The organism is Natrialba taiwanensis DSM 12281 (assembly GCF_000337595.1).
GTDB lineage: Archaea > Halobacteriota > Halobacteria > Halobacteriales > Natrialbaceae > Natrialba > Natrialba taiwanensis.
On sequence record NZ_AOIL01000016.1, the window covers coordinates 1 to 56,447 of the forward strand.

A 56,447-nucleotide genomic window follows, 5' to 3' on the forward strand; every position below is an offset into this window, starting at 1 on the left:
CCGTCTCGGTCGCCGTCGCACCGTCGCTTGCGGACGCGGACGTTTCGGACGTGACCTCGACCGCACTCACCGCAACCGTCGCTTCCCACGTCAACGACGACGTTCGCGCCGACCTCGAACACCTCCCCGCCGTCAGCTACTGGGAGAACACCCCCGAGGCCTACCGCGAACTCGCCACCGACGCCGGCTACGACGAGACCGGCATCTCCGAGCGCCGCGAGGCCATCGCACTCGAAGCCTACTACCAGTCCTACAAGGACAAACGTGAACTCGTCGCCGACCTCCTCTTCGGTGACGACGAGGAGACTGACCGGCCTGTCAACGGCGACCTCGCTGCTCACGTCTCCGAACAGTTCCGCGCGAAACTCGATACCGGTCTCGAAACCGCCCAGGAGAATCTGACGACCGAATCCGTCGACGGGATCAGCGTCGCCGTCCTCGATACGGCGGCGTTCACCCACCGCTACAACTTCCCGACGACAACGCTCCTGCTCGATGCGCTGCACCGACGCGAACGCGAGGACGACTCGTTCGTCACCCTCGGTCTCGGCGACGACGAACTCCACGTCCGCGCAACCGAGTCGCTGAACGTTCGTGACCTTGGCGACGCCATCGCCGAGGCAGCCCCCGACGCCGGCGTCCACGTTGTCGGCGGCCAGGACGGTCATATCGAGTTCCTGCCAGGCGAGCGCGACGCCGTTCGCCAGGCGGCACTCGACGCACTCGACGCAACGCTCGCGTAACACTACGTCGACCGCCAGACGGCGCGTCACAACGCAGTCTCGTCCTCCGGACACTATCGGCCGATAGCGACGGCGTCGCGGTGCCGTTCGGCGACGAATCGGATCGACGGCGAGCGGACCCGCACGCAACGGACGGCACAACGTTACGCATCTGAACTCGAGTCGTCGGCGGTTTCGGACTGCTCGAGTTCATCTGGCGACTTGTCGGGCCAGACGACGCTGTCCTCGAAGGGGACGCCGCTACGGTGTGCGGAGCGGGCGATCATGTGTGCGCCGGTCGGAACGGTCAGGAAGAGAAATGCGATGCCGATGAGCGAGGTGAGGCCTTCGTTTCCGGGGCCGAAGGAGACGAAGCCGGCGAGGAAGATTGCGGCGGTGCCAAGCGTCGTGGGCTTGCTCGTTGCGTGCATGCGGTTGTAGACGTTCGGGAGGCGGAGCAGTCCGATCGTGCCGACGGTGAGGAAGAAGACGCCGACGACGATCAGGGCGATGATGAGTGCGGATCGGATCATTCGATGATCTCGCCCTCCGTGACGAATTTGGCGACGGCGACCGTGGCGATAAAACCGATGATGGCGAGGACGAGACTCACCGTAATGAAGAGCCCGCGGCCGGTCTGGAGTGCGAACAGGACGGCAATTGCGACGACGTTCGTGGCGATCGCGTCCAGTGCGACGACGCGGTCGGGTGTCGTCGGTCCCTGAACAACGCGATAGCCACAGAGCAGACAGAGTCCGCTGACGAGGATCAATGCTGTGCGAACGGTCCATTCGAGGACGGCTGGATCGTCACTCATCCTCGTCGGCCTCCGTCTGGCTGTGCTGGTCGTTGGAGTTCGGCTCTCGGTTGGGCATTCTGTTGTGATGGCCGTCTTCGCCTCGGTAGTGGTGGGTTCGTTCGAGTGCAGCGTTCGTGTCGTCGTCCTCGCGTCCGGTGATGATTGCGGGTGGCGGATCGGACGGAGACAGTTCCTCGTCGAACATCTCCAGTGCATAGGTTTCCCAGGTTCTGATGGGGGCGGCGATCGATTCGGGATCGCGACCGTCGATCGCGTGGACGTACAATGCGTTTTCTTCCGGGTCGTGATCCAGGGCGACGGTGCCTGGCGTGAGGGTAATACTGTTGGCGATGAGCGTGATTCCAGCGACGGTCTGGACGCGAAGCGGGACCAGGATTACTTCGGGTTCGATCTTCACCCGGGGAGAGAGGACTCGGTAGGCGACATCGAGGTTTGCACGGACGAGTTCCCACGAGAAGGCCGCAAGGTAGCGGCCGGCGTACGGTGAGGCGTGGCCCAGCCGACCGAGATCGGTGTACTTTCCGTACAGACGCCGGAAGAGGAACGCGATCGGGAAGCCGACGACGATGCCGGCCAGGAACTGCCCGACGAGCGCCGCGGGTGCGAGTTCAATGCCGCGGACGAAGATCCAGAGCACGGCGAAGACGATGCCGGCGACGGGCCAGGTGCGGACGGTCATGGGAGTTCACCTCCATCGCTGGTGTTGATCGTTCCAGTTCCGGGTTCCGTTTCAGGTTCAGTACCCATTCCAGTTTCGCCTCCGCCTCCACCTGCGCCTGCGCCTGCGTCCACATTGCCGCCGTCCACGCCGGAGACCGTCTGGTTTGGATCGACGGCGTCGACGTAGCCGTCGGTATCGAGGGCGGCCGTGGCGGCGGCGTCTGCGAATCGGTAAATCGGCTCGAATCCGATGCCGACGGCGACGATCGTCACAGCGAGCGCGAGGAGAACGGCCACCTGAACCGGGTCGGCGACCGCGTCTTCGACCGCGGGTGTTCGTTGTCCCCAGAAGCTTCGGTTCCAGGCCCGCGTTGCGTACGCGATCGTCAACAGCGAGCCGGCAAGGAGGAGCACGAGCACCGACATCGATCCCGCCTGGGCGGCGGCGTCGAAGACGAGGAATTTACCGAAAAAGCCCGATAGCGGCGGGATGCCGACGAGCGCGAGCGAGCCGATGAAAAACGCCCCAGCGAGGAGTGGTGAACGGCTTGCCAGGCCGCCGAGGTCGGCGAGACGGCTCGTTCCGGTCGCCGTTCGGACCGCCCCGACCGCGAGAAAGAGCATGCCCTTCGCCAGGGCGTGGTTGAGCGCGTACACCAGTGCGGCGACGATCGCAATGTGGCGAATGTCCGGAACCGTCGTCGTTGCGGCGATCGCGACCGGAACCGCGATGAAGCCGACCTGGCCGATGCTCGAGTACGCGAGGACGCCCTCGAGGGAGTCTCGGCCGACGGCACCGAGTCCGCCGACGAGGATGCTTGCGGTTCCCATGACGAACAGGACGGCACCGATGAACGCGAGCGGCGAGTCGCCCGCGAGTATCGTGCCGACGGCCGGGATGGCGAGGTTGACACTGATCTGGGCATCCGCGAAGACGGTGAACGAGAGCCGAATGATAGCGTAGATGCCGACCTTCTTGGTCGCACCTGCGAGTAGTGCGGTGATCGGGGGCGGAGCGGCCCGATAGGCGGTCGGGATCCAGAACTGGAAGGGGACGAGCCCCGCTTTGATCGCGAACACCGACAGGAGAAGGCCGAGGAGGCCGACGACCGGGCCAGGGTCGATCCCGTACGCTGCGGGCGCGGCGAGTCGACGCGCGAGATCGGCCATGTTGAGCGTCCCCGTCGTCGCGTAGATGCCGCCGACGCCGAGCAGGAAGACGGCGCTGGCGAGCAGGTTGAGCGCGACGTACCAGAACGCGGCGCGGGTGTGCTGGGGGCCGCCGTAGTAGGCGACGAAGATGTAACTCGCCATCAACATCACCTCGAACCAGACGAACAGGTTGAACAGATCGCCGGTAAGGAACGCGCCGGTGACGCCGAGTGCCAGGAAGTGAAACAGCGGAAAGTAGTAGCTGCGCCGGTCGAGTTCAGGGAGGACTCGGATCGAGAAGATGAGCGAGGCGACGCCGATCACGGCGACCATCGTCAGCATAAATGCCGAGAGTCCGTCGGCGACGAGCGTGATTCCAAAGGGGGCCGGAAGCCCGCCGACCTGATAGGTTGCAGCGCCCGGCGCGTCGGGTGCGAGGACGACGTACCAGTCGATCGCTGCGACGGCGACGAGGTAGGCCGCGCCGCCCGCGAGGCTGACGCCCGCTCGGGCGCGGGGGCGAGTTCCGAGGAGCAACGTGCCGACGGCTGCGACGAGGACGATCAGCATGGGAGCGATCACCAGCGTCGATTCCGCGCCGGGAGACAGCGTCTGCAGCACCATCCCGTTCACTCGCGATCACCCAGTTCGGAGGCGTCGAGCGTGTCGTGTTCCTCGTAGACGCGGTAGGAGAGCACAAGTGCGAAGGCGGTCATGCCAAAGCCGATGACGATGGCTGTGAGGACGAGTGCCTGCACGACCGGATCGGTCGTCTCGGGGACGCCCTCGCCGTGGCTGGCGAGGATCGGGACGGTCTCGAAGCCGCCGAGTTCGATGCCGCCCATCGCCAGCAGGTAGACGTTTGCCGCCTGGCTGACGATGGCGAGTCCCCAGACGACGCGGATCAGGTCGCGTCGAAGGAGGAGGAACGTCCCGAGTGCAAACAGTGCGCCGACGACGAACGCGAGGACGAACGCGCTCATTCGGCACCCACCACCGAAATAATCGTCAGCAGGCCGCCGATGACGACGCAGTAGACCCCCAGATCGAACGCCAGCGCGCTCGCGATTTCGAGGTGATGGTAGAGCGGCACGCCCTCGAGAACGATGTACGACTGCGATAGGAAGGGGTGATCGAGCGCAAGCGGGACCAGCCCGCTGCCGACGGCGATCGCGAGGCCGACCGTAAACAGCCGGCGGTAGGCGACGACGACGCGATCGCGCGAGGGCGTCTTTCCGGGATCGACATCGCGGCCGAGGACGCCCCGTTCCAAGAAATCGAGGCCGAACGCAATGTAGACGATCACGAACGCGGTCGAAGTGAGGACGCCGGCGATGAAGCCGCCGCCGGGGAGGTTGTGCCCCTCGATAAGCAGCGAGATGGCGACGATCAGAACGATTGGGACGACGATGCGGGCGGTCGTTCGCATGATGACGGTCGTCATTCGGATTCACCTCGGGTCTCGTGGCTTTCGCGCGGTTCGTTCGCACTTCCGCCCTCTGCGTCCTCGATTGCTACTGAACTCTCGTCACTGCGAGTCTCGTCACCGCGTGCGCGCATGACGATGAGCGTGAGGATCGAAATTGCGGCGACGGCGATCACGACGAGTTCACCGAGCGTGTCGAAGCTGCGAAAGTCGACCAGGATCACGTTGACGATGTTCTGTCCGCCGCCCTCGGGAACGGCGTGTTCGGTGTAGTAGCGCGCGATCGCGCTCTCGCCGACGGGTCGGGCGTCGGTCGTGAGGAGAACGGTGATGAACGCGGTTGCGCCGACCAGGACGGAGAGGGCGGCGTCCCGAGCGATCCTGCCGAGACTGACTTCGTAGTACTCCGGGATCTCTTCGACGACGAGCAGGAAGATCACCAACACGAGCGTCTCGACGACGAGCTGGGTCAGTGCGAGGTCGGGCGCGCTGGCGAGGATGTAGAAGATGGCGATCATGAATCCGAGGATCGAGAGCGTGAGGATGCCGGCGACGTGCGAGTCGGCGGTGACGACTGCGAGGCCCGCGACGACTGCGAGGGAGAGGACGAGTGCGGCCGGGATCGGAACGTCGAGGCCGGCGAGCGCGGTGGGGATGGCGGCATCGGTCGCGACGAAGCCGGCGAGTGCGAGGACGCAGGTAGCGGTGAGCGTCCAGGTTGCGTACGTCCGGAGCAGGCCGTTGTGAACGCGTGATGCGAGCCACGCACCGTCGTCGGTGAGACGTTCGATGATTGCGTCGTACCACCAGTTCGCGCCGATCGGCGGGACCGTTCGGGGAATCGATCGGATGCTGCGGTGAATGGAGTCGTAGAACGGGTACGCAAGGACGCCGCTGCCGATCGCGACGGCGCTCATCCCGACGGCCGGCGAGTATGATGTCGGGAGCCCGACGTGCATCTCGTGGGTCCCGGGATCGACGGCGGTCGCGTCGATGCCGGCCTGCACGATCGCCCGAACCGCGAGTTCGGGATCGATGCTGACGACGGCCGTCAGTGCGGCCAGGACGGCGGGGGAGACGAGCAGTATAACTGGTGGCCGATGAACGTGATCGAGCGAGTCGGGTTGGCGGCCGAAAAAGAGCGCGAGGAAGCGAAGCGAGTACAGGACGGTGAAGATGCTCCCGAAGACGGCAACGACCGGGTAGAGCCAGTCGAGCGGGCCGAGGTCGTGGTGGTGGCTCGCTTCGACGGTCGCCTCGAAGAGAAGTTCCTTCGAGTAGAAGCCGCTGAACGGCGGGATACCGCCCATACTGAGGGCGACGATAGCGGTGAGAAATGCCGTCACGGGGAGGTCGTGTCGGAGTCCGCCGAGTTCATCGAGACGCCGCGTCCCCGTCTCGTGAGCGATGATACCGGCGATCAGGAACAGGGCAGCCTTGAAAAGCGCATGGTTGAACAGGTGAAAGACACCGGTTTCCGCGCCGACGATTGACGTAAATCCGAAGCCGGCGATCATGAGTCCGAGGTGACTCGCCGTCGAGTAGGCGAGCAGTTCCTTGATATCCGTCGCGGCGACGGCGAGAAGGGCACAGATCGTCATCGTCGCTAAGCCGAGCGTTGCGAACAGCATCACCCACTCGAGGCTCGCAAACAGCGGGCGAATGCGGCCGACGAAGTAGACGCCGACTTTGACCATCGTCGCGGAGTGGAGAAAGGCCGAGACGGGCGTCGGCGCGGCCATCGCGTTGGGGAGCCAGAAGTGAAGCGGCACCTGTGCGGATTTGGTTGCCGCCCCGACTGCGAGCAGCCCCAGCACCGGAACAAACAGGCCTGCTTCTCGCAGCGCGGTCTGCATCTCGTCGGGTCGGTTGAGCATTGCGGCGAGGTCGAAGGCGGACGTTCCGGGACCGACGACGTCGCCCGCGACGAACGCGAGCAGGAGAAAGCCGACGAGCACGAACAGCCCGCCGCCGACCGTCACGAGCATCGCCATTCGGGCGGCGTACTGCGAGGACGCGTCATCGGTGTGAAAGCCGATCAGCACGAACGAACAGAGGCTGGTGAGCTCCCAGAAGAGGAAGATTGCGATGAGATCGGCGGCGAGTGCGATTCCGATGATCGAGCCCATGAACGCGAGGAGTGCAGCGTAGTATCTGGCGAGTCCGGACTCGCCGTGCATGTACGCCGGCGAGTACAAAAATACGAGCGCGCCGATGCCGCTCGCGAGGAGTGCGAACAACAACGCCCAGCCGTCGACGTAAAACCGGAGCGCGACCTCGAGCGACGGAATCCAGGCCAGTTCGACGGTTCCCTCGGAGCCGTACTGCGTTCCGAGGAGGGCGAAACAGAACGCGGCGACCGCCGCCCCGGCGTAGCCCGTCTTTTCGCCGAGCGATCGGATCAACAGCGGCGTCACACCCGCAACTGCAAACGGCGCTGTGACTACGGCGAGCACGACCGACAGCTCCGGGGGCATTCAGTCTGTTTTGACTACCAGCAGCGCCAACTTAACGATTCACCCGGAACTCGCGATTTTCGACCGACATCAGGGGTGCACTCGCACACGATCCGGTCCAGGTCGACCCAATCCGACCGGAGCGTCCCATATCCGCGGGAACTATTGCCATCTCAACCCCGCGGCTTATCCCGCACCGTCCGCTTGCTCTCCCATGAGTGTCATCGCCGAGTTCACGATCCCAGCGGATGTGTTCGCACTCGGAGAAATGTTCGACCGCATCCCTGCCGTAACGGTCGAGGTCGAACGGCTCGCGACGCACAGCCGAGAGTGGGTCATGCCGTTTCTGTGGTTCACGAACGCCGAAATCGACCCCATCACGACGGCACTGGCAGCTGACCAGAGCATCGTCGGGTACGAGTTCATCGACAGCGAGGACGACATCGTCTATTTCAACGTTCACTGGGACGAGGCGGTCCAAGAGCGGGTCGACGAAATCGTCGATCAACACGGCATCGTTCAGGAGGCGACCGCAGTGGATGGCCACTGGTTCTTCAAACTCAAGTTCGTCGATCAGGCGGCTCTCGAGGACTTTCAACAGTACTTTCAGGACAAGGAGTACTCGTTCGAACTGCAGCGAATCTACGACGGGTCCGCACCGAAAGAACGCGAGTACGATCTGACGAGCGCCCAACGCGCAGTTCTCGTTACGGCGCTCGAAATGGGTTACTTCGACGTGCCCCGCGACGCGCAGATCGGCGATCTCGCAGCCGAACTCGACATCTCCACGAACGCAGTTTCGGAACGCCTTCGCCGAGCAACCAAGAACTTGACGGAAAACACGCTGGTCGTCTCCTCGGAGCAGGCAAAACGCGAAATCGACGACGCGGACTGAGCGCCCCCTTATAAGCACCCTCGAACTCACAGCAGTATTCGTTTCCACGTTCTAACCGATAGTACTGATATGTCGAAGGAGTCGTCGTCGAACTCGTCGGGTGATGCCGAGGATCACGAATCAGGGACAGAGAAGGTTGCTGCCGTCTGTTCGGAATGCGGAACGGCCTACGCGGCCGAGAAGTGGCCCGACGGCAAGATTCTCCTGATCGGACAGCGGACCGGCTGTCAGTGCGGCGCGACATCGTTCGTCGAACTCGACGAAGACGAGGAATTCCCATCACAGGCGAACACAGAGTGATGGCCGCGAGCGAGCGGTAGCGAGTCCGACACGCTTATTCGCGCCGCCCGATGAACGGTGGATAGTGAGTACCGAGACGCCCGACCGCGAGCCGACCGAAACCGAGGCGTTCGAGCGAGTCTGCGAGACGCTCGTCGAGCGGATTCTCGCAGGCGACGTCGAACGCGACGAAGTCGAGAAGGCCAAACTCGAGGCCTGTTCGGAGCACTCTGCACCGAAGGTTCCGAAGAACTCGGAACTCCTCGATTACGCGCCCAAAGAGCACCGCGAGGACCTCGAAACGGTGCTTCAACGCAAACCCGTCCGCACCGCCTCGGGCGTCTCGCCGGTCGCGATCATGACCTCTCCCGAGCGCTGCCCGCACGGGAAGTGTCTCTACTGCCCCGGCGGCCCCGACTCGGAGTTCTCTTCGTCCCAGAGCTACACCGGCAACGAACCCGCCGCCGCCCGCGGCGTGCAGAACGACTACGATCCGTACGGCCAGGTGACGCTGCGCCTCGAACAGCTCCGCGAAATCGGCCACCCGATCGACAAGGTCGAACTCATCCTGATGGGCGGGACGATGACCGCCCGGAGCCACGACTACCAGGAGTGGTTCGTCAAGCGCGCCCTGGAAGCGATGAACGACTACGACGTCGACAAGGAGCCCGAACCCGCGGAGGGCGAAAGCTTCGCCGAGGACCCCGCCGAGTACGAGTTCAAGTATTTAGAAGACGTGATCGCCGAGAACGAGACGGGAGACGTGCGCAATATCGGGACGACGTTCGAGACCAAGCCCGACTGGTGCGATCCAGAGCAGATCGATCGGATGCTCGATCTCGGTGGGACGAAAGTCGAGGTCGGTGTGCAGACGACCTACGAGCGGATCAACCGCGAAATGCACCGCGGCCATGGCGTGCAGGCCTCGATCGATGCCAACCAGCGCCTGCGCGACTCGGCGTTCAAGGTCGGCTTCCACATGATGCCCGGCCAGCCGGGAATGAGCAAGGAGATGTGTCTGGAGGACTTCCGCCGACTCTTCGAACAGGAGCAGTGGAAGCCCGACTACCTGAAGATCTACCCGACGCTGATCGTCCGCGGCACGGCGACCTACGACTGGTGGCACGAGGGCGAGTACGAGCCGCTCGACAACGACGAGGCAGCCGAACTGGTCGCCGAGATCAAGGACATGATCCCCCGCTACACGCGGCTCCAGCGCGTCCAGCGGGATATCCCGGCGGATTACATCGACGCGGGCGTCTGGAAGTCCAATCTCCGCCAGCTAGCCCGAAAGCGCATGGACGACCACGACTGGAACTGCGAGTGTATCCGCTGTCGGGAGGTCGGCATGAACGATGCCGAGCCGAACGAGGTCGACCTTGACGTGATGACCTACGACGCCTGCGGCGGCACCGAACACTTCATCTCCTTCGAGGACTTCGACCAGGATCTGCTGATCGGCTTCTGTCGGCTCCGGTTCCCGAACGACCCCGTTCGGCCGGAACTCGAAAACACCGCCCTCCTTCGCGAACTCCACGTCTACGGCTCCGAAGTTACGATGGGTGAGGCAGGCGAGTCGGACCAGCACCAACACCAGGGCTACGGTCGCCGCCTGATGAACCGCGCGGAAGAACTCGCGGCCGACGCGGGCTACGACAAGGTCAGCGTCATCTCGGGCATCGGCGCGCGGGAATACTACCGGAACAAACTGGGCTATCACCAGGACGGCCCGTACGTAAGCAAGCGCCTATAACGGCCGCTGCGAACGCTATTTTGACTGATTCATCGGTTTGGTACCGGTGTCCGAGACCGTCCGGTTACTGCTGCGTCTCGCACCAGTGAGGACACGGCACGTCGCAGCAGCATCCCGCAAGAACGCCGGTACTCACCCATCCATTCGCGTCAAGTAACAGTAGATATAAGACACCACACATCAACGATTAGAACGGAAGCCACAACGGGCAGACGCGAAATGCCCCGGGTGCTGACACACCCGAGACGTGGCTTCCAAACCCCAGCGAGGGTTTGCAGCCATGTTCGGATTCATTCTACCGGGACATAAACATCCCGCACGACCGACGTATCGCTCGCTTCGAGTCACATTGCCATCGCTCACGGATACAGTCACCATCGCGACTGCCCGCCGGAGGCGACGATGAGGGATGAGAACCCGAAGTCGATCGACGAACCGACTGGTCCCTCGTTGCCCGACTGTCCGCTCTGCGGCCAGGCGGTCGTGACCGTGACGATTCTCGGTCCGACGACGGCAGTTGCAGCTCCCTGCGGCTGTCGCGCGCCGCCGGAAGTCGTGCTCGTCGACCCAGCCGTTGCCTCGGCCAGCCACATCGGGGACGCGCCAACCAATACGGACGCCGGGGGATAACGTCGCGAAAAAGAACGGAACCCGCGCTACGATCGGTGCCCCCGATACTACTGGACGAAAATCGGCGAACGCTCGATCGCGTCCCGCGAACCGTCGCTCGTGAGAGAGTCGTTCGAGTACGATCGATGAGTCAAGGGTTTTCTCCGGCAGTATGGACCGAGACGTGCGGATTACTCGTCTCGCTCCGCTATCGCATCGTCGAACGCCGCCTTCGCTCGCCGCCCGCCCGATTTCACGTAATCGATGTCGACGCCGGCCAACACGAAGTCGAAGCCGCGATCGACCCACCGTTCGATCTCCTCGTCCTCGAACGCCAGCGTCGCGACCGGCTTATCGACTGCGTGGCCTGCCTCAAGGATACGATCGACGGCCGCGAGGAACTCGTCGCTCTCGGTTTCGCCGAAGTGCCCGAGCGCAGCCGAGAGATCCGCCGGGCCGACGAACAGCCCGTCGAGGCCGTCGACGGCGACGATCTCCTCGACGTTTTCGAGGCCGGATTCGGTCTCGATCTGGGCGATCGTGACGAGTTCATCGTTCGCCCGGTCGACGTACTCGGGAAACGCCAGGCCGAACTCGTTGGCGCGGCCGAAGCCGACGCCGCGGACGCCGTCGGGCGGGTAGCGGGTCGCCTCGACGAGCGCCCGCGCGTCCTCGGGCGTGTCGATCATCGGTGCCATTACGCCGTCGACGCCCGCATCGAGGACGCGCTTGATCTCCGTCGAATCGTTCTCCGAGAGTCGGACGATGGTTCCGGGATCGGACGCGGTGTCTGCGGCGTCGACCGCGCGTGCGATCTCCGTGAGCGTCTCGATCGAGTTCGTCGAGTGCTCGCCGTCGATGACGACGGCGTCGAACTCGAGGTGGGCGCTGATCTCGCCGATTGCCGGATCGCTCAGTGCGACCCAGGTGCCGACGAGTCGCTCGCGATTGCGGAGGTTCGAGACGAACGTCATGGCGAAGCGTTGGCCGATCAGCGAGAAAAGGCCACCGGTGGCGGAAACGGGCGGTTCGACCGCGGCCGCTTAGAACCCGAGTTCGTCGTCGATCAACACGAGTTGCGTGCGGTCGTCGACCCGCTCGTACTCGAGGGAGACGAGTTTGCCGACGAGGCTGCCCTGGTCGTAGACCTCCTGTGCACGGGCGTCCTCGAGCGGGAGCGCGAACTCGCGGACGCGCTCGACGGCCGTCTCCCAGTCCGGTTCGATCTTGTTCGTCCCCGCGACGAGGACGAGCGATTCGGCCCCGAACGGCCAGGCCCCGACGGCGTTCCCGAGCGCGTTTGCGCCGACGAGTTCGCCGCTTTCCGCGACGGCGTTGACGCCATCGAAGAAGACGTCGGCGGTGGTCGCCTCGCGGCGGCGGGTCGAGCGCTCGTCGTCGTCCTCGATTTCGGCGAGTGCGTTGCCGACGTAGTCGAAGCCGTCGGCTTCCTCAAGGGTATCGGCGAAGCCGATCTCTTCTAAGGTCGTCGAGTGGCCGTCCATTACCGCCGCACCGGCGGGGATTTGATCGGCGAGGAACTCCCGGGCCGCGTCCCCGTCGTCGAATACGTCGACCGCAATGTTTCGATCCTCGACGTTCGAAACGACCGTTTCGAGCGTTTCCTCGTCCGGGCGGTCGTCGAACCGCTCCTCGTCGATGTCGAGTTTGTCGTCGAAGTCGTCTTTCGTGTGATAGTCAGAGGCCATGGTCGGTGACGTGGCAACGGTTCGGTGTCGATCCGGATCAACGCCCGGCCTGAATACGACTACGGCCGGCGGGAGCCGAGCCGGCTCCGTACTTCTGACCGCGCTCAGTACCCTCTCAGACTGTGCACAGGCCCCTCTCAGACCGCGAGTACTGTATCCACGATCAGCATCAGCGCGAAGCCGAGGATGAACGCCGCCGTCGCGGTGTCGGCGTAGCCGTGGCCGTGGCTCGAGGGCACGAGTTCACGGAAGACGACGGCGATCATCGCGCCCGCAGCGACCGGGAAGAGTCCGGAGACAACCGTGACGAGCCAGAAGCCGGCGGCCGCCGTGACCGGTTTCGGGATTCCGCCGGAAAGGGACGTATAGAGGATCGTTCGGCCCCGAGAGACGCCCGCCCGGACTGCAGGAACCGCCATCGCGAATCCGTCGGGAACGTTCTGGACGGCGATGGCGGTCGCGATTGCAAAGCCGATCGCGGACTCGCCGCTCGCGAACGCGATGCCGACCGCGAGGCCCTCGGGGACGTTGTGGATCGTCACGGCCCCGCCGACGAGCGTCGCCCGGCGCAACCCGTCGCCCGTGAACTCGACGGGATCGCGTTCGCCCGCACCCGGCGCGTTCACCGCCGGCTCGGCGTCGAGCGAGCGGGCGAGCAGTGCGGTCCCCTCGAGACGCTTGCTGCCTCGAAATCGCAGATGGAGGTGCGGGAGCGCGGCGTTCCCGACGAGCAGAAACGCGCCCCCGGCGACGATTCCGACGACGACCTCGAGCGGCGTTCCGAACTCGAGACCGGGGAGGACGAGCGCGAAGACGGCCGCGCCGACCATGATCCCGGCGGCGAGTCCCAGCGCGTTATCGTAGAGCCGGTGGCTCACCCGCTCGGTTAGTAACAGCGGGAGCGCCCCGACGCCGGTGAGTCCGCCCGCGACCGCGGCGACGAGAACGACTTCCGCGAGCGATACCATACCGTTCGTTCGCCGCCGAGGGAAAATGAGTATCCGGCTCGTCGGCGCGCACCGCCCGACTTCGGCCGTCGGACAGTGGTGGATAGCACGGAGGCGTTCGGCGGTGGATAACCCGATTGTACCACCAACATATAATACCGCGCGACCACCGAACTCGTCTATGGCATTCAGCGACCATCTCCTCGATGCCGGCGCGGACATCTGGGACGCACAGAAGCGCCACCCGTTCGTCACCGAACTCGCCGCCGGCACGCTCGAGGAAGCCGCGTTTCGCCACTGGGTGAAACAGGACTACCGGTACCTGCTCGACTACGCGCGCCTGTTCTCGATCGCCGGAACGAAAGCGCGCGACGAGGCGACGATGACCCACCTCCTCGGCGTCGCTCACAACGTTCTGGAGCACGAACTCGACCTCCACCGCGAGTTCGCCGCGGACTACGGGATTTCGGGCACCGAACTCGAGTCGGTCGAGAAGGCTCCGACCTGCGTCGCCTACACGAACTTCCTCGTTCGGACGGCCTACGAGGGCTCGCTCGCAGAAATCGCAGGTGCACTCTATCCGTGCATGCAGGGCTACCTCGACGTGGCCGAGCACATGGTCGAACTCGCCGACGAGGAGCACCGCTACACCCCGTTCATCGAGATGTACACGGGCGAGGAGTTCCGCGAGGCGACGGCCTGGTGTCGCGAGTTCGTCGATCGCTGCGGCGAGCGCTACCCCGGCGAGCAGGAGGCGATGCGTGAGGCGTTCTTGACGAGCGCGAAGTTGGAGTACCGGTTCTGGGAGATGGCCTACACGCAGGAGGTATGGGAGCTGTGAGACGGTGGTAGCGTAGTCTGGTGGTCCGAACGAGAGATCCGATAGCCGGCGTCAGTGTCAGTGTTAGCCCCAGCCCTAGTCTCAGTGTCAGTCCCAATATCAGTCGATTGTAATCTCGAGTTCGAGCAGGCCCAGATACGAGGGCGCGTTCCCGCTCGTTCTGAACTCGGTGGGCGTCGAGTCGACGAGCTGGTAGAACTCGGATTGGGTCGCGGGGTGCATCGTCGAGCCGTCTTCGCGCTGGAGGAACGCCGGCGCGGCCGTCTGGCGGATGTACTCGACCTGTTCCTGCCAGTCCTCGCCGCTGTGCAGGAAGACCCCGAACGAGAACCGCCCGGCGGCCACGGCGTCTTGTTTCGTCTCGAAGTGCTCCGCATCCTCGACCCGGTACTCCTCGTCGCTGAGCCAGGCGAGCGCGGCGACCTCGGGCGTCTGCAGGAGGTACACGTCCCAGGAGAGGGTCTTGTCGAAGACGGCCCACGTGTTTCGCGGCCCGACGGAGTTCACCTCGACGCTGAAGGCGGGCCGGCCCCGCGAGCCGGTCGGTTCGTGGACGAAGGTTGCGTCGTGTCCGGGAACGCGAATGCCGCGGTCGTGGTAGACGACGCCGTCGGCGTCGATAACGAGGTCGTTGCGCTCGGCGAGTTCGTCAACGAGTTCGAGGACGGGGATGCCGCCGGCGTCCTCGAGTCGGTCGAGAACCGGCGGGAGTTCGAGGATGGCCTGCCAGGAACGCTGGTCTTCCGGCGCGCTCATAGCTGCGGGCTGCCTCCGGTTTCGGATGGGACGGACGCAACGGGCGCGACGGTAGTTGCCCTGCGCGTGCCGCAGGTGGCGGTACGCCTTCGGTTTCCGACGGACGGCGGTTCGACGCCGGTGAAGGGGTCGAGCACGGCGTTCATACCGGGTACCAGTGGGTCGGGCGGGATTAGCCTTTCCGACTGTCGGTCGGGTTCTCGACGTGGACGCCCACCGGCCCCGCGAGCGGAGCGACACGCCTTTTTGACCGCGCCGGGCACTCTGTTGTATGGATCCAAAGCGGGAGCTTACAAGCGTCGACCTCGCCGCCCTCGTCCGCGAGTTCGGAGCCTACGAGGGCGCGAAGCTCGACAAGGCCTATCTCTACGGGGATAATCTCGTCCGCCTCAAGATGCGCGATTTCGACCGCGGTCGCATCGAGTTGCTTCTCGAGGTCGGCGAGGTGAAACGCGCCCACACGGTCGCCCCCGAGCGGGTGCCCGACGCCCCCGGTCGGCCGCCGCAGTTCGCGATGATGCTGCGCAATCGGCTGTCCGGCGCGGACTTCGCCGGCGCCTCCCAGTACGAGTTCGACCGCATCCTCGAGTTCGTCTTCGAGCGCGACGACGGGACGACCCGGATCATCGTCGAACTGTTCGGTCAGGGCAACGTCGCGGTGACGGACGGCGAGTACGAGGTGATCGACTGTCTCGAGACGGTTCGCCTGAAGTCCCGAACCGTCGTCCCGGGCTCGCGCTATGAGTTCCCCGACACGCGGACGAACCCGCTAACGATTTCGCGCGAGGCCTTCGGCCACGAGATGGAGGATTCGGATACCGACGTGGTCCGCACGCTCGCGACGCAGCTCAACTTCGGCGGCCTCTACGCCGAGGAGCTCTGCACCCGCGCGGGCGTCGAGAAGGCGATGGACATCGCCGACGCCGACGAGGAGACCTACGACGAACTCTACGAGGCGATCGAACGGCTCGCGCTCGATATCCGAAACGGGAATTTTGATTCGCGACTGTATCTCGACACCGATGACGAGGACCGGACCGAGGACGGCGACGGAGACGAGGGGAGCGCCGCCCGCGTCGTCGACGTGACGCCCTTCCCGCTCGAGGAGCACGAACAGGACGACCTCGACGGCGAACCCTACGATACCTTCCTCGAAGCGCTCGACGACTACTTCTTCCGGCTCGAACTCGATGACGAGGAGGAGCCGGACCCGACGGACCAGCGTCCCGATTTCGAGGAGGAGATCGCCAAACACGAGCGGATCATCGAACAGCAACAGGGTGCGATCGAGGGCTTCGAGCAGGAAGCCGAGAACCTCCGCGAGAACGCCGAGTCGCTGTACGCCGAGTACGGCCTCGTCGACGAAATCCTCTCGACGATCCAGGAGGCCCGCGAACAGGACCGCCCCTGGGACGAAATCGAGGAGCGCTTCGCGGAGGGTGCCGAGCAGGGCATCGACGCCGCCGAGGCGGTCGTCGATGTCGACGGCAGCGAGGGACTCGTCACGGTCGACATCGACGGGGAGTACATCGAACTCGTGGCTCACGACGGCGTTGAGCAGAACGCGGATCGCCTCTACACCGAGGCAAAGCGCGTCGCGGAGAAGAAAGAGGGCGCGTTGGCCGCGATCGAGGACACCCGCGAGGACCTCGAAGAGGCAAAGCGCCGCCGCGACGAGTGGGAGGCCACCGATGGCGAGGAGGCGGACGACGAGGCTACCGAAGATGAAGGTGAAGACCACGACTGGCTCGCGGACCCGTCGATCCCGATCCGCGAGAACGAACCCTGGTTCGACCGGTTCCGCTGGTTCCACACCAGCGACGGCTACCTCGTGATCGGCGGCCGCGACGCCGACCAGAACGAGGAACTGGTAAAGAAGTACCTGGAGCCGGGCGACAAAGTCCTGCACACCCAGGCCCACGGCGGCCCCGTCACGGTCCTGAAGGCGACCGATCCGAGCGAGGCGTCCTCCGCAGACATCGAACTCCCGGAGTCGAGCATCGAGGAAGCCGCCCAGTTTGCCGTCTCCTACGCCTCGGTCTGGAAGGACGGCCGCTACGCCGGCGACGTCTACGCCGTCGACTCCGACCAGGTGACGAAGACCCCTGAAAGCGGAGAATATCTGGAAAAAGGCGGCTTCGCCGTCCGCGGCGACCGAACCTACTACCGCGACACCCCGGTCGGTGCCGCCGTCGGCATCCAGTGTGAGCCCTACACCCGCGTCATCGGCGGCCCGCCGGCGGCCATCGAAGAATCGGCAGAGACGACAATTGAACTCGAGCCCGGCCGGTACGCCCAGGCCGACGCGGCGAAGCGGCTGTATCGACGGTTCCGCGAGCGGTTCGAGGACGAGACGTTCGTCCGGAAAATCGCGAGTCCGGACCGCATTCAACACTTCATGCCGCCGGGTGGCAGCCGGATTTCCGAGGACTGAGGCCGTCTGCCCCGTCGCTAATCCGCGGAACAGATTCGACGACGTGTTCACGTCGTCACCACTTTTCTCGTAACGCCGCTTTCGTCGGTGTCACCCGGCGGTGTGGCGGAAGTACCCGAGTGCGACAGCGTAGGTACCGTAGACGGCGACAGTCGTCCACGCAATCGCTGCGCTGGCTGGCCCCCACGAGAAGAGTTCCGTCCCCGAGAGGACGACCAGCGACGGGTACACGAGCGCCGATAGCCAGCCGAACAGCGCCAGCGTGGTTCCGCTGGCCCGTCGGTGGATCGCGTCGTCGCGCTCGTCGAACAGCGGCCCCGCCGCCCCGTACGGAATCACCGCCGCTGCGGTCAGCCCGACGGCGTAGAGCACAACTGCGATAACGGGGCGGTTCAACGCCGTCCCGATACCGAGGGCGAGACCGGCGGCGACGCCGCAGATTCCAATCAGTCGTTTGTACGTCGCCGGACTGTCGTTCCGAATCAACGGGAGCGTCGTTTCTGTCATGGATCGAGGGCACCCGAGTTCTGTAAAGCGACCTTTACAGTAAAACGTGCTTTACACACTTACTTAAATCTATCTGCCACCCGCCGATCGCGACTGCGCCCGAAATATCGTGTTCAATGTTCTCTCCACAAATAATTTCCAATAACTATTATTGTGTCTCGCAGTGTACTGTTTCCCCATGTGTCTTGAGTGCACAAGCCATGGTTCGGAGCGGGATTCGAGTTCAGCCGACGAGTCCGCCGAGACGGAACGGGATGGGAGCGACTGGAACCGGCGGTCGTTTCTCCGGGCGACGGGCGTCGCCGCCGGCTCGGGGACGGTGCTCGCCGCGCAAGGTGAGCGCGTCGCGGCCTCGCATACCGAGTGTAGCGCGGCGGATCGCTGGGTCGAAGCGGCGAATCACAGCGCGCGAAACTACGGGATCAACTGGATCGTCATCCACGTTACCGCGGGTGCGTATCAGGGCGCGCTCAGTACGCTGACGAGTTCGAGTTCGGGCGTGAGTTCGCACTACCTCGTGAAGAACTACGATTGGACCGAGGGGCCGTCGGCGGGCCACGTCGACCAACTGGTCCACCACGATCGGGCGGCCTGGCACGCCAGGTACATCGCCAACCACCGCTCGATCGGCATCGAACACGAGTGGTTCAACGACAACGGCATCACCGACGCCTGCTATGAATCCTCGGCCGAACTCGTCCGCTGTATCGCCGACATGCACGACATCCCGCTCGAGTTCTATACGAGCAACACCTGCATCCAGAACGAGCCGGGCGGGATCATCGGGCATACGCACGTGCCGGACGGCGACTGTAGCAGTTTCTCCCACGGCGGCCGGACCTGCCCGTATCCGGACTGGGATATGGATCACTTCGCGAGTCTGGTTCGGGACGGCGACGGCGGTGGTGGTGGCGGTGGCGGCGACAAGTTCCAGGACGGCGACCAGGTTGTCACGACGACGGCTCTCAACGGTCGTGAGCAGCCGTGTCTCAACGACGACGTCGTGTTGACGCTGCCGGAGGGAACCCAGGGGGAAGTGATGAACGGCCCCGAGGACTGCGACGGCATCACTTGGTGGGGACTGCACGTTCCGGCGTACAACGAGTGGGTCTGGTGCTCGGAGAACTACCTGGCCCACGCCTGAGACCGCCACCCGCCTCCTGTCGGCAGTTCGCGAATAACAGCACCTTTTACTGGTCCGCCCGGACTGACGGGTATGCAGATCAAAGACCGGGAACCGCTCGACGGCGGGCGCGAGCGGGTTACCGTCGTCCCCGAGAGCGTCGACGACCTCTGGCACCTCCAGTACGTCCTAGAGCCCGGCGACCGCGTCGCGGGTGACACGACCCGCCGCATCCAGCGTAACGACGATCAGATGCGCGATACCGGCGGCGAGCGCGAACCCATGTGGGTCGCCATCGCCGTCGAGGACATCGAGTTCCACAAGTTCGCGAACCGGCTGCGCGTCGGCGGTGAAATCGTCGCCTGCTCGCGCGAGGACCAACTCGGGTTTCACCACACCCTGAACGTCGAGGGGCGCGAAGAGATCTCGATCGAGAAACGCTTCAAGCCGGATCAGGAGGCCCGTCTCGAAGAGGCCGAGGAAGCTACCGAGAATCCCGACGTGGCCATCGCCACCGTCGAGGAGGGACAGGCCCACGTCCACACCGTCGCCCAGTACGGCACCGAAGAACGGGCGGCGATCACCGGTCCCACCGGCAAAGGCGAGTACGCCCGCGAGCGTTCGGAACTGTTCGCCGAACTCGGCGACGTGCTCAAACGCCAGGACGCGGACGCGATCATCCTCGCGGGTCCCGGATTCACGAAACAGGACGCCCGAAAGTACCTCGAGGACAACGAGCCCGCAGTCGCAGAGCGGCTCACGATGGTCGATACGGCGAGCGTCGGCGACCGGGGCGTCCACGAGGTGCTAAAGCGCGGCGCGGTCGCGGACGTCCAACAGGAGACCCGCATCGAGCGCGAGGCCGAGTTCATCGACGAACTCACCGAGCGCATCGCCCAGGGTGCGAAGGCGGCCTACGGTCCCGAAGAAGTCAAGCAGGCGGCCGAGTTCGGCGCGATCGAGCGACTCCTTGTTCTCGACGACCGGCTCCGCAAGGAGCGCGGTCCGGAAGGCGAGTGGGCCATCGACGTTGACGATATCGTCCGCACGACCGAACAGAAAGGCGGCGACGTAACCGTCTTCTCGAGCGAGTTCCCGCCGGGACAGCAGCTCTCGAACCTCGGCGGCATCGCGGCACTGTTGCGCTACCGGCTCGAATGACGGCTCGCGCCGTCCGTCACGGGGCTGACCCGTCCACACCATGATCGAACACGCCACGCTGTGGCTCCTCGCAGTGTGTTCCTACGGACTCGGCGATCTCGTTACAACCGCCGCCGGACTCCGATACGATGAACTCGAGGAGGGGGCGGTATTCGTTCGCAGACTGCTCGGCGATCCGCCGACGCCGGGCGGACTCGTCCGGTTCGGGGCGTTCAAGGGCGTGCTGTTTCTGGCGTTCTACGGCGGCTATCGCCTCCTCGAGGGGTACCGCGTTCGGATTCTCGTCCCCACTGCAATCGCCGGTATCGGAATCGTTGCGGTGGGCAACAACCTGCGTGCGATTCGGCGCGTCCGCTGATATTGTCGGACGACCCTGGCGCATCGATCACACTCGATCGGCCGGCGTCGGCGTCAACGATCCGCGAGACGCTACCGAGTAATCCCAGTTTCGGCCGCGAGATCGGCGTCCAGCGGTGGGAAAAGAAAAGAGCAGCCCTCACGACGGGCTGCCCCATTAGGCGTCGTCAGCGAACGTGTTGATTCGCCTCGATGAGCTGGATGAGGACGGTGGCAAACAGCGATTCTGAACTCCAAATGGCGGTCTCTTCGCCGGCGTCGTCGACGACGCTAAGCAGGATTCCGTCGTCGTCGACGATAGCGATCCGCCCGGACCGGTGGTCGTCCGTGTGGGGTCTCGTCGGGGACTCGACGGAGACGCCCTCGAGTTCAGTGAAGCGGTCGCAGACGGTTTCGGTGCGGCTAACTGCGATCGTCTCGACGCCGGCGCGCGCCTGCTCTTCGAGGACGCGTCCGATTGCGTCCGTGAAGAGTTCGGGAAGGCGCGTCGCGAAGACGAGACGCTCGTCGGCGCTCGAGAGCAAGTCGACGGTGCGGTCGTCGATCCGGTCGCGACCGCGGACGGTCCAGATGTCCTCCTGTGTCTCCTCGTCGGCGACTTCTTCCGAGACCTGATCGACGAACTCGAAGGCGCGGTCCTGTTCGCGTTCGAATCGGTCGCGCAGGATCGTGCGGGCGTCCTCGATGTTGACTGGCCGGTACCGGATCGGGCTGGCCTGTTGGACGTCGAGGAGGCCGTGCTCGGCGAGGCTTTCGGCGACGCTGTAGACCTGCGAGCGGGGAACGTCGGTGGTTCGGGCGACGTCGCGGGCGGTGCCTGAGCCGAGTCGCTGGAGGGCGATGAAGACCTTGGCCTCGTAGCTGGTGAGTCCGAGGTGTTCGAAGGCGTCGAGCGCCTCGGATTCGTCGGTGGTCATCGGTCGTCACCGTCCTCAGAGGCGGTGTCCTCGGCGGTGGCAGCGTCCCCTGGCGCGCCGCCGTCGCTTGCGGGAGTCGGTTCGCCGGTCGGATCGAAGTCGAACGACACGTCCGGGCCGAAGTACCGCGTCCAGAGGACCAGCAGCGTGGGGAGGACGACGACGCTTGCGAGGAACGCGTACGTGATCGTCAGCGCGGTGATGATCCCGAACTGCTGAAGGGCAGGCAGGATGGCGAACGCGAGGACGCCGAAGCCGCCGACGGTCGTCGCTGCGCTGCCAAGCAGTGCGCCGCCGGTGCCGGTCACCGTCGTCCGAAGCGCCGACCAGACGTTCCCCTGGCGTTCTAACTCGAGTGAGTAACGGGCGCTAACGTGGATACTGTAGGCGACGCCGAGCCCGATCGTGAGGCTCGTGATCATCCCCGTCAGCACGTTGAACGGCATACCGAGGAGGTACATCGTCCCCAGAATCCAGCTGACGGAGAACGCGACAGGCAACAGCGTGACGGTGCCGAGCATCGCGCTGTTTCCGGTCAGCCAGTAGGCCGCCGAGAGGAAGACGAACACCGCCACGAGCGTGATCAGCAGGCTCTCGAGGACCGTGTCGAGCAGGTCCTGTTCGACGATGTAGCTCACGATCGGATCGCCGGTTGCGGTGACGGTCCAGTCGCCATCACCGCCGTCTTCGAGGGTTCCTGCGATGGCGCGCATCTCGTCGGTCGTCTCGCTCGTCGTTGCATCGCCGTCGGTGCCGATGACCAGTCGCGTCATATTGTACTCCCCGTCATCGGTTTGGTGGAGCACCTGCCCCGCTGCCTCCTCGTCGGCCTCGAAGAGTTCGTCGTAGAGCGCCGAGACGTTCTCGTCGGGCACGCCATCGCCGTTCGTATCGGCCGCGGTGAACGACTCGTTGAACGACTCGTTCTGCGCGGCGACGGATTCCATGGTCGAGAGCGGGTCCTGCACGTCTGCCTCGCCCGTCGCCAACTCGTAGGCGACATCGCTCGATGCGGCCTCCTCGCGCGTTTCGTTGATCTGTTCTAACAGGGCCGGATCGGCGACATCACCTTCGACGAGGAGCTGCGCCTGGCTGTCCGCGCGCTGGAACTCCTGGTTGACGTAGTCGAGGTCGTCTTTCGCCTGGTACTCGCCGGGGCTCATCCCGCCGGGCAGGCTCTCGGTCCAGGCCGGCGGATCCTCCGCGAGGAAGTCCTCCTCCTGGAAGCTGGTGTCGACCTGCGTCGCGCCGTAGACGCCCCCGGCGGAGAGGACCAGCACGAGGACGAGGACGACCAGCGGGATCTTTCGGGCTGCGATCGATCCGAGCGTCAGCACCTCGCTGAAGCGGCCGCCGCCGGTCCCGAACGCGCGCTTGTGGCGATCGAGACCGCGACCCTCGAGGAACGCGTCGAGTTCAACCTTGGCGGCCGGGATCAGCGCGCCGAAGACGATCAGCGCGGCGACGATGCCGACCGAACTGACGATGCCGAACTCGCGGATCGGGCCGATCGGGCTGACGAGGTTCGAGAGGAAGCCGATGACGGTCGTCGCGGTCACCCAGACGAGCGCGACGCCGACGCCGGCGAGTGCGACCGACATCGAGCCGCGAACCGAGCCATCGGCTGCGGATTGCCGGTCGGCGTCCGCGGACCGCTCGGTCTCGCGTTGCTCCCGGTGGCGCATGAAGACGTGGATCGCGTAGTCGATCGATAACCCGATCAAGAGCACGGGCACCGCGACGAACATCTGGTTGAACGCGATTCCTGCCCAGCCCATGAAGCCGAACGTCCAGACGAGGACCGCGCCGATCCCGACGATACCGAGGACGATATCGAGCAGGTCGCGGTAGGCGACGAGCAGCGCCACGACGACGAACAGCAAAGCGAGCGGTCCGACGATCGCGAGGCTATCGCCCATCGACCGGTCGATTTCGTCGGTGATGAGGCCGGACCCGAAGACGAGGTAGTCGTCCTCGTGTGCGTTCGCCATATCTCGAATCTCGAGTTGGCTGTCGACGACCGAATCGTCGACCCCGCCCATCTCGGCCATGCCGTCACCCCCGGCCGACTGCGTGATCGATGTCAATCGCGCGTCGGCCTCCGTACTCCCCGGCTCGTACGACGTCGGCATCAGCGAAATCGCCGGATTGTCCTCGCCCTCGCCGTCCGAGAGTGTCTCCGCAACGAGTTCGCTGAACTCGTCGTCGTCGAGTTCCTCGAGCGCGTCGATCTGTTCGTCGAGAGACGGCTGGTCGCCGCCGCCGTTCTCACCATCAGCGCCGCCTTCGAGCGCGGCGTACTCTTCTTCGAGCACGCCCACGGTACCGGCCTGATAGACGCCCTCGAGTTGCTCGGTGAGTTCCTGGTACTCGGGGGATTCGCTGGGATCGTCCGTGGTCTGCTCAAGCTGGTAGCGCTGGGATTCGATCTCGCGAGCCTGCTGGACGGCCGATTCGTACTCGGCGGTCTGTGCGTCGGTCAGCGGTGCCGTTGCGTTCTCGACGGTGGCGTCGAGTTGGGACTCGAGTTCGGCCGCGCGGGTCTCGTACTCCGGATCGGATTCGTCGTACGTCGCGTTTAGTTGCTCGTACTGTCGCTGAATCGCGACCGTCTCGTTGAGCCCGCGTTCGAGCCGTGCGCTGGTCTCGTTCAGCGCGTCCGCCTCTTCGCTTCTGATCGCCGAGATGGCGATGATGTTCTCGACGCCGGTGATCGGCTGGTCGTCGGCCAGCGTCTCGTTTATCGATTCGTTCGCTCGAATGTCTTGCTGGAACTCGAGCGACGAGATGAGCGACGATTTCGTCAGCACGTTGTCCCCGCCGTCATCGCCCTCGCCGGTACGGGTTATCACCTGCAAACTCGTCGTGTTCTCCTGTTGGTCGCTCGTAAAGTTACCCTCGATGTCTTCGAGCGCCTGTGCCTCGTCCGAGTCGGTCTCGAACTGGTCGAGCGACGAGTCGTCGTCGACCATCGTCGCACCTGCACCGACGACCGCGGTCGTGAGCAGGAGGACGACGAGCACAACACGCGAGTGTTGCGTGACGATCGCTGCGAGTCGTTCGGGCGCGCTCATTCGATCCCCCTCCCGGGGACGAGCTGGCGCTCCCGTTCGTCCTGAATCATACTGTTGTTATAATCCTACAAACGGATCGGTTATACGTATTTGGATACGCGCCGCTGTCCGGTTGTCTCCTCGATTGGATGGAAACGGGCAGGAAGAAGCGCTTACTCGACCGAAATCGTCATCAAGTCCTCCGCGAACCGCACGTCGCCGTCGTAGTGCGTGCCGATCGATTCGAGCATTTCCTCGTGGCGGCCCTCCGTATGCGGATAGAGATGCGTCAAGTACACACGGCCAATGTCACGGCCCGCGAGTTCACGACCGAGGGCCTCGGGCGTCGGGTGATTCGAGACGTCAACGTCATCGGGGAACGAACAGTCGTGGGCCAGGATCGCGGATCCCTCGGCGAAGTTCGCCAGTCCCGCGAACGCCTCGGTGTCGCCGCTGAAGGTGAACAGATCGCCGAAGCGATAGGCCAGACACGGCAGGGAGTGGCGCGTTTCGTAGGCCGTCACGTCGAAGCCGGCGACGCTGAACTCGCCGGGGACGACCTCGCGAACCTGCAGGTCGAGTTTGTCCTGCATGTACTCGTGGACCGAGAGGAGGTCGTCCAGCAGTGCTTTGGTTCCCTGGGGGCCGACGACCTCCAGGTGTTCCTCGCCGGCGAGCCAGCGGGCTTTCATCAGCGGCAGGAGGTCGGCGACGTGGTCCAGGTGGTGGTGGGTTAGCAGGACCGTCGAGACGCTCTCGTAGCCGACGCCCGACTGCTGCAGGCGGTGGAGGACGCCGGAGCCGCAGTCGACCAGGAGCGTTCGGTCATCGTTCTGAACGAGAATACCAGCCTGAAAGCGCTCGCCGGTCGGCATCGCGCTACCGGTGCCGAGAAACGTGACGTGCATACGCGACAGTGTGACGGCCCGACCGATAAGGGTAGTCCCTTCCGGTCGGGCGTTCCGGCGGAACAGCGGTGTGGGAAGCCCTGGCTACCGCCGACACCGACGACTTTAGTCCCCGTCAGCGATAGTCTCACGTACCCATGGCCGACACTACCGACTGTCTCGCTGCGGATCGACTGCGGATGACTCCCGGCCCGACCGAGATTCCGGCCCCGGTTAGAGAGCGGCTGGCCGAGCCAGCGCCGAATCCCGACCTCGAACCCGAGTTCTTCACGTGCTACCGAAACCTGACGGACAAACTCACGCGGATTCACGCGGCCGGACCGGCGGGGGAAGCTCCCGCCACGCCCGACAGGGACACCGTCGTCCTCGGCGGCGAAGGCATCCTGGGACTCGAGGCTGCGATCACCTCGCTCGTCTCCCCCGGGGACCGCGTGCTCTGTCTCTCGAACGGGCTGTACGGCGACGGCTTCGCCGATTTCGTCGAGCAGTACGACGGCGAGCCAGTTCGCTGCGGGGTCCCCTGGGACGAAACGCTCGACCCGGACGCCGTCGAGGCGGCAATCGAGAGTGCGGACGAGCCGTTCGACGTGGCGACCATGGTCCACTGCGAAACCCCCACCGGCACGCTGAACGACCTCGAGCCGATCCTCGACGTGCTCGAGGCCCACAACATCATCAGCGTCGTCGACGCCGTCTCCTCGCTCGGCGGCGCGCCCGTCCCGACCGACCGGATCGACATCTGTCTCGGCGCGAGCCAGAAGTGCTTCAGCGCCCCGCCGGGGCTCGCCACCTGCACGATCAGCGACCGAGCATGGGACCGCATCGAAACCGTCGAAACCGGCTCGCTGTACACCGACCTCGAGCCCTGGCGTACTGCTGCGGCGGAGGGTGAGGAGTGGTTCCCCTACACCCACCTCGCCTCGAACGTCTTGGGACTGGACGCCGCCGCCAACTTGCTGCTCGAAGAAGGACTTGAATCCGTCTTCGACCGCCACGAGGCGGCTGCGACGCTGTGTCGCGACCGCGCAGCGGAACTCGGGCTCGATCCGTACCCCGCGTCTCACGAGGCCTGTTCGCCGACCGTGACCGCACTCGAGTTCAGCGGCAGTGCGACCGACCTGCAGGAGCGGCTGCGGACCGAGCACGACATCGTCGTCGCGACCGGCCTCGGTGAACTCGAAGACGATATCATCCGGATCGGTCACATGGGCCACAACGCACGGCCGGAACGCGTCGAGCGGACGATGGACGCGCTGGCGGCGGTGCTCGAATAGCGAGCGACGGCGTCGGGAGCGGCGGTCACGTACTTCAAACGCCACCGGAATCTGCAGGTAGAACCGTTTCCCGTGCTCCCGGTCTACTGATTGATATGTCCGATCGCGACTCCAACCTCGATCCCGACGCCGGGACCGATCGGGATCCAACGGAGAAACCGACTCGGGACGCCGAGGAGGCAAAGCAAGAGGGAGAGCAGATGGCTCGCAACTGGATCGCAGTCGGCGTCGTGTCGATCTTCCTGCTCCTGTTGATCGTCGTCGGACTGATGCAGGCGACCGGGCTCGTCGACGTGTTCGGGCCGATCGCGGAGACTCAGACGCAGCAGTGGGCCGCCTTCGCCGTTCTCGCGCTGATCGTCGTCGCGCTCGCCGGCTGGAGTTGGACGACGCTGGTCCGGTGACAGTCCTATCCGCGCTGCGTTCCCTTCGAGTTCAGTTCCGTTCAGTTCTGTTTCTCCGTTTCGTTCTCTCGATCTCCCTCTCGCGCGTTCGCGTGCCAGGAATAGACATATCACCCGCCGCCGAGACAGAAACCCGTTTAGGTCGGCCGCGTCAGGGACAGGTAATGAGTAGGAGTTACCGGATCGGACTCGTCGGCAAACCCTCCGTCGGCAAGTCCTCTTTCTTCAACGCCGCGACGATGAACGACGTGCCCGAAGGGGCCTACCCGTTCACGACCATCGACCCGAGCGTCGGCGAGGCCTACGTCCGCGTCGACTGCGCCGCCCCCGAGTTCGACGAGGAGTGCACCCCGAACGTTGGCTACTGCGACCACGGCACCCGCTTCGTGCCGACGAAACTCGTCGACGTCGCCGGCCTGATCCCCGGCGCACACGAGGGCAACGGCCTCGGCAACCAGTTCCTCACCGACTTGAACGAGACGGACGTACTCGTCCACGTCGTCGACTTCTCCGGCGAAACCGACCTTGAAGGCGAACCGACCGAGGGCCACGACCCCCGCGAGGACATCGCCTTCCTGGAGGAAGAACTCGACCAGTGGTATCTCGGCGTCCTCGAGAAAGGCATCGAGCGCTACGAGTCCGGCTACACCACCGAAGACGACGCCATCGAGGACGAACTGGCCGAGCAGATGAGCGCGTTCAAGACCAACGCGGACGAGATCAAGCGCCTCATCCGCCGCGTCGATGTCGGCTTCGACCCCGACGCGTGGGACGCCGACGACGAACTCGAACTCGCCCGCGAAATCCGCAAGGAGACCAAACCGATGGTCATCGCGGCGAACAAGATGGACACCCCCGAAGCCCAGGCGAACTACGAGGAAATCACGACCGATCCCGACTACGAACACCTGACGATCGTCCCCTGCAGCGCCCACGCCGAAAAGGCCCTGAAGTCCGCGGACAAGGCCGGCGTCGTCGACTACCGGCCCGGCGACGCCGAGTTCGAGATTACAGGTGAGGTTTCCGGCGAGCAAGAACAGGGCCTCGAGCAGATCCGCGAGTTCCTCACTGAATTCGGCGCGACCGGCGTCCAGGCCGCGATCGAAACCGCCCTGTTCGACGTGCTCGGCGTCACGCCCGTCTTCCCCGGCGGCGCGAACGGGCTGGGCAACGAACGCGGCGAGGTCCTGCCCGACTGTTACCTGATCCCGCCGAACTCGACCGCCGAGGACTTCGCCTACAGCCTCCACTCCGACATCGGCGACGGCTTCCTGCACGCGATCGACTGCCGGACGAACCGCCAACTCGGCAAGGACTACACGGTCGAGTCGCGGGACGTGATCGAGGTCATCACGACGAACTAAGTCACCGGGCGATCGCTCCGATTACCGGACGAGAGCCGCACTCGGACTCGCGAGCCGTCGTACTGCTTTCCAACTACCGCCGAACGAGAACCGCTGGTTTCTGCCCTGGTCGTTGAATACCCTCGGCGTGGTCGGGGTCGTATGGACGACTCAGAGGTCCGTATCGACCATCCGGAGCGGCTCTGCGATGCGATCATCGGGATTCTCGACGAACTCGAGGACGAAGCCGTCATCGACGAAGAACGGGCTGCCGAACTCCGCTCGGAGATCTACCGCTCGGTCGACACTACCGAAACGTAACTGGATACGCATCATCGCGGACGCGCTCGACGAGTTCACCGTCGATAGCAAAATTGTCGGTACGTATACGGTGGGGGAGCAGAACTGGCGACGATGGTCTCGGATGGTGTGAACCGTTTACTCGCCCCAGGTGAATCGACGCATGACAGCATCGAGTTCACTCGCTACGCGGGTGACCCAGCCGTCGGGGGAGAACCGCCGCAGTTGTGCGTCGTCGACTTCGATACGCGCGTCGCCGTAGGGATCGCGGTCTCCACGCTCGCCATCGTGTTGGTCGCCCTGTGCGGCGTCAACAACGATGGAAGTCGAACATCGTCCGCACGCTTCTCGGTCTCGTGCCATGCGCTCGTCTCGTGTCCACGGTTCGTCCCAGTGGTATGTAAACACATGGGTCGCTTGGCGGCTTCACCGGTCGAGCGCTGGCTGCCGTTGCCAGCCGATCGCCACCGGACTGGTTCCCGACGGACTTTTGAGGGCGACGTGGCATCACTTCACATGGAACGTCCAGCGGACAGGCCAACCGAAACGGGTCTCGACCCGGCCCGCGAGGATGCAGCCGGCGATCGCGACCTTGCAGCCGTCCCCGACTGGGACGACGAGTTCATCGACCGAGTCAGCGATCGGCTCATGCACAACTACGATCTCGAGAAGGACTACCGGGTCGACGGGGTGGAGTTCACGCTGTACGGGACGCTTTCGGTCGTCAACCAGAAACACGCCTTCCACCCCGCGCTCTCGTTCGCCGACCACGAGTCGACCGAGCACCTGTTCGTCACACACGTCGATGCTGTCGACGACCGGACACTGGAGCGCTTTGCCGACCTCGGCGCTGAACTCGCGGATGAGTGGATCGAGGCGGACGAAGAGCACTTTGCCACGGAGTTCACGTTCGTCCTCGTTACGCCGTCGATTCCGGACCCAACGGACGTGCGGCGTCGCATCGAGGCCGTCGATGGGCGGACGCTGTTGACGTACGGCTATCACGGTCACTACGAGATCAATATCGTCGTCGTCGCGCCGGCATCGGAGACGCTGGTTGCGAGCGAGAACGCGGACGTAGCGTCGGCGTTTCGCCTCTGGGAGCCGATCGAGCGCGACGAGCCGGGTCTCCTCAGACTGATCTCGCGCCGGTTCCAGCTGTAGCCGGTAGATCGTTCGATTCGGAACTCTTCTCCTCGGGCCGTCGAAAGAACGGTATTCCGCAACGCGCTCGCGACCATCAACGCCATCGGATCACCGGTGGAGAGCAACTGCTTGGGCTTGCTTCAGTTGGCCAGCCAGACCGTGCCAGTCAGTAGCGCCAGCGACGACAGGAACTGGTTCACGCCGCCGAACAGTGTCCAGCGGACTCCCATCGAACGCTGCCGAACAGGAAGAATGATTCGATCTACTCAGCCCCACTACATGAGATCTGTCGCCACATAAATAATATCAAATCAGGCCTTCTCGGACTGATCACCTGTCGACTGCAGCTTCAGTCGTCTTCAGGTATCCCGTCNCATGAGATCTGTCGCCACATAAATAATATCAAATCAGGCCTTCTCGGACTGATCACCTGTCGACTGCAGCTTCAGTCGTCTTCAGGTATCCCGTCACCTCCGTCGGCAGCCACGGGTTCGCCGCCGACATCGCCGGTTGACTTGATGTTACCATATCCCTTCCAGAACAGGGCCAGCGCCAGTCCGACCAGCGTCAGGTTGATGACGATCTGACTCCCGGCGGCGATCCAGATCCATATTCCCGGATCACCGGAAATCAGCCGGACGAACAGGACCTGATAGAAGGCGACCCACAGGAGGCCGAGAACCGTAATAACGCCCATCACCGCCAGTGGTCCACCAGTGCTGATAAGTTGCTTGCTGCGGTCCCAGTTGGTCAACCAGACCGTTCCGGTCAACAGCGCCAGCGCGGCCAGCAACTGGTTCGCACCGCCGAACAGCAGCCACAGGTCTTCCCAGCTACCCGTACCGAGTAGAAGGAAGGCGACGAGTACCACGACGCTCGTGTTTGTGTAGCGGTTGGCGGCGAACGATTGGATCGACGTTGTGGGCGTACCGACGAGTTCCTCGACCATGTACCGGCTGAGCCTGACGGCCGTGTCCATGCTCGTCAGGAGGAAGCTGGCGAGCACTAGCGCCATGAACGGCGCGCCGTAGCTCTCCGGAATACCGAACGCGGTGAGGATTACGCCGCCACCGTCCGCGAAGTTAGGCAGAGCGAGACCAATCCCCCCACTCGCTCCGGCGAATCCCGCGATGCCGATCGTACAGAGCGCGACGGCCGCGAGCAGTCCCTCGCCGAGCATCCCGCCGTAGCCGATCAGACGGGCATCGGTCTCCTTGTCCAGTTGCTTGGCCGTCGTTCCGGAAGAGACCAGCGAGTGGAAGCCACTGACGGTTCCACAGGCGATCGTAATGAACAGTAGCGGGAAAAGCGGCATGAGTTCGTAACCAGCATTTTCACTGCCGAACGCGCCGTACCACGCGTCGACCTGGAACGTCAACGGTTCGCTGGTGCTGGTCACGAACGTGCCGACGATGACTGCCAGCAGCGCGCCGCCGACCCCCGTGTACAGCAGGAACGACGACAGGTAGTCGCGGGGCTGGAGCAGCATCCATACCGGCAGGACGCTAGCGATCGCCCCGTAGACGAGCATTACCAGCACCCACATGCCGACGTTCGGATTGAAGCCGAGTTCCGGAATTATCGACGGTGCAGTCTCTCCGAACAGGACGATCGTGTCGGGTGCGTTCTCGAACTCCGCACCGAAGAACGCGATCGGATACTGAATGCCCACGTACACCGTCGCGAAGATACCGGTGACGAAGACAACCGTTCCCACCGAGAACGGCAGATTCAGTTGGTACAGCCAGAATCCGAAGACCAGCGCGAGCGCCACGTAGAGCATGCTGGCCGTCGCGGCCTGCGGATAGGAGTCGAACACGAAGCCGATAACCAGCGCGAACACCGCCACCACGAGAATTGTCAGCAGGAACGCGAACCACAGCAACATGTTCTTGCCCTGCTCCCCGACGTACTCCCCGATGATGTAGCCGATCGACTTCCCCTCGTGTCGAAGGCTCCCCGACAACGAGACGAAGTCGTGGACCGCGCCGATCAGCGGGTTCCCGATGGCGACCCACAGCGCGGCTGGAACCCACCCCCAGACCAGTGCCGCCGTTATCGGACCGACGATCGGCGCGCCGCCCGCGATACTCGAGTAGTGGTGCCCCAGTAGCACCGGCTTCTTCGCCGGTACGTACTCCTGTCCGTCCTGGTACTTGTGCGCTGGCGTCTCGCGACTGTCGTCTAACCCCACGAACTGCGAGAGATACCGCCCGTACCCGACGTACGAGACGGTGAACAACACCAGCACCAGTGCCACGATCCATATTACACCCGCCATGGTATTATATCACGTGCCGGTTGTTGGACGGAGACACTATAAATATTATTTATTGAGGTCCGTATTCCCTTCGAGAAAACACCTCTTTTCGCCACCAAATGGAAGAAATCAGTTGTTATTCGACAAGTCGGAAACAAATGGGCACCTCAAAACCTCGCGAGTTCAGCCTATTCCAGCCGCGACTGCTCGTCCGAGCCCCCCATATCGAGTTCAGCTGCGACGTCTTCGAGGAGACTGCCGCGAACCTCCTCGACGCGCGTTTCGATGGTTGCGACGACCGGCACGTCGAACTCGCGCTCGATCCGCTCGAGGCGGTCGCGTTCGGTCGCGACCCGCTCGCGGAGATAGCGTGCGCCCCGCCCCGACTCGTCCGGGTCGGGTTCCGGCGTCAATCGGTTGACGACGAGCCCGCGAACGGGGAGCTCCGCGTCGGTAAGCGTCTCGACCGAGCGGCGCGTCTCCCGGATCGAGAGTTCGTCCGGATTCAACACGAGGTAAAACGAGGCGCTTTCCCGCAGCACCTCGCCGGCGAACTCGAATCGCTCCTTGCGTTGCTGGAGGCGAGCGAGGACGGGGTCGCCGTCCATCACCCGTCGGGGCTCCCGGTTGCCGATCGCAGCCTTCTCGTAGCGGTCGATACTCCGCTTGCGTTTGGCCACCAGTCTGTCGATCCACTGTTCGAGGAGATCCGGCAGCGCGAGCAGTCGCAGCGTCGATCCGGTCGGCGAGGTGTCGAAAATCACCGTGTCGTAATCCTCGGCGGTCTGCATCACGTCGACGAATCGATCGAACAGGGCCGCTTCGTAGGCACCCGGCGTCTGATGGGCCATCTCCAGTTGGATGTCCACCTCGTTGACCATCGCCGCTGAGAGCTGCGCATTTAACTGCCGCTTGAGATCCTGTAGATGGTCCTGTACCTCTTGCTCCGGGTCAATCTCCATCGCCGAGAGACCGGTATACCCCTCGACTTCCCGGGGCTCGTCACCGAAGTCCTGCTCGAACACGTCGGTCGTGCTGTGGGCCGGATCGGTCGACACGACGAGCGTCTCATGCCCCGAACCGGCGCACTCGAGTGCGTGTGCGCACGAAACCGTCGTCTTGCCGACCCCTCCCTTGCCGCCGAAAAAGATGAACTCGGTCATCGGTTGAATCGGATCACCACGTCAGTCAGCAGGGCCATACCACGGGGCAGAGTCGGCGCTAACAGCGAACGCGAATGCGGGCGCGGACGTGGAATCACCGTCGTGGAATACATTGCATTGTCTGCTCAGAAGTGATACTGGTGTCCCTTTCGTTCGATAACCGACTGCCGATCCCACATCCGACGCTCCCACGCGCTGAACTCGTCCTCCAGATACGGGAGGAGTTCAGCGGTGTAGTACGAAACCGGGCTCGGGATACCGAAGGCGTCGGGGAAACACGCCAACATGAACGCGTCCTCCGTGTCCTCGGCCTCCTGCTCGATCTTCTCGTAGGCCGGATGCGTGAACAGTCCGTGAAAGAGCCCGCGAAGCCACTCCTCGAGCGTTGCCTGGTACGACGCGATTCGATCGGCAAGTGTCATCGTCGGTCATACTCGAGGCCGGAGACTAAAAGGTATCACCCTTTCGTCGGCCCCGTCTGCGGCGTTATTCGGTGGCAGCCTCCGCGCCTAAACAGAACAGAACCGTGCGCGCTATAGTAGCAACCAGGCTACACACCGATCGCATAACCGTCGCGCGATCGTGCGTACACGCCCGTTAGCGACTACAGCTTCGGTCACCGGTACGTTCGAGGGCAGGACGCTGATGACGCTCTGGCCGCAGAGACCAGCGCGCCGGCGGTCGCGTGAAGAGTGAAGAGCGAAGAGCGGAGAGCGGAGAGCGAAACGATCTATTATCGGTTCGGAGACGCGTATCCAACCTGATACTCGCCGGCATAGCGAACCGACACGTGGTAGACCTCGCCGAACTCGTCGTCGCTATCGGCTTCGGTACCGGCGTCGACCGTGAACGTTTCTCCCTCCTCGAAATCGCCGTCGATTTCGTCGCCGAGTTCGATTTCGAATCTATCCTCGTCCGTCCAGACCTCGGCCGTCAGTTCGGCGGCGGACAGTTCGTCGCCGCCGACGTGTTCGATCGTCCCAGCATCGTACTCGAGTTCGACCGACGGCTGCGGCTGGGTCGAGCCGATTCGCGTCTCCGTGGCGGCCCAGACGGCCTCGACATCCACACCGATCGGCACGTCCGTAAGTTCGATCGTGGCACCTGAACTGACCGTCTCGAACTCGTCCGTCCACTGCGTGTCGGCGGGCTCGCCGTCGATCAGGAGTTCGTACTCCGACGCCGATCGCTCGATGTCGCTCGCCTCGACTTCGTCCGTCTCCGAGGCGGGTCGACGGCTGTCGAACTCGAGAACCGCCTCGAGTCGCTCGCTGTCGTAGTCGTACTCGAAGGAGACGCGTCCCGGAGGACGAGCCTGCACTCGGCTGATGCTGTCGTCGTACGCGGTTCCGTCCCAGCCGACGAGGACCGTATCGCCGGGTTCGACACCGTCGAGCGTCGCCGTGTCTCCTTCGGACAGCGTCTCACCCGTCCACGGCTGGGCGGACGTTCGCGGTTCGGGTGTCTCCTCGTCGGGCCGGTAATACGGTCGGTCCTCGTAAACCGCGAGGTGAACTCGATCGCCGTCGAGCGGGAAGTCGTCGTCGTACGTGACGACGAGTTCGCCGGTATCGACGTCGAACTCGGACTCGAAGCGGAAGTGAGAGAGGATCGACGTTCCGCTCGAGGAACCGCCAAGGGCGTGATCGTGACTGAGGCTGATCGACAGGTTCGGTTCGACGTCGTCCATGTCCATGACGATTGTATCGCCGGCCTCGAGTTTGCCGTGGCCGTTGGTCCAGATGTCGCGGTCGTACTCTTCACCGTCAACCTCGAAGGTCACGTCCTCGATCGGCGTCGGATCGCCGCGGAGGAGTTCGATCTCGAGGTACTCGTCGTCGAAATCGATCTCACGGTCGACGTGGAGGCTACCGGGACTGTCGTGTTCCCGAACGGCTCGTTCGGCGGCGAGGTCGCGTTCGACCGTGGTGCTGACGAACGCCCCATCAACCTCGACCGCGGGTTCGTCCGCCGTTGCAGTGTAGGCGAACTCCGCCTCGAGGGTTTCGATCAGTTCGTCGGTAACAGCCGACTCGTCCTCGAACTGGACGCCAATCGAAACTTCCATCGTGTCTCGATCGAGAACGGTCTGTGCGCGGACGACGTACTCAACGGCTGCGTCCTCGACATCGCGTGGCGCCATTTGCTCGTCCCCGACCTGAACGGTCCGTGCGTCGCTGCCGTCGAAGACCGTCAATCCGTCCTCGACCGTCGACGCGGATTCGAGAAGTCGGTCTCCCTCGCCCGCCTTCGCGTCGAACGCCGCGTCGACTGTCTCGGCGTCCGTGGCGACGACGAGAACGTCGCCGTCCGTTCCGACGACGGTCTCATCCCGGCTGTCGTGTGCAGTGAACTCGTACTCAATACCGGCGTCACTCTCGCGGGTCTCGGTCTCGGCTTCGAGTTCACTATCGGTGACGAGGACCCTGAGCGGCTGGGAGAACTCGTCGGTGTAGGAGGTCACGAAGGCGCTCTTTGAGACCGACTCCGCATCGATATCGAGCGAGCCAATGGACGGACGGGGATCGTGGGGCTGGTCGGCCTCGAGCAGGCGGTCGTAGTCGACCGCGGTTACGACCATCGAGTCGTCGGCGACTGCTGCTGGAAGGTACGCGAGCACGTCATCGAACGACGATTCGGTCGTCGTGGAGGCAACGGGCGTGCGTTCTGACTCCGTCGTCGCAACGGTCGAACCGGAGAGGGCAGTAATCATCGTCGCACCGATTCCTCCAAGAACTGCGCGGCGGGGACGTTGTTGCATACAGGTTCGGTTTGATTCTTCACATACAAGTAGGTTATCATTACTTTCACTGTAAACGATCTATCTGCAGAATCTCACGGTCAAAGACGGCCCGAGGCGACGAGGCTTAATCCGTGCAATACAATCACTCTCGATATGGCCGCGACGATTCCCGTCACGATTCTCGCCGGTAGCCTCGGAGCCGGTAAGACGACGCTGCTCAATCACCTGCTCCAACACGCCGACGGCCGTGATCTCGCCGTCCTGATCAACGATATGGGCGAGGTGAACGTCGACGCCGAACTCGTCGCCGACGGGTCGGAACTCGATGTCGACGACGGCATCGCCGAACTCTCGAACGGCTGTCTCTGCTGTGAACTGCAAGACGACCTCGAAACCGCCGTCGTCCGGCTGGCCCGTTCCTACGAGTTCGATCATCTCGTCGTCGAGTCCTCCGGCATCTCCGAGCCGGAACCCGTTGCTCGCCTCTTTACCACGACCTCGCGCGTCGCCGCTCGCTACGACGTCGATGCGATCGTTACCGTCCTCGATACGCCGCTGTTCATCGACACCTTCGCGGGGGAAGCGGTACCGGAACGCCGGACCGACCCGGCCGCAGAATCCGACCGCCCGCTCTCGGACCTCCTGATCGAGCAACTCGAGGCCGCCGACCTGATTCTTTGCAACAAGACCGACCGCTGTGAACCGGCTGAACTCGCCGAAACGGATGCGCTCCTCGATGCGCTTCGGCCGACCGCCGAGACGATTCACACCGAGTTCAGCGCGGTCGATCCCGATCGAGTGCTCGGCGTGGACCGATTCGATCCGGCAACTGATGCACAGCAGAATCGGGGCCGTCGGGACCAGGATCGAGGACAGGGTCAACCGTCCGATCAGAACTCCGATCACGACCATGAGGCCGACCACACCCACCGCCGCCCATCCGAAGCCTACGGCGTCGACTCGTTCGTCTTCCGCGTACGCCGGCCCTTCCCCCCCGATCGATTCGCCGCCATCCTCCGCGATCTGCCCGCCGCTGTCGTTCGCTCCAAAGGCACCGCCTGGGTCGCCGGCACCGACATGCAACTCTCCCTCTCCCAGGCCGGCCCGTCCGTTCGGCTGACTGCAACCGGCCCCTGGATCGCCACCCTACCTGCACTTGAACGCGACCTCTACCGTTCTAACCGTCCCAACCTCGAGTGGCACGACGAGTTCGGCGACCGACAGACCGAACTCGTGGTTATCGCGACGGCGCGCGACGATACCGGTGAGCACAACGGTTTCGACACTGAAATCGACGGCGTCGAGTCGCGACTGCGCGCGCGGCTAACGGACGGTCTCGTCACCGAGACCGAGTGGGACCGTGACGCATTCGCGCCCAAGAACTCGTTTCCGGTCGAACCCGGCGAAGAAACCGTTTTGAGGCGGGAATAGCCGCTCTTTTAGGGCGGCCAGAAAGACCTAAACACTGGACACTCATTTTATGACGAATGTCGTATTTTTCTCAATATATGTCGGCGTATTAGAACGGTATTATGTGGTTATTAGGTGCCGAGATTGTCCGGTAAACAGCTACTAACTGCCTAATGCGTGCTTAATGGAGACAGTTCCTGAATTGAAACGTAATGGCTATTTTACTGTTTATGCCGACACGATATACAATAACGTTTAGGAGGGCGTAGTTCACTCACCTGAGTGAGTAGTATGAGCACCACCGACCGCCCGACCCCCTCTGCGGCCACAGCGAATGCCTCGGCGAGCGACCGCTCGCGCGACGAATCGACGACACTCTCCGATGACGATGTCTTTCATATCCTTCAGACCTCGCGGAGACGCGAGGCGATTCGGTATATGCTCACTGCGGACGGGGCCGTCAAGATGGGAAATCTTGCGGAGCACGTCGCCGCTCGCGAGCACGAGACAACGGTCGCCAAACTGTCCTCGACACAGCGCCAACGGGTCTACATCCCACTCTACCAGTCGCACCTACCGAAACTCGATAAGGCCGGCGTTATCGACTACAACAAGTCACGCGGTATCGTCAAGCCCGGGGACCACCTCGAAATCTTCAGACCGTATCTCGAAGTCACGACACCCGATCCGATGGCTGCCGACGACGAAACCGACCGATCGCTCCTCGGTCGTTTCGGCGGTTCGGTAATGACTGACGAAACGTACTACGTCGCCACCGCGACGGCGAGCGTTGGCCTGTTACTCGCGGCCGCGTTCGGCCTCCTCCCGATCTCCGGACTCGCTCTCGGCACCATCGTCACGGCTCTGTTCGTCCTGACCACCGTTGCCTGTACCGACCACCCGTTTGCGATTCAACAGGTCACCGACCGTCGGCGAAGTCAGTGATCGGACGCCCCGTCCGACCGCGGCGGACCTGAACCCGGACCCGAACCCGAACCCGAACCCGAACCGCCGGCACGGAAACTGCTAAGTAAGTGTCGTGCCCCTATCGCGCTATGGGTAGCGATCCCGATTCGGAGAGCAGGCGTGACGGATTCCGCGACGGACTCGAGTCCTCGAGCGGCGATCCGCGCCTGCTCGTTGTGTTGAACGCCGCCCTCTCGGGGCTGTTCGCCTGGTGGCTCGTCTGGGGTGCAGACGCGATCGGGATGATCGAGTTCAGCCTCGCTACTGTTGCCGTCGTCGCGGTCGGACTGTTCGTTCTCACGCACGTGATGACGCGCCCGTAGGCTGCAACCCGTCCGTCTGCGGGGACGCCGAAAAACCGGTCTCGCAATCGTCTCACTCGTCGAGATAGCCTAACGCGGCCAGGTCCTTCTTGAACTCGCGCCGTTCAACGTCCGACGCGACTTGGACGGATTCGAATTCGCGATCCAATTCCGCGGCTAACTGCTCGCGTTTCGACTCGGGTATTTCTGAGACGGGAACGGTCTCTTCGTCACCATCACCGATCCGCGTCGCGATTCGCTCGTCTCCAGTATCGATCAGCTTGTACTCCGTTCCGCGGACGCCCTTGATATCTTCCCGGTAATTCGGCACTTCCGTGTAGACGTAGTCGGCACCCCCGTCCGAAAGCTCGAACAGTCCGGTGCCGTCAACGATAGATTCCTTGAGTAATCGAAGCGGTGCCTGGCCGTCGACGGTTCGAGACGGTCCGCGGGGGTGACGAACGATGAGCGGGACGGCGACCAGCGTGTCCCACAGTTCGTGCGCGTGACCGAATTTGCCGAACTCGCCGAACCCTTCGCCGTGATCGCCGGTGACGATGATAAGCGAGTTCTCGAACTCGCCTTCCGAACGAAGGTGGTCGAGAAGACGGCCGATCTGCTCGTCGACGTAGCGGACCGAGCAGTCGTAGACGTACTCCATATCGGGGACGTCCGCGTCGGTGATTTCGTCCTGCGCACTCCGTGTTTTCTGCGAGAGTTGTTTGATCTTCTTCGGCGGAAAGACACGCCCGTACTGTTTCTGGATCCGTTTCGGCGAGAGGTACGGATGATGGGTATCCATGTAATGGACCCACAGGAACCGTTTGCCGTCCGTTTCCCCCATCCAATCGAGTGCTCTATCGGTGATGACGTCGGCCCCGTCGTCCCTGTGAAAGAGGCTTTTCCCGAGGTGCTCCATCGCGAGATTGTTCGCGTGCGACGCGGCATCCATGAGCGGCGTGTCTTCGATCAGATCACGGACGTACAGCCGCCACGCACCGCTGTTGTTTTCCTTTCGCGCTTCCGCACTCACGTCATCGAAGTAGTCGAACCCGCGGTCGATATTGTACCGTCGCCCCGTGAAGTTGTTCTGGCTGAGTCCGGCGGTGGCAAAGCCGCGGTCCGACAGTTCCTCCGCGATCGTCGTCGGTGAACCGCCCGTTGGCAACCCGTATTCGTCGAACTGGGATGAAAACTTCCCGGTGAGCATCGACGGAATCGTGTCGCGTGTCGACGGACCGGGCGCGATGCCGGGGTTGAACTCGAGCGCTTCCGCTGCGAGTTCGTCCAGCGTCGGTGTAAGTGGCTCGTCGTTGCGGGTCGCGTGCACGCGGTCGGCGCGCAGTGAGTCCGCCGAAAGGAGGATCACGGTATCGAGATCGTCAACCGGCGGCAGTTCACCCGAATTGGTCATACCGATGCAACACGGCTAAACTAGTTAGTCCTTTTTGGTATGAATTCGTGAAATTCGGTGTTAGGTGGGTAGAGACGGATAACAGAACCAACGGAGGGACGTACTTACACATCACCTCTGTTGCACTTGTGGGGCGTCTGAACTCGCCGGTGACGGCTCCCAGCGAAACGAGCGGGAGTGAGCGATCGCATCGGGACGGTCGATCGGCGCTGAAATCGAGCGACTGGACCGCCGTATCGATCTGCCGAAGCCAACAGGTACTCACGGATCGACCGCGACAATCCCAGCAATGGCTGTCCCCGCGTTCGCCTCGGTTCGGCCGAGCAAACCCGACCTCGCCGTCTTCATCTCGGGTGTCACCAGTATGGGTCTCGAGATGCTCGCCATGCGGACGCTCGCTCCCGAGTTCGGAAATCACATCTACACGGTTGGGGGAATCCTGACCGTCTTGCTCGCCGCGTTGAGTCTCGGCTACTGGCAGGGCGGCAAGCGCGCGGCGGTCGCGACGAACCGTCAGATGAGTTGGCTCATGCTCGCGACCGCGGCGTACGTCGGTGTCGTCGTCTTCGCGAGCGACATTCTGCTCACGTACACCTCGGCGCTCGCGCTCCCTGCGCGATACGCGTCCCTGCCGGCCGTCATCGTCCTCTTCGGCCCCCCGACCTACCTCCTCGGGTTCATCAGCCCCTACGCGGCTGAACTCTCGAAGAAGGAAGGCACTGGGGAAGCCTCCGGCCACGTCTACGCCCTCGGCACGATCGGCAGCATCGTCGGTTCGGGGGCGACGACGTTCGTTTTCATTCCGGCACTGAGCATCGACGGGATCGGTCTCCTGTTCGGACTCATGCTCGTTGGCACCGCACTCATCCTTGTAGTTCCGGAACTGCCGCGCAGGCCGACCGCTGCCAGCGTACTCGTTGCGCTCGCGCTCGTCGGCGCTGCCGCCGGCGGTCCCGCCCTCTTCGACATCGACCATCGGGGTGAGGTCGTCTACGAGACCCAGACGCCGTACCAACAACTCGAGGTCATCGATAACGGCGGCGAACGGACGATGTACCTCGACGGCGCACAACACAGCGCGCTCGACCTCGACCAACCGGACCGACACGTCTTCACCTACACGAAGTACTTCCACCTGCCGATGCTCATGAGCGACGATATCGAGAACGTCGACCGCGTCCTGTTCATCGGCGGTGGCGGCTACACCGGGCCGCAGGACTTCGCCGACCAGTACAACGCGACGGTCGACGTGGTCGAAATCGATCCGTCCGTCACCGATGCCGCGGAGGAGTACTTCGGCCTCGAAGACCCCGAGCAGTCCGCCGATATAAACGTCCACGCGACCGACGGGAGACAGTTCCTCCAGCGAACCGACGAAACCTACGACGTGATCGTCCTCGACGCCTACAAGAAAGAACAGGTCCCCTTCCACCTGACCACCGTCGAGTTCATGGAACTCGTTTCGGATCGGCTGGCCGATGACGGCCGCTTCCACGCGAACGTCATTTCGGCTCCGAACGGACCGGCCGCCGAGTTCTATCGCGCCCAGTACCGGACGGTACAGGAAGCCTTCCCCGACGCCTACAGTTTCCGCACGTCGGACTCGAATAACGTCCAGAACATCGAAATCGTGGCGACGAACGACGACACCGCGTTCGACGAGTCCGAACTCGAAGCCAGGAACGACGCGCGCGCCGAGACGATGGGAGTCGATCTCAGCAGTGCAATCGATAACAGACTGGACGAGCCGAATACGGACGACGCGCCGGTCCTCCGCGACGACCGCGGCGAGGTCGATAGCCTGCTCGACCCGATGCTGGGACAGCGGTACGTGATCGAGGAATCGGCGGACGGCGAGGGTGGGACCGAAGCCGATACCGAACCCGCCGAACCGACGGCTGCGATCGCCGCCGATTCGAACCCCGGTGCGAGGGCGACGCTCATCGGCTAAGACCGAACCGATTACCGATATATCCCTTGATACCGCTCTCGATACTCTCGGAGTGCGATCCGCGCCCGTCGTCGCGACGTGAACCCGAACCCGACGGCCGGACACGACTCGTCCGGACACTCCCACCGGAACGTCTCTGACCGTGGATCCTTGCGCACTGGAACGTCAGACTCGCAGCGCGGACAGCACCATCCCCACCGCGTATCGGCGGCGAACTCTCGTGGCCGTGACATACGCTCGATACGGAACAGGGCCGCCGGCCGGATAAGAACTCGACTGCACTGGTTTCTGTTTTATCCATCGTTTGCGTCCCCGGATATGACGTTTCGAGAGAGAAAGAGAGGAAGAGAGTGAGAGAGGAAGAGAGGAAGAGAGGAAGAGAGTGAGAGAGGAAGAGAGGAAGAGAGTGCGGAGACCGCAGCATCGGCTCACAACCCCAAACGGTGTAGCGACCACGCAGTGTGCTGGCGTTACAGCGACGTACAAACGTGTTCGCCACTCACGACTTCCGGAATCACGACCTCGTCCGCACCGGCACGACGGGCGAGCGCTTCATCGCGTTGGTCGCCAGCGCGGACGACGAGCGTTACCGTCGGCGCGAGTTGACTCGCCGCGATAGCGATTTGGATGTTCGCGTTCGAATCGTCGATCGCTCCGACGACAGTAGCCGCCTGCTTGACACCCGAATCAGTGAGCGTCTCTTCACGGCGCGCATCACCGTTTACCGCGAGAATTCCGTCTTCGATTGCCTGCTGGTACTGTGCGTCCTGTTGTTCGATAACTACCACCTTGCGGTCTGCCTCCCGGAGCCGCGCTGCGATGGTCTTTCCGAACGTCCCGTAGCCACAGATAACGACGTGATCTGAAAGGGCGTTGATGTCTTGTTCGATCTTCATATGTTTGAACTCTTCCTGTATTTGTCCGCCAAACGCCGCTGAAAACAGCGTTTCACCGATCCATAAACTAGCGACGACCAAGCCGGAAAGCACGACGATAGCGTATGCTTTGACGAGCGTTGCAGGGCCCTCGTGAGTCTGGAAGTGGAGTTCGATGCTCGTGGGGTCGATCAACCAGAAGAGCGAATCGATGATTCCGATTCCATCAACCGTACGAAAGCCCACGATTCCGGCGACAATGACGGCAATAAATGCGACCACAGGCCGTAGCAACTGCCGCAGCACCGGTCGGCGAACGAACGCTTCAACGAGATTGTTCGAGTTCATCATCGTCCCTCCGCTGCGATCGTCGGCTTCCAGAGTGAACCACGTGAGTGTGATTCGGTCGAGATGCCGGCTCTCGGCGTTGGATCGTCCTCAGAACGGAGAGTGAGGCCCTGTACTTTAATAAGTATCCTATTACCCCAGATTCGACCCAAGTCCATTCTAATACTCGCCAATAGGTACACATATGAGGCACCAATGTATGTATTTCTACTGTATATTAAATCATGTTATTTTCTGCCAAGCGTTCGGGACTTGGCCCGTCTATAGTAACAACTGCAACGATTTGCATACCGATCGTCTAGTCATCATACGATCAGGCATGTATTGACTTGCAGTAGCGACGATAGCTGTTGATTATGGGGCCACCAGACTGTTCGCAGCGAGTAGTTCGACGATACCGGTCGGACGCGTATGTCACAACACGTGTATCCACCAGTCATATCGGTTCAGCGGTTGCTGCTCTAGTGCTGGAACAGCGATCCGTTGTCCGGCACAGCCTTTAAAGAGAGCAATAGAACAGGGGAACGGCTACCCGTTCGTCGTTCCCACCCCCGACAGATGCAACTCGATCAGTCGACTCAGGAAACCGCCTGGAGCGGGACGGTCCCCAGCGCACTCGACGCTCGCGTACTCGGTCTCGTCGTCGTGACGGCGGGGCTCGCAGCGTCGGTGAACGTCCCCTACGGCGGCATCCCGCTCGCCGCTGCCGCGTTCGTCCTTCTCGCAGGCACCGGTGTCGTCGTGCACGTCCTCGGCGAGCGAAAATTGCGACGGATCACCGACGGCCTCGTCGAACGCTGGGCCGACGCCGGCGGCGAGATCGAAACCGTCACGAAATCCACAACCGGCATGCGGACCGAGTGGACCGTTCACACCTCCGACGGCACCATCACGATCGGCGGTATCGCACTCGTCCCGCTCTCTCGCCTCTCGATTGAATGGCAGGGCGTCGGCGATACGATGGACGCCAGCGAGGCGGCGGCGAACATGGACCAACTCGCAGCCAGCCTCTACGAGGAAATCTTCGAAATCGGCTCGCCATCCCGGCGCGCGTAACTGCCGCTCGCTCCCCTCTCGTCTCACCGGACCGTTTCTCCCACCGCACACCGCGAACCACACCTACTCAGTTGGTATCAGTTTCTCGTGAACTCGTCTTTAATAGTTGTACAGAATACCGTGTCGTATGGCAACTGAGTACACACCCACCGAGCTGATGGATCGAGATTCCCGAGCGAACCGCTACTATCGGAACGCGGTCGAACGCCACTGGGACCCCGGCGAAATCGAACTCGAGGAAGACGTCGAGAATCTCCTCGCATACGTCGACGCTGCAGACGAGTTCACTCGGGCGGACTGGGAGCGAACGCTGAACGGCATCGCGAAGTTCGGGGCGGGTGAGGACGCCGTCACGGAGGACCTCGCGCCGCTTGCAACGGTACTCGACGATCTCGACGAACAGCTGTTTCTGACGACGCAGTTGTACGAGGAGGCCAAACACGCCGACTTCTTCGACCGCTACTGGCGCGAGGTCCTCTGGACCGTCGAGGATGAACGCGGCTGGAATCGGTCGAATCCCCGCGCAGACAAGTGGTTCAACGACCCCTACGTCGAACTGTTCGACCGCAATCGGGTGGCCCAGTACCGGCTGCTCGAGGACGACACGCCCGAAAACCGTGCGAAGGCGTACTGTCACTACCACCTCACCGTCGAGGGGATTCTCGCCCAGACGGGCTACTACGGGATGCAAACGTCCTACGGCGGCGAGTTCGACGCGCTGCCGCACCTTCCGGGACTGGTCGAAGGATTCAGCAAGATCCGTAGCGACGAGGGCAGACACGTCGGCTTCGGTATGAACCAGCTCAAGAAACTTATCGCCGACGGCGTCGACCCGTCGCTCGTCCAGGAGACGGTCGACGAACTCGTGCCGCTCGTCCAGGGTATCACCGAAGACGAGCGGTTCCAGCCCGACGACGAGAGCGAGCAGGTGGGTCTCGAAGACGGGAGACTGGCCGCCTACGCACTCGAGAAGCATACGGATCGAATGCAACAGATCACGGACGCCGCAGCCGACATTCCGGATGTCGGTGAACTCGTTCAGCTAGAAGACGACTAGGGGCTCGAAGCGGCCAAGGCCGTCCGATGACGGCCCGCGACGAATCGCTCTCGTCGGTGACTTGAACCGGCCAGCACCCCGAGAACCCGACGACTGCCGCCGCGGACACTATAGTCTCAGCGGTCGTCGCTCCACCATGCTCGTCCTCGGTGACGCCCACGCGTCCGACCCGGCCCGCCGCGAGACCCTGCTCGAATGCTATCGGACCGTCAACCCCGACCGCGTCCTGCAGGTCGGCGACCTCGAACACTACGACCTGCCGGCACCGACCTGGTTCGTCGCCGGCAACAACGAGGACCTCGACGTGATCGAGGCGCTCCGGACCGAAAACCGACCGGCGAGAACGACCAACGTCAACCTCCTCGCGAGTTCAGCCGCGGCGCTCGAGGGGCGCCGTGTCGCCGGCCTCTCGGGAAACTACGCGCCGACGAAGTACGACTGTTCACGGGCTGAACTCAAGGACGACCGCCGCCGTCACTTCACCCACGAAGATATCGAACGGGCTGCCGACTTGTCGGATATCGACGTGCTGCTCACTCACGAGGCCCCGACCGGCCTGCTGTACTACGGCTACGATCCGGGCTGTGAGCACGTGACCGACCTGCTCGAGGCGCTCTCGCCGACCCTCTGTCTGGTCGGCCACCACCACACCCACCGCGAAGCCGAAATTGCGGGCACCAGGGTCGTGAGTCTCGCACCCGCCTGGGAACGCTACTACACGCTCGACCCGGCGACGCTCGAACTCACCGCCCACGACCACGAGTTCGGCTCCGGTGAACTCGGTCCCGACGAGTGACTGGTTGTGTATTCGAGAGCGGCGGAGAATACCAAAATTATATAGTAGACAATGGTTTGATGGTACTCGAACAGCGATTAGGAACATAAACTCCAGGACCAGTTCAGAGCCGCTCATATGCCCATATACTCCGTTTCGTAATAGTGGGCTGATATTCGTCGCAACAGAATACAGATACATCAAAGATGGCTATCTGGACTTGAAACGCCGAATACTCTGGGTTCTGGAAGGAAGGCGATATCAGAGGCACACAAGTAATATATATGAGATTTTTAAGTACACCTCTGGACAAAAACATATCAGATTTGATGTTCCCATTGATCGTGAAACGTTCATCGTGGTCTCGATATCGATAGCCTTGCGGCGGACGGCGAAACCGGTTCCGCCGTCGCTGCCCACCGTGTTGCTACCACTATCGCTACCAGTTCCGATACCGATCAGCCGCCGAAGAGAGACGACGGCCGCCAGGACACTTAAGGGGCCGCTCGAAGAGGGATACGATATGTATCGCGTCTTACTGTCGGTCAACCGGAACGAACGACGAACGGACCAGGCGATCTCGATTCTCCGCTCGCTCCCCGGCGATCCGTCGGACATCGAGGTCGTCGCCCTGAACGTCTTCGAGAAGTTCGACGTAACCGGTGTCAGCGGCCGCGTCAATTCGGAAAACCTCTACGATGAAACGGCCTTCCCACAGCACGCCGAGACCGCGCTCGCTGAACTCGAAGACGAGGGCATGTCGATCGAAACGCGGCGGGAACACGGCGATCCGGCCGAGACGATCCTCGAGGTTGCCTCGGAGATCGACGCCGACAGTATCGTGCTGTGCGGCCGCGAGCGGAGCCCGACCGGGAAGGTACTGTTCGGCAGCGTCACACAGTCGGTCCTGCTTTCGGCGGATCGACCCGTCATCACACAGATGCAGACTGAAGACTGAGACGGTCTGCTGTACCGATTTCCTGGTGCACCTACAGACGGGTCGCGGCTGCGCCGGAACTAACTACCAGCAGGCCGGATGAGTCCGTCATCGACTCCGAATCCTCAGTTTCTGACGGCGGACGAACGCCCGGTGCTCGGATTCCCCGCCGTCGTCAGCGAACGACCGGGGCATCGACGGTGCCGATCGATTCCACGGTGGCGCTGACGTGGTCGCCGGGCGAGATCGGCTCCGCGCCGGGCGTCCCCGTGCTGATCAGATCGCCCGGTTCGAGCGTCATCACGTCGCTGTGGAACGAGACGAGTTCAGCCGGCGGGAACAGCATGTTTCGGATCTCGTTTTCGGCTGCAATCTCGTCGTTGACGATGGTGCGGACTGTCAGTTCCTCGAGTGCGAGCGGTTCCTCGGGGATGGCGATCGCCCGGCCGACGACGAGGAACGAGTCGAAGCTCTTGGCGCGGGTGAGAAATCGCGGGTTGCGCCGGAGGATGTCCTCCGCGGTCATATCGATGATGGGGAGGTAGCCCGCGATCACGTCGGCAGTGGTCTCTGTGTCGACGTTTCGGCAGGAGCGGCCGATGAGTACGGCGAGTTCAGCTTCGGCGGTGACGCCGTCCGTCTGCTCGACCGGCGGCAGCCTGATCGGGCCGCCCGGGCCGGTGAGCGCGCTTTCGGGTTTCATGAAACTCGCCGGTTCGTCGGGTCGCTGTTCGTCCAGATCGCCGGCGTGGTCGGCGTAGTTGAGGCCGATTCCCCAGAGTTTGCCGAACTCGGCGAGCGGCGGGCCGAACTGGATGTGTGCCGGATCGATTCGCGCGGCCGGAACAGTATCGAGGGCGGGTAGCGTTCCGGCGGCGGCGCGTCCCAGTGCGTCCCTGACGGCCGTCAGTTCGGGTGTTGCCGACGCCAGTGGTACGTAGCCGTCGTCGTCGCCGAGAAGCGCCGTTCCGTCGATGGTGCGTGCGAGGTACTTCATTAGGTGTCTCTGAATCCGTGGTCTCTCGATGGAGAGTCAGTCGTCCCGATCCGTCCAGAAGTCGAACGAGCGCCCGGGCGCGAACACGTCCAGCCCGATCGCGAGTTCGTCGCCGGTGTTCTCGACGCGGTGGGACTCCCAGGCGTCGAGCCAGACGGAGTCGTACCGTTCGAGCGTGATTTCGTCGTCCTCGGTCGCAACCGTCAACTCGCCCTCGAGACAGAGACAGACCTGCTCGTTCTCGTGGTCGTGCATCGGCGAGCTGTGGCCCGGCGGCTTTTCGAACCACTCGAAGGAGAACGCGTCGCTGCCGGCCATCGAGACCCGTCGCCAGCCGTCGTCGGGCTCGTAGGTCTCGGCCTCGTCGAACGGGACCGGCTTCATAGGTTCGCTCCGGTCGACCCTCCGTCGATGAGGACGCTCTCGCCGTTGATGTAGCCCGACAGCGGCGAGGAGAGGAACGCGACGGTGTTGCCCAGTTCCATCGGATCGCCGACGCGCTCGAGCGGGTTACTTGCCCAGTCGTCGAGCCCCGCTTCGTAGGAGTCGTACTCGCCGCGGTCGACGGCCTGATTGACGAGTTCTTCGATGCGCTCGGTCTCGTGTGGCCCGGGAAGCACCGCGTTCGTCCGCACGTCGGGCGCGAACTCCTTCGAGAGGGTCTTCTCCAGGCCGATGACGCTCATCCGGACCGAGTTCGACAGGACGAGGCTGTTGATCGCCTCCTTAACGCTCCGGGAGGTGATGTTGACGATGGTTCCCGCGTCGCTCTCGCGCAGGTGCGGTTCCGCTTCCCGAGCCAGGCGGACGACGCTCATGACGAGCAGGTCGTAGGCCTGATACCAGTCCTCGTCGTCGGTGTCGAGGAACGGACCGGACGGCGGGCCGCCGGCGCTCGTCACGAGGTGGTCGATGCCGCCGAACTCATCGACGGTGGTCTCGACCAGCGCTTCGATGTCGTCCTCGTCGGTCAGATCGCCCTGCTGGGTGACGACCTCGCCGGTCGCGTCCGCTTCGATGTCGGCTTTTGCGTCCGCGAGTCGGTCCGCGTCGCGACCGTTGATGACGACGTTTGCGCCCTCCCGGGCGAGCGCCCGCGCAGACGCCTTTCCGAGGCCGCTCGAGGAGGCCGTCACCAGCGCCGCGTTGCCGTCGATCTGTAGGTCCATATCGTCCGTAAAGCCAAAGGAGAGCACGAAAAAGGTTGCCGTTGCGGTAATCCCAACGGAGGACGGGACGCCGACGACGACCGCTGGATTCCGGACTGCGGAATTATCTGGATCCCGCACGCATCGCGGCTTCCAACGGCTAACGGCCGACTCTTCTCCAGTAGGTGCGGTTTCGTCCGCCTGGTACCCGACAGTGGATTACATATGTACACCTGTAATGTATCAGTACCGTTCGACGGCTGGTACGCCCCGCCTGCTTCTTGAATTCCGGCCCATAGAAGCGTTCCACGAAACTGTCTCCGATCATGGACCTGGATAATCGCTGCCCCAGGCGCGCTGTCGCCTGATCCTCGCCACCCAGGTTAGCTGGTAGCACCACGCCTCCGTAGAGATGATTCCACAGAGCGGAACTACTAAGTAGCGGTCCGACCGACAGTCACTATGGCGGACCGGAACGACAACGACGCGATCCAGACCACGAACACCAGCTTCGAAATTATTCACGCGCTGCAGGAGCTCGGTCCCGCCCGCCTTTCCACCATTGCGGATCGGCTCGGACTGGCAGAAAGCACGACACACAGGCACTTGCAGACGCTTTCGGACCTGCGGTACGTCTCTCGCGACGGCGACCGCTACCAGATCGGCCTGCGCTTTGCGCGGCTGGGCCGGGCCGCCCAGACGCGCGATCCGGCCTACGAGATGGCCAAGCCACACGTCCAAGAACTCGCCGAGGAGACCGGCGAACGCGCCCAGTTCGTCGTCGAAGACCACGGGCTCGGCATCTACCTGCACGTCGAAACCGGTAGCCGGGCCGTCCGCGTCGGCTTCGGCGTCGGCCGACAGATCCACCTCCACTCCTCCTCCGCCGGCAAGGCGATCCTCGCACACTCCCCCCGCGAGCGCGTCGACGACATCCTCGATCAGTGGGGCCTGCCCGCCCACGCGACGAACACGATCACCGACCGCGACGCGCTCTACGACGAACTCGAAACCGTTCGTGAGCGCGGCGTCGCGTTCAATCGCGAGGAACACGTCGACGGACTCAACGGCACTGCGGTCCCGGTCAAACGCGACGGCCGAGCCGTCGGCGCACTCGCCGTCGCCGGCCCCTCACACCGCCTCACCGGCGAGTGGTTCGAAGACGAGGTCCCGAGCATGATGCTCGCCGCCGCGAACGAACTCGAACTGAACGTGACCTACGCCTCGGACGCGAGTTCAACTGACCACATTGTAGAGTAGCCTGTCAAGCGTCGAACGTCGCGGTGCCGTCCTCGAACCGCAACCGTTCCCGTTCGAGCACGGTGACGTTGTCATCGCTCTCGAGTGCAGCGGCAAGCGCCTCGGAGACGCGGAACTCGGCGAGGGCGGTCGTGTTCTCGATCCAGACGATGCGGGCGGTGGCGGGATCGTAGCCGCCGAGGGCGGGCAGCGCGATCCGAAGCGCGAGTTCGTCGTCCGGTGCGACGGGCGGGAGTTTCGCCTTGGAGAGCGAGCCGCTGGTCAAGGCGTTCGCGTACACTTTCTGAAGGTCGAGTTGCTCGATCGCTCGCCGGCGCGTGATGTCCGCGAGGCCGATGCCGTTGCCGTTACCCTTCGTCTTCTCGGTAAGTCCGCGCGCGTAGATGAGATCGATCGAGGGCTCGTCGGGATCGGGCGCGTTGATGACGCGATACCGGCCGATCACGTTCGTGTCCATGCCCGCGCCGGAGATCTCCTTCCCGAGTTCGTCGACGACGAGGAGGTCGATGTCGTCGGCGGGCAGCGTCGCCATCTCCGCGGTCGCCCGCTCGAGCAGTTCGGGTTCGCGCGTCTTGAGTTCGGGTGCCGGAATCGCCTCGATGTGGCCGAGTTCCTCGTGGAAGTTCTCGACGAGCGCGAGGCCGCCGAGCAGCGGGGTGGAGTCGCGGATGGCGGCGGTTAGCGCCTCGATGGTGGGGACGTAGCCTTCCGCGAGCGCCGTCGAGTGAAACGCCTGCGCGCCTCGCTGTTTGCCGAGGCCGACGGCGAGCATCTTGCAGCACCCGCTTTCGATCCGGCCGGTAAAGTTCGTGTGCGGTTTGATCCGGTTGATCACCAGTACCGCGTCCGCCTCGAGTGCGGCGGCGGAGAAGTAGACCGGTGTGGCCGTGTCGCCGACGTCGACCTCGTCAAGCTGCTCGACGGCCATCGCGGCCTCGATGGGGGCACCGACGCGCTCCTCGCTGATCCCGAGCGCGGCGAGGATTTCGCGCTGGCCCTCGGGCGTCGCGCCGCCGTGGCTCCCCATCGCGGGGACGATGATCGGCTCGAATCCCCGCTCGTCGAGCGTGGCAACCGTCTCCGCGGCGATGTCCGCGATCCGGTGAATCCCTCTGCTGCCGAGGCCGACCGCCACGGTTGCGCCCGGCTCGAGTTCGTCGAGCGGGAGTCGCCCCAGCTCCTCGCGAACCGTTTCGAGCGGGGTGTCGAGCGTCGCAGTGGCCGGGTCGTAGCGAACGCGTGCGAACGACGGGAGCGGCTGCGGGTCGAGCAGGTCCTGGAGGTCGCACCGATCGGGGAACTCCATAGCGGCTTGTCTCGATCCTGGCATATATACTATCGGCTACATGCTGGGTTTCGCGTCGTGAAACGGGATCGGTGGCGGGAGGGTTGAATCTGAACCGTAACCACAGGCGACACTTGCCGGATGGTGGGTGGTTTTTGGTACCGTTTGACGTGCACCGACTGTGGAGATCACAGCAATCGAAAGCGTTCCGGTAGAGATCCCGCTGGCGGAGCCGGTGTCCTTCTCGAACCGGACGCTGACCGCCCGCGACCACGCGATCACGTTCGTTCGCACTGCGGACGGCCGCGAGGGCGTCGGCTACTCGCTCGGGTACGAGGGCGCGCACCTGATCTCGCAGGCGGTGAAGTCGCTCCTCGAGCCGATGCTCGTCGGGGAGGACCCGCGAGACACCGAACGGCTGTGGCGCAAGCTGTACGACGGGACCGTTCAAATCGGCCGCTCCGGACTCCTCCTGCGGGCGATTTCGACCGTCGATATCGCGCTGTGGGATCTGAAAGCGAAGATCGCCGAGCAGCCGCTGTACAAACTCCTCGGCGGGCACGCCGACGCGGTCCCCTCCTACGCCAGCGGCGGCTACTACCGCGACGACAAGGGCCACGAGGGGCTGCGCGAGGAGATGCGCCGGTACATCGACGAGGGCCACGACGTCGTCAAAATGAAGGTTGGCCGGCGGTCTCTCGAGGCGGAAGCCGACCGCGTCGCGGCCGTCCGCGAGGAAATCGGCGACGAGCGCACCCTGTTGCTCGACGCCAACGGGGCCTGGTCGACCGCGACGGAAGCCATCCGCAACTGCCGCGCGTTCGAGCCGTTCGACCCGTACTTCATCGAAGAACCGGTCATGATCGACAGCACCGAGGCGATGACCGCGGTCAACGACGCGATCTCGTATCCGGTCGCGACGGGTGAACTCGAGGGTCCGCGCTACGACTTCGAGCGCCTGTACAGCGACGGCGCGGCGACGATCCTCCAGCCGGATGCGACGGTCTGTGGCGGCATCACGGAGTGGCTCAAGATCGCCCACTACGCGGCGGCGCTCGACGTGCCGATCGCGCCCCACTACAACTGGAACCTCCACGCCTCGCTGGTCGGGTCGGTCGAGAACGCCCTCTGGGTGGAGTACTTCTATCGCGACATGGACGTGAAGGTTTTCGACGACATCGTCGAAACGCCGCTGCGTCCGGACGACGACGGCACGATTTCCCTGCCGGACGAGCCGGGACACGGCGTCCGGATGGACGAGAATGCGATCGAGCGGTTCCGATACGAGCGATGAGACAATCGACCCACCCGCAACCACCGACACCGCACGCGGAACAGCCGGCCGAATCGATACCCTCCCCATCCGGCGAACCGAAATACGACCCATCACCGACCGACTTACCGACACCATGAAAGACTTCTCCAACCAGATCGCGAACCGAGCCGACAGCCGCACCGTCGAAATCACCGCCATCGACACCTGCGTCGTCGAGGGCAACTTCGAGTGGAACCTCATCAAAATCGAAACCGACGCCGGCGTCACCGGCATCGGCGAAGCCTACCGCGGCGGCGGCATCCCTGAACTCGTCGAGTACACCGAACGCTTCCTGCTCGGCGAGAACCCGCTCGACGTCCAGCGTCTCTACAGGCGAATCATCCAGGAGATGTCCGGCCACGGCGGCACGACCGGCAAGGTCGTCACCGCCGCCTCCGGCATCGAAATCGCCCTCTGGGACGCCGCCGGGAAACTCCTCGACCTGCCGGTCTACCAGTTACTCGGCAGCAAACTCCGCGATGAGGTCCGCATCTACTGCGACTGCCACGCCGGCGAGGCCTACGCCGTCGAGGACGGCTCCACCGACTACGCGGACGCCGAGGCCTACTCGCCCGAAGCCTACGCGAACGAGGCTCGCCGCGTCGTCGACATGGGATTCAGCGCCCTCAAATTCGACCTCGACCTCGAGCAAGACAACGATCCCGACCCGTTCAACGGCCGACTCACGAACGGTGCCATCGAGGAGAAACGTGAGATCGTCGCCGCCGTCCGCGAGGAGATCGGCTCCGACATCGACCTCGCGTTCGACTGTCACTGGGACTACTCCGTCGAGAGCGCGAAACGGCTCGCCTACGAACTCGAACCTTACGACCTCATGTGGCTCGAAGACCTCGTCCCGCCAGAGAACATGGACGCCCAGAAAGAAGTCACGACGGCCACGCGCACGCCGGTCGCAACCGGCGAGAACCGATTTCGCGTCCACGAACTCTCGGGCCTGCTCTACGACCACGGCGTCGACATCGTCACGCCCGATCCGACGACCGTCGGCGGCCTCGGCGAAACGATGCGCATCGCCGACCGCGCCGAAGAAAACTACATCCCTATCTCACCGCACAACGTCTGTAGCCCGGTCGGGACGATGGCTTGCGTCCACCTCGGTGCAGTGATCTCCAACTTCGACGTCCTCGAGTTCCACGCGCTCGAGGTCGACTGGTGGGACGACCTGATCGAACGCGACCAACCGCTGATTCGGGACGGCTTCATCGAGGTCCCGGAGACGCCGGGCCTCGGCGTTGAACTCGACGACGCGATCGTCGAGGAGCACCTGCTCGACGGGACGACCGGCTTCTAGGGCGTCGACCGTACGGATGCTGACGAGTTCAACGCTGGAACGATAAAACGGGTGGATTTAACACGGTAGTCAGTGTGTGTCACGCATGGCTTCGGACGAGACGATCGGAACGCGGGTGGTAGAGACGCTCGGCCGCGTCCACGAGCGCTACGACGAGACGGCGGCGGGTATCCGGACGTACGTCCCCGCCGCCGTCACCGCCATCGAGGTTGTCCTCGCCCTGGCGCTGTTCGCGATGCTGGCCCTCTGGTTCGTCCGCTATCTCGGCTGACGACGCTGCAAGGATCGTCCTCGGGCCGGGCGAGGCGAGAGAGAACGGAGTTCTCATTACGGGAGCGAACGGTATTCGAGACATGACATCCGACCCGCTGTCGACGCCGGCCGGGACGCCGACGGAGAACGCCCCGCTCGAGGGCGTTCGCGTCCTCGACTGTACGCAGATGCTATCGGGACCCTTCGCGACGCAGATGCTCGCAGATATGGGCGCGGACGTCGTCAAGATCGAACGGCCCGACCGCGGCGACATCACGCGAAGCGTCGGCCCCGAAATCGGTGACTCCGGTCTCACCGCCTACTTCACGTCGCTCAACCGCGGCAAGCGAAGCGTCGAGTTGAACCTGGCCTCTGAGGAGGGTGCCGCCGCTCTCGAACGCCTCGCCGAAACGGCTGACGTGCTCATCGAGAACTACCGTCCCGGCACGATGGAGAAATGGGGCCTCGGCTACGACGACCTCCGCGAGGTCACCGACGAACTCGTCTACTGCTCTATCTCCGGCTTTCTCGAGGGCCCCTACCGAGACATGCCCGCCTTCGACATGGTCGTCCAGGCGCTCGGCGGCAGCATGAGCATCACCGGCCAGGCCGATGGCCCGCCGGCCCGCCCCGGCATTCCGATCGGCGACATCTGCGCCGGCATGTACGCCGTCATCGGCATCACGACCGCACTCTACAACGACGAGAGCCAGTACATCGACGTTCCCATGTTCGAAGGGCTCGTCTCCTGGCTCACCGAGCGGGCGGGGCGAACGTTCGTCACCGAGGAACCATACCCGCGACAGGGTACCGTCCACCCCTCGCTGGCACCCTACCGCACCGTCGAAACCGCGGACGGCTGGTTCGCCATCGCCATCGGCAGCGACGACACCTGGACCGCGTTCTGTGAGGCCATCGACCGCCCCGAACTCGCGACCGACGACCGCTACGTGGCCAACAACGACCGCGTCGAACATCGCGAATCGCTAACAGCTGCACTCGAACCGATCTTCGAGCAGCGAACGAACGACGAGTGGTTCGAATTGTTCCGCGAGCGCGGCCTGCCAGGAGCGCCGGTTCAGGACACCGTCGAGGTCTTCGAGGACGAACACCTCCGGGCGAGCGGAACGCTCGATGAGCTGACGATCGACGGCGTCGACCTTCCGTTCCCAACCTGTCCGATCGAGTTCACTGGCAAGACGATGCGATCGGGCCACGAACCGCCACAGCTCGGCGAGCACACGGAACCGGTACTCTCGGCCGTGCTGTCCGACGAGGCGCTTGCAAGCGTCCTCGAGCGGTAGCACCGCTTGCTGACCGGGTTCAGTTCTTGCTCCAGTGGTACGTTATGTCTCACCAAAGAATATATACGATATCCAGTCGATGGTAGATCTACCATGGCTATTGGTAACATCAGCCGCCGGAGTGTCCTACAGACTGGTGCAGCGATCGGTGCACTCGGGGCGGCGGGCTGTTTGGGTGGCGGGGGCGGAGACACCGTTCGGATGGGCGCGTCCGCCGGCGGCACGTGGGACGTCGGACTGGCGTTCGAACAGGCCGTCTCCGACCACGGCGAGGACGTGGCGTACTCGACGATCGAGAGTCCGGGCTACGTCGGGACGACGAACCGGATGAGCGACGGGCAGGTCGACGGCGGCATCGTTGATAC

General features: G+C 63.6%; 56 protein-coding genes and 1 pseudogene (1 of these 57 running past the window's edge). 29 read left to right on the forward strand and 28 right to left on the reverse strand.

Annotation, left to right across the window (positions count from 1 at the left end; translation table 11 throughout):
* Positions 1–743: pseudogene (locus C484_RS05125) on the forward strand (DNA-binding protein); the annotation flags it as partial.
* Positions 744–886: 143 nt separating this feature from the next.
* On the opposite strand, the gene mnhG reads toward C484_RS05125, so the two are convergent.
* Genes mnhG through mbhE form a run of 7 tightly spaced genes read right to left on the reverse strand, consistent with a single transcriptional unit; the run spans position 887 to position 7,257 of the window.
* Complete coding sequence (mnhG, locus tag C484_RS05130) at positions 887–1,255, reverse strand: monovalent cation/H(+) antiporter subunit G (protein WP_006824883.1); 369 nt, start codon at positions 1,253–1,255, stop codon at positions 887–889.
* Entirely contained in the window at positions 1,252–1,539 is a 288-nt protein-coding gene (locus C484_RS05135) for a monovalent cation/H+ antiporter complex subunit F (RefSeq protein ID WP_006108165.1), read from the reverse strand. The genes mnhG and C484_RS05135 overlap by 4 nt, the downstream gene beginning before the upstream one ends.
* Positions 1,532–2,221, reverse strand: a complete 690-nt coding sequence (locus C484_RS05140) for a Na+/H+ antiporter subunit E (RefSeq protein WP_006824884.1) — start codon at positions 2,219–2,221, stop codon at positions 1,532–1,534. The genes C484_RS05135 and C484_RS05140 overlap by 8 nt, the downstream gene beginning before the upstream one ends.
* Positions 2,218–3,978 carry a Na+/H+ antiporter subunit D gene (locus C484_RS05145; protein ID WP_006824885.1) on the reverse strand — a complete coding sequence of 587 codons (1,761 nt, stop codon included), beginning with the start codon at positions 3,976–3,978 and terminating at the stop codon, positions 2,218–2,220. Before C484_RS05145 ends, C484_RS05140 begins: the two co-directional genes overlap by 4 nt.
* 5 nt (positions 3,979–3,983) lie before the next feature.
* Entirely contained in the window at positions 3,984–4,337 is a 354-nt protein-coding gene (locus tag C484_RS05150) for a sodium:proton antiporter (RefSeq protein ID WP_006824886.1), read from the reverse strand.
* Positions 4,334–4,798 (reverse strand): MnhB domain-containing protein, encoded by a 465-nt coding sequence (locus C484_RS05155; RefSeq protein WP_006824887.1) that lies wholly within the window; start codon positions 4,796–4,798, stop codon positions 4,334–4,336. Before C484_RS05155 ends, C484_RS05150 begins: the two co-directional genes overlap by 4 nt.
* The gene (gene mbhE, locus C484_RS05160; protein ID WP_006824888.1) at positions 4,795–7,257 is read right to left on the reverse strand and encodes a hydrogen gas-evolving membrane-bound hydrogenase subunit E; all 2,463 of its coding nucleotides are present in this window, start codon (positions 7,255–7,257) and stop codon (positions 4,795–4,797) included. Before mbhE ends, C484_RS05155 begins: the two co-directional genes overlap by 4 nt.
* 193 nt (positions 7,258–7,450) lie before the next feature.
* On the opposite strand from mbhE, the gene C484_RS05165 reads away from it, so the two are divergent.
* From C484_RS05165 to C484_RS22015, 4 genes are all read left to right on the forward strand, one after another.
* Positions 7,451–8,131, forward strand: coding sequence for a helix-turn-helix domain-containing protein (locus C484_RS05165; RefSeq protein ID WP_006824889.1), 681 nt, complete (start codon positions 7,451–7,453; stop codon positions 8,129–8,131).
* Positions 8,132–8,200: 69 nt separating this feature from the next.
* Entirely contained in the window at positions 8,201–8,431 is a 231-nt protein-coding gene (locus tag C484_RS05170) for a hypothetical protein (protein WP_006824890.1), read from the forward strand.
* Positions 8,432–8,495: 64 nt separating this feature from the next.
* Positions 8,496–10,163: a tRNA uridine(34) 5-carboxymethylaminomethyl modification radical SAM/GNAT enzyme Elp3 gene (locus tag C484_RS05175; RefSeq protein WP_006824891.1), complete on the forward strand. Its 1,668-nt coding sequence runs from the start codon at positions 8,496–8,498 to the stop codon at positions 10,161–10,163.
* 402 nt (positions 10,164–10,565) lie between these two features.
* Positions 10,566–10,793: a hypothetical protein gene (locus C484_RS22015; protein WP_083867291.1), complete on the forward strand. Its 228-nt coding sequence runs from the start codon at positions 10,566–10,568 to the stop codon at positions 10,791–10,793.
* Between the two features lie 170 nt (positions 10,794–10,963).
* Here the strand turns inward: C484_RS22015 and C484_RS05185 are convergent, their stop codons facing one another.
* The 3 genes from C484_RS05185 to C484_RS05195 all read right to left on the reverse strand — a co-directional run bounded on the left by C484_RS05185 (position 10,964) and on the right by C484_RS05195 (position 13,449).
* Positions 10,964–11,746, reverse strand: coding sequence for an HpcH/HpaI aldolase family protein (locus tag C484_RS05185; RefSeq protein WP_006824893.1), 783 nt, complete (start codon positions 11,744–11,746; stop codon positions 10,964–10,966).
* Between the two features lie 69 nt (positions 11,747–11,815).
* Positions 11,816–12,481, reverse strand: a complete 666-nt coding sequence (locus C484_RS05190) for a lactate utilization protein (RefSeq protein WP_006824894.1) — start codon at positions 12,479–12,481, stop codon at positions 11,816–11,818.
* Positions 12,482–12,618: 137 nt separating this feature from the next.
* The gene (locus tag C484_RS05195; RefSeq protein WP_006824895.1) at positions 12,619–13,449 is read right to left on the reverse strand and encodes a ZIP family metal transporter; all 831 of its coding nucleotides are present in this window, start codon (positions 13,447–13,449) and stop codon (positions 12,619–12,621) included.
* Positions 13,450–13,609: 160 nt separating this feature from the next.
* On the opposite strand from C484_RS05195, the gene tenA reads away from it, so the two are divergent.
* A complete protein-coding gene (gene tenA, locus C484_RS05200; RefSeq protein WP_006824896.1) occupies positions 13,610–14,269 on the forward strand; it encodes a thiaminase II in 660 nt (219 codons plus the stop codon).
* A gap of 99 nt (positions 14,270–14,368) precedes the next feature.
* Here the strand turns inward: tenA and C484_RS05205 are convergent, their stop codons facing one another.
* Together C484_RS05205 and C484_RS23360 are read right to left on the reverse strand one after the other, a co-directional pair.
* Complete coding sequence (locus C484_RS05205; RefSeq protein WP_006824897.1) at positions 14,369–15,025, reverse strand: hypothetical protein; 657 nt, start codon at positions 15,023–15,025, stop codon at positions 14,369–14,371.
* A complete protein-coding gene (locus tag C484_RS23360; protein ID WP_160164221.1) occupies positions 15,022–15,171 on the reverse strand; it encodes a hypothetical protein in 150 nt (49 codons plus the stop codon). Before C484_RS23360 ends, C484_RS05205 begins: the two co-directional genes overlap by 4 nt.
* A gap of 125 nt (positions 15,172–15,296) precedes the next feature.
* Here C484_RS23360 and rqcH point away from each other — a divergent pair, with 125 nt between their 5' ends.
* Positions 15,297–17,459 carry a ribosome rescue protein RqcH gene (gene rqcH, locus C484_RS05210; RefSeq protein WP_006824898.1) on the forward strand — a complete coding sequence of 721 codons (2,163 nt, stop codon included), beginning with the start codon at positions 15,297–15,299 and terminating at the stop codon, positions 17,457–17,459.
* Between the two features lie 90 nt (positions 17,460–17,549).
* Here rqcH and C484_RS05215 read toward each other — a convergent pair whose 3' ends face one another.
* Entirely contained in the window at positions 17,550–17,966 is a 417-nt protein-coding gene (locus C484_RS05215) for a DUF2178 domain-containing protein (RefSeq protein ID WP_006824899.1), read from the reverse strand.
* 178 nt (positions 17,967–18,144) lie between these two features.
* On the opposite strand from C484_RS05215, the gene C484_RS05220 reads away from it, so the two are divergent.
* The 3 genes from C484_RS05220 (at position 18,145) to C484_RS05230 (ending at position 20,608) form a co-directional block, all read left to right on the forward strand.
* Positions 18,145–19,110, forward strand: coding sequence for an N-acetylmuramoyl-L-alanine amidase (locus tag C484_RS05220; protein ID WP_006824900.1), 966 nt, complete (start codon positions 18,145–18,147; stop codon positions 19,108–19,110).
* A gap of 72 nt (positions 19,111–19,182) precedes the next feature.
* Positions 19,183–20,250, forward strand: a complete 1,068-nt coding sequence (locus tag C484_RS05225) for an mRNA surveillance protein pelota (protein WP_006824901.1) — start codon at positions 19,183–19,185, stop codon at positions 20,248–20,250.
* 40 nt (positions 20,251–20,290) lie between these two features.
* Entirely contained in the window at positions 20,291–20,608 is a 318-nt protein-coding gene (locus tag C484_RS05230; protein WP_006824902.1) for a hypothetical protein, read from the forward strand.
* A 166-nt stretch (positions 20,609–20,774) separates the two neighbouring features.
* On the opposite strand, the gene C484_RS05235 is transcribed toward C484_RS05230, so the two are convergent.
* The 3 genes from C484_RS05235 to C484_RS05245 all read right to left on the reverse strand — a co-directional run bounded on the left by C484_RS05235 (position 20,775) and on the right by C484_RS05245 (position 25,485).
* Positions 20,775–21,524, reverse strand: a complete 750-nt coding sequence (locus C484_RS05235; protein ID WP_006824903.1) for a TrmB family transcriptional regulator — start codon at positions 21,522–21,524, stop codon at positions 20,775–20,777.
* Positions 21,521–24,598: an MMPL family transporter gene (locus C484_RS05240; protein ID WP_006824904.1), complete on the reverse strand. Its 3,078-nt coding sequence runs from the start codon at positions 24,596–24,598 to the stop codon at positions 21,521–21,523. Before C484_RS05240 ends, C484_RS05235 begins: the two co-directional genes overlap by 4 nt.
* Before the next feature lie 152 nt (positions 24,599–24,750).
* Positions 24,751–25,485: an MBL fold metallo-hydrolase gene (locus C484_RS05245; protein WP_006665901.1), complete on the reverse strand. Its 735-nt coding sequence runs from the start codon at positions 25,483–25,485 to the stop codon at positions 24,751–24,753.
* Positions 25,486–25,622: 137 nt separating this feature from the next.
* On the opposite strand from C484_RS05245, the gene C484_RS05250 reads away from it, so the two are divergent.
* The 4 genes from C484_RS05250 to C484_RS23570 all read left to right on the forward strand — a co-directional run bounded on the left by C484_RS05250 (position 25,623) and on the right by C484_RS23570 (position 28,827).
* Positions 25,623–26,759, forward strand: coding sequence for a pyridoxal-phosphate-dependent aminotransferase family protein (locus tag C484_RS05250; protein WP_006824905.1), 1,137 nt, complete (start codon positions 25,623–25,625; stop codon positions 26,757–26,759).
* Between the two features lie 95 nt (positions 26,760–26,854).
* On the forward strand, positions 26,855–27,163 hold the full coding sequence (locus C484_RS05255; RefSeq protein WP_006824906.1) for a hypothetical protein: 309 nt from the start codon (positions 26,855–26,857) through the stop codon (positions 27,161–27,163).
* Between the two features lie 164 nt (positions 27,164–27,327).
* The gene (locus C484_RS05260; protein ID WP_006824907.1) at positions 27,328–28,527 is read left to right on the forward strand and encodes a redox-regulated ATPase YchF; all 1,200 of its coding nucleotides are present in this window, start codon (positions 27,328–27,330) and stop codon (positions 28,525–28,527) included.
* A gap of 141 nt (positions 28,528–28,668) precedes the next feature.
* The gene (locus tag C484_RS23570; protein ID WP_006824908.1) at positions 28,669–28,827 is read left to right on the forward strand and encodes a hypothetical protein; all 159 of its coding nucleotides are present in this window, start codon (positions 28,669–28,671) and stop codon (positions 28,825–28,827) included.
* A gap of 117 nt (positions 28,828–28,944) precedes the next feature.
* Here C484_RS23570 and C484_RS05265 read toward each other — a convergent pair whose 3' ends face one another.
* The gene (locus C484_RS05265; RefSeq protein WP_006824909.1) at positions 28,945–29,169 is read right to left on the reverse strand and encodes a hypothetical protein; all 225 of its coding nucleotides are present in this window, start codon (positions 29,167–29,169) and stop codon (positions 28,945–28,947) included.
* 153 nt (positions 29,170–29,322) lie between these two features.
* Between C484_RS05265 and C484_RS05270 the strand changes: the two genes are divergently transcribed.
* The gene (locus tag C484_RS05270; protein ID WP_006824910.1) at positions 29,323–29,970 is read left to right on the forward strand and encodes a hypothetical protein; all 648 of its coding nucleotides are present in this window, start codon (positions 29,323–29,325) and stop codon (positions 29,968–29,970) included.
* Positions 29,971–30,397: 427 nt separating this feature from the next.
* On the opposite strand, the gene C484_RS05275 is transcribed toward C484_RS05270, so the two are convergent.
* The 4 genes from C484_RS05275 to C484_RS05290 form a co-directional block, all read right to left on the reverse strand.
* Positions 30,398–32,233, reverse strand: coding sequence for a carbon starvation CstA family protein (locus tag C484_RS05275; RefSeq protein ID WP_006824912.1), 1,836 nt, complete (start codon positions 32,231–32,233; stop codon positions 30,398–30,400).
* Between the two features lie 167 nt (positions 32,234–32,400).
* Complete coding sequence (locus tag C484_RS05280; RefSeq protein WP_006824913.1) at positions 32,401–33,375, reverse strand: ArsA family ATPase; 975 nt, start codon at positions 33,373–33,375, stop codon at positions 32,401–32,403.
* A 125-nt stretch (positions 33,376–33,500) separates the two neighbouring features.
* Complete coding sequence (locus C484_RS05285) at positions 33,501–33,797, reverse strand: hypothetical protein (protein WP_006665891.1); 297 nt, start codon at positions 33,795–33,797, stop codon at positions 33,501–33,503.
* A gap of 311 nt (positions 33,798–34,108) precedes the next feature.
* Positions 34,109–36,136 (reverse strand): hypothetical protein, encoded by a 2,028-nt coding sequence (locus tag C484_RS05290; RefSeq protein WP_049915043.1) that lies wholly within the window; start codon positions 36,134–36,136, stop codon positions 34,109–34,111.
* Positions 36,137–36,271: 135 nt separating this feature from the next.
* On the opposite strand from C484_RS05290, the gene C484_RS05295 reads away from it, so the two are divergent.
* From C484_RS05295 to C484_RS05305, 3 genes are all read left to right on the forward strand, one after another.
* Positions 36,272–37,549: a CobW family GTP-binding protein gene (locus C484_RS05295; RefSeq protein WP_006824915.1), complete on the forward strand. Its 1,278-nt coding sequence runs from the start codon at positions 36,272–36,274 to the stop codon at positions 37,547–37,549.
* Positions 37,550–37,819: 270 nt separating this feature from the next.
* Positions 37,820–38,473, forward strand: a complete 654-nt coding sequence (locus C484_RS05300; protein ID WP_006824916.1) for a DUF7344 domain-containing protein — start codon at positions 37,820–37,822, stop codon at positions 38,471–38,473.
* Positions 38,474–38,583: 110 nt separating this feature from the next.
* Positions 38,584–38,817, forward strand: a complete 234-nt coding sequence (locus tag C484_RS05305) for a hypothetical protein (RefSeq protein WP_006824917.1) — start codon at positions 38,584–38,586, stop codon at positions 38,815–38,817.
* Positions 38,818–38,869: 52 nt separating this feature from the next.
* Here C484_RS05305 and C484_RS05310 read toward each other — a convergent pair whose 3' ends face one another.
* Positions 38,870–40,210 carry a sulfatase gene (locus C484_RS05310; RefSeq protein ID WP_006824918.1) on the reverse strand — a complete coding sequence of 447 codons (1,341 nt, stop codon included), beginning with the start codon at positions 40,208–40,210 and terminating at the stop codon, positions 38,870–38,872.
* 289 nt (positions 40,211–40,499) lie between these two features.
* Here C484_RS05310 and C484_RS05315 point away from each other — a divergent pair, with 289 nt between their 5' ends.
* Positions 40,500–42,161 (forward strand): spermidine synthase, encoded by a 1,662-nt coding sequence (locus C484_RS05315; RefSeq protein WP_006824919.1) that lies wholly within the window; start codon positions 40,500–40,502, stop codon positions 42,159–42,161.
* An 11-nt stretch (positions 42,162–42,172) separates the two neighbouring features.
* Here C484_RS05315 and C484_RS24155 read toward each other — a convergent pair whose 3' ends face one another.
* Together C484_RS24155 and C484_RS05320 are read right to left on the reverse strand one after the other, a co-directional pair.
* Entirely contained in the window at positions 42,173–42,394 is a 222-nt protein-coding gene (locus tag C484_RS24155) for a hypothetical protein (protein WP_083867292.1), read from the reverse strand.
* A 237-nt stretch (positions 42,395–42,631) separates the two neighbouring features.
* Positions 42,632–43,387, reverse strand: coding sequence for a potassium channel family protein (locus C484_RS05320; RefSeq protein ID WP_006824920.1), 756 nt, complete (start codon positions 43,385–43,387; stop codon positions 42,632–42,634).
* A 555-nt stretch (positions 43,388–43,942) separates the two neighbouring features.
* Between C484_RS05320 and C484_RS05325 the strand changes: the two genes are divergently transcribed.
* The 4 genes from C484_RS05325 (at position 43,943) to C484_RS05340 (ending at position 47,230) form a co-directional block, all read left to right on the forward strand.
* Complete coding sequence (locus tag C484_RS05325; RefSeq protein ID WP_006824921.1) at positions 43,943–44,440, forward strand: hypothetical protein; 498 nt, start codon at positions 43,943–43,945, stop codon at positions 44,438–44,440.
* 127 nt (positions 44,441–44,567) lie between these two features.
* On the forward strand, positions 44,568–45,497 hold the full coding sequence (locus C484_RS05330) for a ribonucleoside-diphosphate reductase (RefSeq protein WP_049915044.1): 930 nt from the start codon (positions 44,568–44,570) through the stop codon (positions 45,495–45,497).
* 136 nt (positions 45,498–45,633) lie between these two features.
* Positions 45,634–46,293, forward strand: coding sequence for a metallophosphoesterase family protein (locus tag C484_RS05335; protein WP_006824923.1), 660 nt, complete (start codon positions 45,634–45,636; stop codon positions 46,291–46,293).
* Between the two features lie 502 nt (positions 46,294–46,795).
* On the forward strand, positions 46,796–47,230 hold the full coding sequence (locus tag C484_RS05340; protein ID WP_006824924.1) for a universal stress protein: 435 nt from the start codon (positions 46,796–46,798) through the stop codon (positions 47,228–47,230).
* 154 nt (positions 47,231–47,384) lie between these two features.
* Here C484_RS05340 and C484_RS05345 read toward each other — a convergent pair whose 3' ends face one another.
* From C484_RS05345 to C484_RS05355, 3 genes are read right to left on the reverse strand one after another with little or no spacing between them, the layout of a single operon-like run.
* Entirely contained in the window at positions 47,385–48,206 is an 822-nt protein-coding gene (locus tag C484_RS05345) for a fumarylacetoacetate hydrolase family protein (protein ID WP_006824925.1), read from the reverse strand.
* A 36-nt stretch (positions 48,207–48,242) separates the two neighbouring features.
* Positions 48,243–48,590, reverse strand: coding sequence for a cupin domain-containing protein (locus C484_RS05350; RefSeq protein ID WP_006824926.1), 348 nt, complete (start codon positions 48,588–48,590; stop codon positions 48,243–48,245).
* Complete coding sequence (locus C484_RS05355; RefSeq protein WP_006824927.1) at positions 48,587–49,375, reverse strand: SDR family oxidoreductase; 789 nt, start codon at positions 49,373–49,375, stop codon at positions 48,587–48,589. Before C484_RS05355 ends, C484_RS05350 begins: the two co-directional genes overlap by 4 nt.
* A gap of 441 nt (positions 49,376–49,816) precedes the next feature.
* Between C484_RS05355 and C484_RS05360 the strand changes: the two genes are divergently transcribed.
* Entirely contained in the window at positions 49,817–50,614 is a 798-nt protein-coding gene (locus C484_RS05360) for an IclR family transcriptional regulator (protein ID WP_006824928.1), read from the forward strand.
* 4 nt (positions 50,615–50,618) lie between these two features.
* Here the strand turns inward: C484_RS05360 and C484_RS05365 are convergent, their stop codons facing one another.
* Positions 50,619–51,920, reverse strand: coding sequence for a DUF362 domain-containing protein (locus tag C484_RS05365; RefSeq protein ID WP_006824929.1), 1,302 nt, complete (start codon positions 51,918–51,920; stop codon positions 50,619–50,621).
* A gap of 160 nt (positions 51,921–52,080) precedes the next feature.
* Here C484_RS05365 and C484_RS05370 point away from each other — a divergent pair, with 160 nt between their 5' ends.
* From C484_RS05370 to C484_RS05390, 5 genes are all read left to right on the forward strand, one after another.
* Entirely contained in the window at positions 52,081–53,193 is a 1,113-nt protein-coding gene (locus C484_RS05370; RefSeq protein ID WP_006824930.1) for a mandelate racemase/muconate lactonizing enzyme family protein, read from the forward strand.
* Positions 53,194–53,308: 115 nt separating this feature from the next.
* Positions 53,309–54,526, forward strand: a complete 1,218-nt coding sequence (locus C484_RS05375) for an enolase C-terminal domain-like protein (protein WP_049915048.1) — start codon at positions 53,309–53,311, stop codon at positions 54,524–54,526.
* Positions 54,527–54,611: 85 nt separating this feature from the next.
* Positions 54,612–54,797, forward strand: coding sequence for a hypothetical protein (locus C484_RS05380; RefSeq protein WP_006108117.1), 186 nt, complete (start codon positions 54,612–54,614; stop codon positions 54,795–54,797).
* An 82-nt stretch (positions 54,798–54,879) separates the two neighbouring features.
* Positions 54,880–56,082 carry a CaiB/BaiF CoA transferase family protein gene (locus C484_RS05385; RefSeq protein WP_006824932.1) on the forward strand — a complete coding sequence of 401 codons (1,203 nt, stop codon included), beginning with the start codon at positions 54,880–54,882 and terminating at the stop codon, positions 56,080–56,082.
* 93 nt (positions 56,083–56,175) lie between these two features.
* Positions 56,176–56,447 carry the start of a TAXI family TRAP transporter solute-binding subunit gene (locus tag C484_RS05390; protein WP_049915045.1) on the forward strand. It continues 781 nt past the right edge of the window, so only the first 272 of its 1,053 coding nucleotides appear in the window; the start codon lies at positions 56,176–56,178; the stop codon falls past the right edge of the window.

Bases quoted from the DNA above. Each gene is read 5' to 3' on its own strand.
- mnhG (WP_006824883.1), bottom strand. From the start codon at position 1,255: ATGATCCGATCCGCACTCATCATCGCCCTGATCGTCGTCGGCGTCTTC.
- C484_RS05135 (WP_006108165.1), bottom strand. From the start codon at position 1,539: ATGAGTGACGATCCAGCCGTCCTCGAATGGACCGTTCGCACAGCATTG.
- C484_RS05140 (WP_006824884.1), bottom strand. From the start codon at position 2,221: ATGACCGTCCGCACCTGGCCCGTCGCCGGCATCGTCTTCGCCGTGCTC.
- C484_RS05145 (WP_006824885.1), bottom strand. From the start codon at position 3,978: ATGGTGCTGCAGACGCTGTCTCCCGGCGCGGAATCGACGCTGGTGATC.
- C484_RS05150 (WP_006824886.1), bottom strand. From the start codon at position 4,337: ATGAGCGCGTTCGTCCTCGCGTTCGTCGTCGGCGCACTGTTTGCACTC.
- C484_RS05155 (WP_006824887.1), bottom strand. From the start codon at position 4,798: ATGACGACCGTCATCATGCGAACGACCGCCCGCATCGTCGTCCCAATC.
- mbhE (WP_006824888.1), bottom strand. From the start codon at position 7,257: ATGCCCCCGGAGCTGTCGGTCGTGCTCGCCGTAGTCACAGCGCCGTTT.
- C484_RS05165 (WP_006824889.1), top strand. From the start codon at position 7,451: ATGAGTGTCATCGCCGAGTTCACGATCCCAGCGGATGTGTTCGCACTC.
- C484_RS05170 (WP_006824890.1), top strand. From the start codon at position 8,201: ATGTCGAAGGAGTCGTCGTCGAACTCGTCGGGTGATGCCGAGGATCAC.
- C484_RS22015 (WP_083867291.1), top strand. From the start codon at position 10,566: ATGAGGGATGAGAACCCGAAGTCGATCGACGAACCGACTGGTCCCTCG.
- C484_RS05185 (WP_006824893.1), bottom strand. From the start codon at position 11,746: ATGACGTTCGTCTCGAACCTCCGCAATCGCGAGCGACTCGTCGGCACC.
- C484_RS05190 (WP_006824894.1), bottom strand. From the start codon at position 12,481: ATGGCCTCTGACTATCACACGAAAGACGACTTCGACGACAAACTCGAC.
- C484_RS05195 (WP_006824895.1), bottom strand. From the start codon at position 13,449: ATGGTATCGCTCGCGGAAGTCGTTCTCGTCGCCGCGGTCGCGGGCGGA.
- tenA (WP_006824896.1), top strand. From the start codon at position 13,610: ATGGCATTCAGCGACCATCTCCTCGATGCCGGCGCGGACATCTGGGAC.
- C484_RS05205 (WP_006824897.1), bottom strand. From the start codon at position 15,025: ATGAGCGCGCCGGAAGACCAGCGTTCCTGGCAGGCCATCCTCGAACTC.
- C484_RS23360 (WP_160164221.1), bottom strand. From the start codon at position 15,171: ATGAACGCCGTGCTCGACCCCTTCACCGGCGTCGAACCGCCGTCCGTC.
- rqcH (WP_006824898.1), top strand. From the start codon at position 15,297: ATGGATCCAAAGCGGGAGCTTACAAGCGTCGACCTCGCCGCCCTCGTC.
- C484_RS05215 (WP_006824899.1), bottom strand. From the start codon at position 17,966: ATGACAGAAACGACGCTCCCGTTGATTCGGAACGACAGTCCGGCGACG.
- C484_RS05220 (WP_006824900.1), top strand. From the start codon at position 18,145: ATGTGTCTTGAGTGCACAAGCCATGGTTCGGAGCGGGATTCGAGTTCA.
- C484_RS05225 (WP_006824901.1), top strand. From the start codon at position 19,183: ATGCAGATCAAAGACCGGGAACCGCTCGACGGCGGGCGCGAGCGGGTT.
- C484_RS05230 (WP_006824902.1), top strand. From the start codon at position 20,291: ATGATCGAACACGCCACGCTGTGGCTCCTCGCAGTGTGTTCCTACGGA.
- C484_RS05235 (WP_006824903.1), bottom strand. From the start codon at position 21,524: ATGACCACCGACGAATCCGAGGCGCTCGACGCCTTCGAACACCTCGGA.
- C484_RS05240 (WP_006824904.1), bottom strand. From the start codon at position 24,598: ATGAGCGCGCCCGAACGACTCGCAGCGATCGTCACGCAACACTCGCGT.
- C484_RS05245 (WP_006665901.1), bottom strand. From the start codon at position 25,485: ATGCACGTCACGTTTCTCGGCACCGGTAGCGCGATGCCGACCGGCGAG.
- C484_RS05250 (WP_006824905.1), top strand. From the start codon at position 25,623: ATGGCCGACACTACCGACTGTCTCGCTGCGGATCGACTGCGGATGACT.
- C484_RS05255 (WP_006824906.1), top strand. From the start codon at position 26,855: ATGTCCGATCGCGACTCCAACCTCGATCCCGACGCCGGGACCGATCGG.
- C484_RS05260 (WP_006824907.1), top strand. From the start codon at position 27,328: ATGAGTAGGAGTTACCGGATCGGACTCGTCGGCAAACCCTCCGTCGGC.
- C484_RS23570 (WP_006824908.1), top strand. From the start codon at position 28,669: ATGGACGACTCAGAGGTCCGTATCGACCATCCGGAGCGGCTCTGCGAT.
- C484_RS05265 (WP_006824909.1), bottom strand. From the start codon at position 29,169: ATGGCACGAGACCGAGAAGCGTGCGGACGATGTTCGACTTCCATCGTT.
- C484_RS05270 (WP_006824910.1), top strand. From the start codon at position 29,323: ATGGAACGTCCAGCGGACAGGCCAACCGAAACGGGTCTCGACCCGGCC.
- C484_RS05275 (WP_006824912.1), bottom strand. From the start codon at position 32,233: ATGGCGGGTGTAATATGGATCGTGGCACTGGTGCTGGTGTTGTTCACC.
- C484_RS05280 (WP_006824913.1), bottom strand. From the start codon at position 33,375: ATGACCGAGTTCATCTTTTTCGGCGGCAAGGGAGGGGTCGGCAAGACG.
- C484_RS05285 (WP_006665891.1), bottom strand. From the start codon at position 33,797: ATGACACTTGCCGATCGAATCGCGTCGTACCAGGCAACGCTCGAGGAG.
- C484_RS05290 (WP_049915043.1), bottom strand. From the start codon at position 36,136: ATGCAACAACGTCCCCGCCGCGCAGTTCTTGGAGGAATCGGTGCGACG.
- C484_RS05295 (WP_006824915.1), top strand. From the start codon at position 36,272: ATGGCCGCGACGATTCCCGTCACGATTCTCGCCGGTAGCCTCGGAGCC.
- C484_RS05300 (WP_006824916.1), top strand. From the start codon at position 37,820: ATGAGCACCACCGACCGCCCGACCCCCTCTGCGGCCACAGCGAATGCC.
- C484_RS05305 (WP_006824917.1), top strand. From the start codon at position 38,584: ATGGGTAGCGATCCCGATTCGGAGAGCAGGCGTGACGGATTCCGCGAC.
- C484_RS05310 (WP_006824918.1), bottom strand. From the start codon at position 40,210: ATGACCAATTCGGGTGAACTGCCGCCGGTTGACGATCTCGATACCGTG.
- C484_RS05315 (WP_006824919.1), top strand. From the start codon at position 40,500: ATGGCTGTCCCCGCGTTCGCCTCGGTTCGGCCGAGCAAACCCGACCTC.
- C484_RS24155 (WP_083867292.1), bottom strand. From the start codon at position 42,394: ATGTCACGGCCACGAGAGTTCGCCGCCGATACGCGGTGGGGATGGTGC.
- C484_RS05320 (WP_006824920.1), bottom strand. From the start codon at position 43,387: ATGATGAACTCGAACAATCTCGTTGAAGCGTTCGTTCGCCGACCGGTG.
- C484_RS05325 (WP_006824921.1), top strand. From the start codon at position 43,943: ATGCAACTCGATCAGTCGACTCAGGAAACCGCCTGGAGCGGGACGGTC.
- C484_RS05330 (WP_049915044.1), top strand. From the start codon at position 44,568: ATGGCAACTGAGTACACACCCACCGAGCTGATGGATCGAGATTCCCGA.
- C484_RS05335 (WP_006824923.1), top strand. From the start codon at position 45,634: ATGCTCGTCCTCGGTGACGCCCACGCGTCCGACCCGGCCCGCCGCGAG.
- C484_RS05340 (WP_006824924.1), top strand. From the start codon at position 46,796: ATGTATCGCGTCTTACTGTCGGTCAACCGGAACGAACGACGAACGGAC.
- C484_RS05345 (WP_006824925.1), bottom strand. From the start codon at position 48,206: ATGAAGTACCTCGCACGCACCATCGACGGAACGGCGCTTCTCGGCGAC.
- C484_RS05350 (WP_006824926.1), bottom strand. From the start codon at position 48,590: ATGAAGCCGGTCCCGTTCGACGAGGCCGAGACCTACGAGCCCGACGAC.
- C484_RS05355 (WP_006824927.1), bottom strand. From the start codon at position 49,375: ATGGACCTACAGATCGACGGCAACGCGGCGCTGGTGACGGCCTCCTCG.
- C484_RS05360 (WP_006824928.1), top strand. From the start codon at position 49,817: ATGGCGGACCGGAACGACAACGACGCGATCCAGACCACGAACACCAGC.
- C484_RS05365 (WP_006824929.1), bottom strand. From the start codon at position 51,920: ATGGAGTTCCCCGATCGGTGCGACCTCCAGGACCTGCTCGACCCGCAG.
- C484_RS05375 (WP_049915048.1), top strand. From the start codon at position 53,309: ATGAAAGACTTCTCCAACCAGATCGCGAACCGAGCCGACAGCCGCACC.
- C484_RS05380 (WP_006108117.1), top strand. From the start codon at position 54,612: ATGGCTTCGGACGAGACGATCGGAACGCGGGTGGTAGAGACGCTCGGC.
- C484_RS05385 (WP_006824932.1), top strand. From the start codon at position 54,880: ATGACATCCGACCCGCTGTCGACGCCGGCCGGGACGCCGACGGAGAAC.